This window comes from Ectobacillus funiculus, from assembly GCF_004138295.1.
GTDB lineage: Bacteria > Bacillota > Bacilli > Bacillales > Bacillaceae_G > Ectobacillus > Ectobacillus funiculus.
Genome location: NZ_SCFM01000058.1, coordinates 1 through 41,135, shown reverse-complemented (window position 1 = coordinate 41,135; position 41,135 = coordinate 1). Strand labels below are relative to the sequence as shown.

At 38.8% G+C, this 41,135-nt stretch carries 36 protein-coding genes, 9 tRNA genes, 1 pseudogene and 1 riboswitch; of the genes and pseudogenes, 14 read left to right on the top strand and 32 right to left on the bottom strand.

The window, feature by feature from the left end; all coding sequences use genetic code 11:
* Positions 1-566 precede the first annotated feature (566 nt).
* The 3 genes from EP737_RS22290 to EP737_RS22280 all read left to right on the top strand — a co-directional run bounded on the left by EP737_RS22290 (position 567) and on the right by EP737_RS22280 (position 3,117).
* Positions 567-1,325: a MurR/RpiR family transcriptional regulator gene (locus tag EP737_RS22290; RefSeq protein ID WP_129731129.1), complete on the top strand. Its 759-nt coding sequence runs from the start codon at positions 567-569 to the stop codon at positions 1,323-1,325.
* 146 nt (positions 1,326-1,471) lie between these two features.
* A complete protein-coding gene (locus tag EP737_RS22285) occupies positions 1,472-2,122 on the top strand; it encodes a YczE/YyaS/YitT family protein (protein WP_484068191.1) in 651 nt (216 codons plus the stop codon).
* 347 nt (positions 2,123-2,469) lie between these two features.
* Entirely contained in the window at positions 2,470-3,117 is a 648-nt protein-coding gene (locus EP737_RS22280; protein ID WP_129731118.1) for a DUF3231 family protein, read from the top strand.
* A 53-nt stretch (positions 3,118-3,170) separates the two neighbouring features.
* On the opposite strand, the gene EP737_RS22275 is transcribed toward EP737_RS22280, so the two are convergent.
* A complete protein-coding gene (locus tag EP737_RS22275) occupies positions 3,171-3,878 on the bottom strand; it encodes an aspartate/glutamate racemase family protein (protein WP_129731124.1) in 708 nt (235 codons plus the stop codon).
* A 332-nt stretch (positions 3,879-4,210) separates the two neighbouring features.
* On the opposite strand from EP737_RS22275, the gene msrA reads away from it, so the two are divergent.
* Positions 4,211-4,738: a peptide-methionine (S)-S-oxide reductase MsrA gene (gene msrA / locus EP737_RS22270; RefSeq protein ID WP_129731122.1), complete on the top strand. Its 528-nt coding sequence runs from the start codon at positions 4,211-4,213 to the stop codon at positions 4,736-4,738.
* Positions 4,739-5,181: 443 nt separating this feature from the next.
* Here the strand turns inward: msrA and EP737_RS22265 are convergent, their stop codons facing one another.
* From EP737_RS22265 to EP737_RS22245, 7 genes and pseudogenes are all read right to left on the bottom strand, one after another.
* Positions 5,182-5,436, bottom strand: coding sequence for a hypothetical protein (locus EP737_RS22265; RefSeq protein ID WP_129731115.1), 255 nt, complete (start codon positions 5,434-5,436; stop codon positions 5,182-5,184).
* Positions 5,437-6,278: 842 nt separating this feature from the next.
* Entirely contained in the window at positions 6,279-8,390 is a 2,112-nt protein-coding gene (locus EP737_RS22260) for an RNA degradosome polyphosphate kinase (protein ID WP_129731112.1), read from the bottom strand.
* A 543-nt stretch (positions 8,391-8,933) separates the two neighbouring features.
* The gene (locus tag EP737_RS22255) at positions 8,934-9,818 is read right to left on the bottom strand and encodes a DMT family transporter (RefSeq protein WP_281278919.1); all 885 of its coding nucleotides are present in this window, start codon (positions 9,816-9,818) and stop codon (positions 8,934-8,936) included.
* 576 nt (positions 9,819-10,394) lie between these two features.
* Entirely contained in the window at positions 10,395-10,526 is a 132-nt protein-coding gene (yhfH, locus tag EP737_RS22250) for a protein YhfH (protein WP_129731108.1), read from the bottom strand.
* 261 nt (positions 10,527-10,787) lie between these two features.
* A complete protein-coding gene (locus EP737_RS25780; protein WP_165350886.1) occupies positions 10,788-10,952 on the bottom strand; it encodes an ABC transporter ATP-binding protein in 165 nt (54 codons plus the stop codon).
* A gap of 11 nt (positions 10,953-10,963) precedes the next feature.
* Positions 10,964-11,068 (bottom strand): annotated as a pseudogene (locus tag EP737_RS26975) (hypothetical protein); the annotation flags it as partial.
* A gap of 84 nt (positions 11,069-11,152) precedes the next feature.
* Entirely contained in the window at positions 11,153-11,623 is a 471-nt protein-coding gene (locus tag EP737_RS22245) for a hypothetical protein (protein WP_129731106.1), read from the bottom strand.
* Positions 11,624-11,727: 104 nt separating this feature from the next.
* On the opposite strand from EP737_RS22245, the gene EP737_RS22240 reads away from it, so the two are divergent.
* Positions 11,728-11,925: a YwbE family protein gene (locus tag EP737_RS22240; protein WP_129731104.1), complete on the top strand. Its 198-nt coding sequence runs from the start codon at positions 11,728-11,730 to the stop codon at positions 11,923-11,925.
* A 261-nt stretch (positions 11,926-12,186) separates the two neighbouring features.
* Here EP737_RS22240 and EP737_RS22235 read toward each other — a convergent pair whose 3' ends face one another.
* Positions 12,187-12,420, bottom strand: a complete 234-nt coding sequence (locus EP737_RS22235) for an aspartyl-phosphate phosphatase Spo0E family protein (protein WP_246040343.1) — start codon at positions 12,418-12,420, stop codon at positions 12,187-12,189.
* A 20-nt stretch (positions 12,421-12,440) separates the two neighbouring features.
* Positions 12,441-12,539, bottom strand: a riboswitch (cyclic di-GMP riboswitch).
* A 378-nt stretch (positions 12,540-12,917) separates the two neighbouring features.
* Between EP737_RS22235 and EP737_RS22230 the strand changes: the two genes are divergently transcribed.
* The 6 genes from EP737_RS22230 (at position 12,918) to EP737_RS26645 (ending at position 18,870) form a co-directional block, all read left to right on the top strand.
* The gene (locus EP737_RS22230) at positions 12,918-13,514 is read left to right on the top strand and encodes a DedA family protein (protein WP_129731101.1); all 597 of its coding nucleotides are present in this window, start codon (positions 12,918-12,920) and stop codon (positions 13,512-13,514) included.
* Between the two features lie 19 nt (positions 13,515-13,533).
* Positions 13,534-14,202 carry a phosphatase PAP2 family protein gene (locus tag EP737_RS22225; RefSeq protein WP_129731099.1) on the top strand — a complete coding sequence of 223 codons (669 nt, stop codon included), beginning with the start codon at positions 13,534-13,536 and terminating at the stop codon, positions 14,200-14,202.
* 372 nt (positions 14,203-14,574) lie between these two features.
* Positions 14,575-16,182, top strand: coding sequence for a spore germination protein (locus tag EP737_RS22220; protein WP_129731096.1), 1,608 nt, complete (start codon positions 14,575-14,577; stop codon positions 16,180-16,182).
* Positions 16,183-16,217: 35 nt separating this feature from the next.
* Complete coding sequence (locus EP737_RS22215) at positions 16,218-17,420, top strand: Ger(x)C family spore germination protein (RefSeq protein ID WP_129731094.1); 1,203 nt, start codon at positions 16,218-16,220, stop codon at positions 17,418-17,420.
* Positions 17,421-17,496: 76 nt separating this feature from the next.
* Complete coding sequence (locus EP737_RS22210) at positions 17,497-18,594, top strand: GerAB/ArcD/ProY family transporter (RefSeq protein ID WP_129731091.1); 1,098 nt, start codon at positions 17,497-17,499, stop codon at positions 18,592-18,594.
* Between the two features lie 150 nt (positions 18,595-18,744).
* Positions 18,745-18,870, top strand: coding sequence for a hypothetical protein (locus EP737_RS26645; RefSeq protein WP_281278918.1), 126 nt, complete (start codon positions 18,745-18,747; stop codon positions 18,868-18,870).
* Positions 18,871-19,104: 234 nt separating this feature from the next.
* On the opposite strand, the gene xylB is transcribed toward EP737_RS26645, so the two are convergent.
* The 8 genes from xylB to EP737_RS22170 form a co-directional block, all read right to left on the bottom strand.
* Positions 19,105-20,592, bottom strand: coding sequence for a xylulokinase (gene xylB / locus EP737_RS22205; protein ID WP_129731089.1), 1,488 nt, complete (start codon positions 20,590-20,592; stop codon positions 19,105-19,107).
* Positions 20,593-21,180: 588 nt separating this feature from the next.
* Positions 21,181-22,290, bottom strand: a complete 1,110-nt coding sequence (locus EP737_RS22200) for a GerAB/ArcD/ProY family transporter (RefSeq protein WP_129731087.1) — start codon at positions 22,288-22,290, stop codon at positions 21,181-21,183.
* Between the two features lie 22 nt (positions 22,291-22,312).
* Positions 22,313-22,546 (bottom strand): hypothetical protein, encoded by a 234-nt coding sequence (locus tag EP737_RS22195; RefSeq protein ID WP_129731084.1) that lies wholly within the window; start codon positions 22,544-22,546, stop codon positions 22,313-22,315.
* A gap of 578 nt (positions 22,547-23,124) precedes the next feature.
* On the bottom strand, positions 23,125-23,925 hold the full coding sequence (locus EP737_RS22190) for an SDR family oxidoreductase (RefSeq protein ID WP_129731082.1): 801 nt from the start codon (positions 23,923-23,925) through the stop codon (positions 23,125-23,127).
* Positions 23,926-24,074: 149 nt separating this feature from the next.
* Complete coding sequence (locus EP737_RS22185; protein ID WP_129731079.1) at positions 24,075-24,440, bottom strand: PTS glucitol/sorbitol transporter subunit IIA; 366 nt, start codon at positions 24,438-24,440, stop codon at positions 24,075-24,077.
* A gap of 119 nt (positions 24,441-24,559) precedes the next feature.
* The gene (gene srlE, locus EP737_RS22180; protein WP_129731076.1) at positions 24,560-25,609 is read right to left on the bottom strand and encodes a PTS glucitol/sorbitol transporter subunit IIB; all 1,050 of its coding nucleotides are present in this window, start codon (positions 25,607-25,609) and stop codon (positions 24,560-24,562) included.
* 13 nt (positions 25,610-25,622) lie between these two features.
* Positions 25,623-26,168 (bottom strand): PTS glucitol/sorbitol transporter subunit IIC, encoded by a 546-nt coding sequence (srlA, locus tag EP737_RS22175; RefSeq protein ID WP_129731073.1) that lies wholly within the window; start codon positions 26,166-26,168, stop codon positions 25,623-25,625.
* A gap of 27 nt (positions 26,169-26,195) precedes the next feature.
* Positions 26,196-26,621, bottom strand: a complete 426-nt coding sequence (locus EP737_RS22170; RefSeq protein ID WP_129731071.1) for a transcriptional regulator GutM — start codon at positions 26,619-26,621, stop codon at positions 26,196-26,198.
* A 651-nt stretch (positions 26,622-27,272) separates the two neighbouring features.
* On the opposite strand from EP737_RS22170, the gene EP737_RS22165 reads away from it, so the two are divergent.
* From EP737_RS22165 to EP737_RS22155, 3 genes are read left to right on the top strand one after another with little or no spacing between them, the layout of a single operon-like run.
* Positions 27,273-29,390 (top strand): BglG family transcription antiterminator, encoded by a 2,118-nt coding sequence (locus tag EP737_RS22165; protein WP_129731068.1) that lies wholly within the window; start codon positions 27,273-27,275, stop codon positions 29,388-29,390.
* Between the two features lie 4 nt (positions 29,391-29,394).
* Entirely contained in the window at positions 29,395-31,299 is a 1,905-nt protein-coding gene (locus EP737_RS22160; protein WP_129731065.1) for a PTS sugar transporter subunit IIA, read from the top strand.
* Positions 31,300-31,560 carry an HPr family phosphocarrier protein gene (locus EP737_RS22155; RefSeq protein ID WP_129731063.1) on the top strand — a complete coding sequence of 87 codons (261 nt, stop codon included), beginning with the start codon at positions 31,300-31,302 and terminating at the stop codon, positions 31,558-31,560.
* A gap of 91 nt (positions 31,561-31,651) precedes the next feature.
* Here the strand turns inward: EP737_RS22155 and yhbH are convergent, their stop codons facing one another.
* The 15 genes from yhbH to EP737_RS22080 all read right to left on the bottom strand — a co-directional run bounded on the left by yhbH (position 31,652) and on the right by EP737_RS22080 (position 41,133).
* Positions 31,652-32,827 carry a sporulation protein YhbH gene (yhbH, locus tag EP737_RS22150; protein ID WP_129731061.1) on the bottom strand — a complete coding sequence of 392 codons (1,176 nt, stop codon included), beginning with the start codon at positions 32,825-32,827 and terminating at the stop codon, positions 31,652-31,654.
* Between the two features lie 343 nt (positions 32,828-33,170).
* Complete coding sequence (locus EP737_RS22145; protein WP_129731059.1) at positions 33,171-35,066, bottom strand: PrkA family serine protein kinase; 1,896 nt, start codon at positions 35,064-35,066, stop codon at positions 33,171-33,173.
* A 542-nt stretch (positions 35,067-35,608) separates the two neighbouring features.
* Positions 35,609-36,097 (bottom strand): tRNA (uridine(34)/cytosine(34)/5-carboxymethylaminomethyluridine(34)-2'-O)-methyltransferase TrmL, encoded by a 489-nt coding sequence (gene trmL, locus EP737_RS22140; protein WP_129731057.1) that lies wholly within the window; start codon positions 36,095-36,097, stop codon positions 35,609-35,611.
* Between the two features lie 67 nt (positions 36,098-36,164).
* Positions 36,165-37,061, bottom strand: a complete 897-nt coding sequence (locus EP737_RS22135; RefSeq protein WP_129731055.1) for an amidase domain-containing protein — start codon at positions 37,059-37,061, stop codon at positions 36,165-36,167.
* Between the two features lie 47 nt (positions 37,062-37,108).
* Positions 37,109-38,251 carry a tRNA epoxyqueuosine(34) reductase QueG gene (gene queG, locus EP737_RS22130; protein WP_129731053.1) on the bottom strand — a complete coding sequence of 381 codons (1,143 nt, stop codon included), beginning with the start codon at positions 38,249-38,251 and terminating at the stop codon, positions 37,109-37,111.
* A 1,201-nt stretch (positions 38,252-39,452) separates the two neighbouring features.
* A complete protein-coding gene (locus EP737_RS22125; RefSeq protein WP_129731051.1) occupies positions 39,453-40,103 on the bottom strand; it encodes a DsbA family protein in 651 nt (216 codons plus the stop codon).
* Between the two features lie 192 nt (positions 40,104-40,295).
* Positions 40,296-40,376: transfer RNA gene (locus EP737_RS22120), tRNA-Leu, on the bottom strand.
* A 1-nt stretch (position 40,377) separates the two neighbouring features.
* Positions 40,378-40,452: transfer RNA gene (locus EP737_RS22115), tRNA-Cys, on the bottom strand.
* Between the two features lie 8 nt (positions 40,453-40,460).
* Positions 40,461-40,535 (bottom strand) — tRNA-Gly (locus EP737_RS22110).
* A 5-nt stretch (positions 40,536-40,540) separates the two neighbouring features.
* Positions 40,541-40,615 (bottom strand) — tRNA-Gln (locus EP737_RS22105).
* Between the two features lie 83 nt (positions 40,616-40,698).
* Positions 40,699-40,774, bottom strand: a tRNA-His gene (locus tag EP737_RS22100).
* Between the two features lie 11 nt (positions 40,775-40,785).
* Positions 40,786-40,859, bottom strand: a tRNA-Trp gene (locus tag EP737_RS22095).
* Positions 40,860-40,864: 5 nt separating this feature from the next.
* A tRNA-Tyr gene (locus EP737_RS22090) sits at positions 40,865-40,949 on the bottom strand.
* Between the two features lie 6 nt (positions 40,950-40,955).
* Positions 40,956-41,028: transfer RNA gene (locus EP737_RS22085), tRNA-Thr, on the bottom strand.
* Between the two features lie 29 nt (positions 41,029-41,057).
* Positions 41,058-41,133: transfer RNA gene (locus EP737_RS22080), tRNA-Phe, on the bottom strand.
* Positions 41,134-41,135: the final 2 nt, after the last annotated feature.

Below are 41,135 nucleotides of genomic sequence, written 5' to 3'. Positions count from 1 at the left end.
TATCCGATCCCAAACTGAACTTCATAAAAAGGGCTATCTATAGTTGGAACATGAAGTTCTTTTATTTCAATATTTTTTACCGAATCTGAATATATCTCTAACCCCTGTACAGTACTAATTACTTTTGCATCTAATAGTTTCATACTATCTTTCCTCTCCCCTACATAATTTGTAATTAAACAGTCCAGCAATCCTATATCCCTATTAAGCGATTTATGCCATTGAGTTTATTGTTCACATATCAAATTGTTGCACCTCAATTGATAAACTACTTTCCGCTTAACATCTCCATTCCTATCTCTTGTTTCCGCTTTCAATTCAATATTCATTTTACACTGCATTTCTACCTACAAGCATTCTAACGTAAAAAACGGCAAAAAACAATCATATACTTTCAAAACCAATCAATAAATAATTAAAAACAATCATAAACATCCAAAAACATTCGATATCATCAAAAACACATGATGTTTCTTAAGTAGAATTCATATAGTACAATGTAAAATAAACTACGTGTATGACTGGGCAGTAAAAGATAAATATGACTATTATAGGAGGAACCTATGATGTTCCCGAGTGAAATTCTTGCGACCTTTAATGAATTAGAATACTCGTTATACAACTATGTTATTGCAAATGGAGACAAGGTTATCTATATGCGTATCCGCGATTTGGCTGACCAAGCCCATGTTTCAACATCTACAATTTTACGCTTTTGCCGAAAGCTGCATTGCGATGGATTCTCAGAGTTTAAGGTGAAATTAAAGCTCTATTTGGAACAAGAGCAGGATAGAGACCTTCCGTTAAAAGGCATGCAGCACTTCCTATCAGAATTTATTGAACGTACATTACAAGGAAATTTCGAACTACATATACATGAGGCCGTCAAATTAATTCAATCTGCAGACAATGTCTTATTTGTAGGCATTGGGAATTCTGGGATATTAGCGCAGTATGGAGCAAGATACTTCTCTAGTTTGGGGAAGTTTTCACTTTATATTAATGATCCTTATTTTCCTATCCATTCCCACTACCTGCATAACAGTATTATAGTTGCCCTTTCTGTTTCGGGTGAAACCGAACATACTATTCAGCAAGTTAGCAAATTAAAAGAAGAAGGAAATAAAATTATTAGCATTACAAATAATAAAAACTGTACGCTAGCTAAAATTTCAGATAGTAACATTTCTTATTATGTAACGGAAGAGCGAACGCACCTTTCAAATATACCAAACGTACCCATTAACATCACCACCCAGCTTCCTGCGATGTACATCTTGGAGTTTATGGCACGGGAAGTGTATAAGCTTTGTAAAAACAAATGATGTGAGGGGTGATCCCTCACATCATCAAAATGTTGAAAAATTAGCAGTAATATGTACAGTTTCCATAGATTTTTTTTACATCAGATCCTTTTTTAGCAGTATACTTATCTACAATAGATACAAAATACTGTGAGAAAGCAGAGGTCATGATGAGAAGTCTACCTGTAAACATATTATGGTTTGTTTGTTCCATTACATTAAATGCTTTAGGAAATAGCTTTATGATAGTAGCTAATCTAGGAAGTGCTCCTTGGACAGCTGCCGGGCAAAATCTTGTGTCCATATTACCTGTTTCCATTGGTGTCTGCATTATTATTTTGAATTTCTTTTCATTTATACTTAGCTATTTGATGAAAACAAGACTTACCTTGATGACGATCATCAAAAGTATGGCTCTCGCCTTCTTTTTTGGAATGTTTATTGATTTGTTTGTGTATGTACATCATATTGTGTATGTACCAGAGAATATATGGATTCGTTGTTTATATTCATTAATAGGAATCAATCTTGTCGCAGTTGCTGTGAGCATTTACTTTCAGGCAGGCTCGGTGTACTTGCCGTTTGACTATTTGCTGCAGGCATTTGGGAAGCTAAAGAACAATTATACGGTCGGTACAATCTTTTGTATGTCCATTCCGTTATCCGTTAGCATTCTTATTATTGTCTTTCAGCACCATGTAGCTGGTCTAGGTATAGGAACAATTTTGTTTATGTTTGGAATTGGTTTTTTAATTGATCATTATAACCGCTGGATTGTGATTCATAAAGCTCCGACACAAAATGCGCACTCGCTATAGAATATATGGAGGTTAATTGGATGGTTTAGAGGGGGCTTCTCCTCTAAGCTATCAAGCTTGCACCAGAACCGTTGGAACGACTGGTGTTTTTTCTATCAAGCATATTTGGAAAGCTTTTAGAAACAACTTATTTATCTTTAACTTATAGAATAAAAGGACTTCCATCAATTCGTCCCTAGTACAAGCCCCACCTACGCTTTGTACCACTGGCAGCCACACGCGCCGCCCAACCCAATTCTTATTATAACAGAAAGCGCTTACAAAATAAATACTATGAATACGTTCCAATTATTGGTAATTATAAACAATATATTGAGTATTGAATATTAAAGTAAGGAGCAGTTTTCATGCCAGAAAAACCTAAAATTACCTCCAGCGAAATAGGTACGTTATGGTCAACCTATCGGGAAAAAACATTCATTTTACGCATATTAGAATATTTAATTCCAAACGCAGATGATCAAAAAGCAGAACAGATTATGACTGCTTTATATAAAAACTTAAGTACATATGTAGAAAAAATAAAAACCCTTTTCGAAAACGAAGGAGCCTCAGTTCCAATAGGCTTTTCTTCCCAAGATGTAAATATACACGCCCCTAAATTGTTCGAAAATGGTTTTGATATTATGTTTGTTCGGACAATCAAAGAAATAAGCATGGCTTTATATACTCTGAATATGGGAAATTCCTATCGAACAGATGTTATAAACATCTACAAGGATTTAACAGCTATTACTCAGGGTTGTTACAATGAGTGTACACAATACTTGTTAGAAAGAGATATTCTCACTCGTCCTCCATTTATCCCTATGCCCATTTCAGCTGAATATATCAATGATTTACATTATTTAAATGGTTTAAATTTAATAGGTGATACTAGACAACTGAATACGATTGAATTTTCATCGATATACCATGGAATGGAAACAAATAAAGTAGGGATGATTCTAATGGCTGCTTTTTCACAGGTTGCACAGGAAAAAGAAGTTATTTGATGATTCGTTTTTTATTTTACTCTTTAACTTAAGCATCCTATAGTTCAATAAGGTCAATGAGTTTTGTCCATAAAAATAGTATCGACAATCTTATTGATGTGAATTTCTGCTGTATTTAATGAATGAATGTTTAAATCCTCATTTTTAATCAGCATAGGGAGTTCTGTACAACCTAATATGATCGCTTGTATACCGTCTCTATCTGTCATTTGTTCAATGATATTTAAAAAACCTCTTTTTGTTTCATTGTTCACGATGCCATTTTCTAATTCTTCAACAATTTTTCTATGGATGTATTCCTGTTCCGATTGATTCGGTACTACTATCTCTATATTATGAGAAATAAATGGTTTTTTGAAAAAATCATTTTCCATCGTAAACTTAGTTCCTATAAGGCCAACCTTTTCTAAGTTCCATTCTTGTGCTTTTAAATATGTTTCTTCTACCGCGCTTATCATAGGTACTTGGACTTTTTCTTGAACTCGTTCAAAAACAATATGTGGTGTGTTTCCAGTAAACACCACAAAATCAACGCCAACACTTTCTAATTTTTGCACAGCATCAGTTAAGTAATAAATTAACTCTTTTGTCTGTCTATTCATAAGCAAATTAAACATCTTGTACATATTAATGCTGTTAATAAAAAGTTCTGGTAAATCTTCTTTGCTTCCAATCTTTTCTTGGAATTTAGAAATGATTGATTTGTAATAATCTACTGTTGATTCTGGTCCAGTACCTCCAATAATTCCAACCTTTTTCATCATATCAGTCCTTATCAGATATTTTTACACTATAGCATATGTTAATTAAGACCTGGATTTGAGTCAAATAGGGAAAACAGGAAGAGCAATGAGGGTGATCCTTTTCCATACTTTTAAAATAGCAGGAGTTATACTCTCAAGCCAATTATTCCGATACGCAACAGTTCCAATATAAAACAACAAAATATAAGATGGTAATCCTTTTGCTCTAATGGGATACCAAAAGCAGCAAAGATATACAAAAGCACTAGTAAGTAATAAAATAAAAATGAACAAAGCGATGCAACGCATCAAAAATTCAATAAAAAGTTACGAGAAGGAACGTGAATAAAATGGATCATCCATTAGAGGTAGCAACATTTGCCGGAGGTTGTTTTTGGTGTATGGTTCAACCATTTGACCAATTGCTGGGAATTCATAAGGTAGTTTCAGGTTATATGGGTGGGCACATTGATAATCCAACTTATGAAGAAGTAAAAGAAGGGAATACAGGGCATTATGAGGTCGTCCAAATCACATTCAACCCTTCAGTTTTCCTCTATACGGATTTACTTGAAATGTATTGGAGACAAATAGACCCTACTGATGAAGGCGGACAATTCCAAGATAGGGGAGACAGCTACCGAACAGCTATTTTTTACCACTCCGAAGAACAAAAACAAAGAGCTGAAGAGTCAAAAATAAAAATTGAACAAAGCGGGATTTTTAGTAAATCTATTGTTACGAAAATCATTCCTGCTGCGGTTTTTTATCCAGCCGAGGATTACCATCAAGATTTTTACAAAAAGAAACCGAAAGCATATAAAGAGGATCGGAAAATTTCCGGCAGAGATGAATTTATTGAAAAACATTGGGATTAAATCAAATGATGTTAAGTTATTCAGAAAGGCTGTTCATTTTTTAGTTTTGATGTGCGATAGAACTGAAGGTCTTATTGAACAGAGCACGATGAATAAAGAAATGGCGGACAAGGCCCGTCTTTTATGGCAGCACAGCGTAGAGGCGAGCCGGAGTGTAAAAGGCGCTTTTTGCCTTTTGCGGAGGTTCAGCTCGAAGTCTGCCATTTTGGGCCTTGAGCGAGGACGGAGGCGTAGTTGTACTTATACTACACCCCTAAAATTTCCATATATATCGAATTCACTTCGAGCTGGAAATTTACACTTTCCTACAGTGAGATGTAAAAGATAATTAGGCTTTATCCTAATCATCCCGTTGTTAATATACATTAGTAAGCTAAAAATAGCCCTGTCAGAACGTCCCTCTTATTTACATCACCACCGTTAGCGAGAGTAAGACAAAGCAATTATTTAGTATCTTGTTCATTTTTTAATTTGTCTACTGAACTGAACTCACGAGGAAATTGCCTTTCTTTTCTTTTTTTTAAGATTTTTTCATCTATGAGATCGATTTCAGCATCAAACGCTGTTCGCTTTAATTTACGTTCTTGCAAGGATCTTCGAACCCACACATAGATAAGAAAAAGGATATATGACACAGCGCAAGTGATAACGATAATAGCCATAACTGTAGTATGTCTATCTATATAATAGTGAGGCATGCTTCTCTCCTCCTTATCTGATCTTCATTCGTTGTAGAGGATAACATTCAATGTAAAGAGCCCTATTTTAGCTTAAATTGTATATTCTATACATCTCTCAATTACATCAACATACTCTTGCTATAATTGAGATAATTTCTCACTTAATTATTTTAATCCAAAAACAAATAAATGTGTACAAAAAGTTCACAAAAAATTTACGTAAAATTTACAAAAAGTTTATAAATAAATATTTTTCTTGTTGAGATTTGGGCACATACAGGAAAGAAAGATGAGTTAATTGAATAAAGAATAATGTATATTCTATACAAATCCAGTTAACATACCCCTGCATTATCAAGAATCAATGTAACTAAAATATAAAAAGCCCTCCAACTGGAGGGCTTTTTATTCACGTAATCAATAATCAATATGATGTAGGAAGGAAGTCACTTTACTTATCTTACGATGCATTTTCAATCCTACATATTCATTTGTAATACATCAATAGCAGGAACAATAAGATAGGGTCTGCCACAACGGAGTGCCCTATTGTCCACCAACCATAGGTAAAATAACCAAATGGTTGTGGTAACAATATAAACCGTTCATACAATAATAAAACTATTGTCCAATATACAAAATAAAGGACTTTCTTGATCTTCAATGCTTGAAATAGATACCAATGATAGATAAATATATTACCAAGAATCGCGTAACTACATGGACTGAACTATTTTTTATCCATTCGTCTTACTTCGATTTTCTCCCTTATCTTCTACATATTTATCATTTTTGTACGTGATTTTGCTCAAATAGTTTTTTACACTTTGTGAACAAACGCACATAGTGTCGTTAGGATCCTATTCCTCATCTTCCGAAATATGGTAAGCCATAGAAAAAATCTCAGTTTGACTGTCAATTTCGGGATCGTTTTCTTTTCGGATTACGTAATGGTATTCACCGTTATTGTCTTGTTCTCGTGCTTTCACATTATCAGACAGAATGAGCTCTAGTATTTTTATAATCCGTTGTTTCATGCTTTCTTCTACAATCGGGAATGAAATTTCTACCCTCTTTTCCATGTTGCGTGTCATCCAGTCAGCAGATGATAAAAACACATTGTTTTTTCCATTGTGATGAAAATAAAAAATACGGCTATGCTCTAAGTAGCGCCCAACTACGCTGATTACCCGTATGTTCTCACTCACATTCGGGATTCCTGGCTTTAAGCAGCACGTTCCCCGCACAATTACATCGACCTTCACCCCTGCGCGAGAAGCCTCATAAAGTTTCCGAATGAGCACCTTATCCGTTAAAGAGTTCATTTTGACAATAATGTGTCCGTTATCGTATTGCTTGTGATAACAAATTTCCGCATCGATTAACTCGATATAACGATCGCGTATATCAAAAGGCGCAACTGACAATTGATGATAACTCGGTATTTCTCCGTATCCTGTTAAATAGTTAAAAAAGTTTGTGGCATCAATTCCAATCTCTTTCCTCGATGTAATATAACCTAAATCTGTATAGAATTTCGCCGTCGCATCATTATAATTTCCTGTGCCCAGGTGAACAAAACGCTCAATTTTTCCGTTCTTGCGGCGAACGACAAGCGTAATTTTACTGTGCGTCTTTAAATGGCTCATCCCATATATCACTTGGCACCCTGCTTGCTCGAGCTCCTTTGCCCAATGTACGTTGTTTTCTTCATCAAAACGCGCCTTCAACTCAACAAGAACAGCAACTTGTTTCCCATTCTCTGCTGCTGTTTTCAAAGCGGAAATAACAGGAGAATCACCACTTACACGATATAAAGTTTGTTTAATCGCCAATACGTCTGGGTCCTCGGCAGCCTCTGTGACAAAGTCAATTACTGGTTGAAAGGACTCAAACGGATGATGCAAAAGAATATCCTGCTCTAAAGCTTTTTCAAAAATAGCTTCGTCTGAGCGAATGTCTCTAGGGGGCTGCGGAATCAAGGCAGGGTACATTAAATGTTCGTGTGTTTTAGACAATACCTTATATAACGCAAATAAAAAGGTCAAATCCACAGGTCCGTCAATTCTGTACACATCTTTTTCATGGATTTCTAGGGTTGTAAGCAAGAAATCCAGCACCTGCTCGTCCAATCCTTGTTTTCCTATTTCCAAGCGAACGGCAGCTCCCCGTTTTCTCTTTTTCAATTCCTTTTCAATAACTTTTAATAAATCACGAGCACCCTCTTCATGAATGGTTAAATCAGCGTTACGTGTAATGCGAAAACGAGTAACAGACAACACGCCGTAGCCAGTAAACATTTTATGAACGAGGTTACTGATTACATCCTCCAAAAAGATAAACTTTTGTTCTTCTTCTCCGGGAAGAAAAATACAGCGTTCCAGCACGGACGGCACTTGCACAATTCCGAGCTTCGTACGATTTTCCTCAAGCTCTTCTACATCGTCATACAGCATAACCGCTAAGTTTAGACTCTTGTTAAGCAACATAGGAAATGGCCGATATGCATCAATGGCAACGGGGGTTAGAACGGGGAAGATTTGTTCATCAAAGTATTCCTCTATAAAAACTCGCTGTTCTGGTGTTAATTCATCAAAGGAAAGCCGGAATATTCCTTCTTCCTCCAACTTCGGAAGTAATACAGATTGAAATGTATTGTATTGCAGGTCTACCAGTTCATGGGTTTTTTGTGAAATTTGATTTAACTGCCGCCTCGGCGTCAGACCAGCTTTATTTTCAGGCTGGTTAAAGCCCACCCTTACTTGATCTTGTAAGCCAGCTACCCGAACCATAAAAAACTCATCTAAATTAGAGCTAAAAATACTAATAAACTTAAAACGTTCCAACAACGGATTACGTTCATCCAACGCTTCTCGCAATACACGCTCATTGAAGGCAAGCCAACTAAGCTCACGATTGTTGTAATAATCTGTGTTGTTTAAATTAATGAAATCGGTTTGGAGTGTGTTCATACTTACTTACTTCCCCTTCATCTCTATATTTTTTTGATATTATTCTTCATCCGCCTTTATCATACCAGAAGAAGGAGAACCATTTTTTATCTCTATTTATTTTTTTTGTTAATTTTATGTAAATTTTTCCGTGTTTTATTACCATTTTCACGAAAAAATACAACCCAATGCTGTATTCTTGTATGGCACATCTTACTTATCGGCCCTGAATTGTAACATACCTTAAGACACATGGGGTTATCTGAACATAGAATACTTTATGAGTTTTTGAACACAATTCAATCTAAAAATATGTAAACTACTTGTTATATTTCTATGTTCAGAAAACAGTGACTTTCTGGACAATAAAACAGAGGAAATGTTTTGTAGAATAACAATAAAGTTCTTTAATTTCAAAAACCTCAAACACACTTACCCCCGTCCTGATTTTAGGATGGGGGTAAAATAAAGCTATTTAATTTTGGATAGAAAATGCTTCACCGAACTCAAAAAATAACAATAAAGTCGTTTAAAAATCTAAGTTTGATTCCATTTATCTCGTCTTCAGTATTTATCTTTTTTACCTATTAAGAATCGCTGATTTTGTAACGTGGAATGGGCAGAGCCTGTATGATTTACCAGCCAAATTCCTGAAAGCACCAAAATGATTCCTAGTAATGTAATAGCACTTAAATCTTCCTTTAAAAATAGGAATCCTGATAAAGTACCAACTACTGGTACAATTAGCAAAGAAATTGAAGCTTTACTGGCTTCCATTTTAGAAAGAATATGTGACCATATAACAAAAGCTAATGCAGAGGCTAAAATTCCGGAATATAAAAGGTATACTACAGCCATGAGACTCCAATGTGACTCTCCATGTTCAAAACTGAAGGAATACAAAAACAAGCCAATTGCTCCCGCACCCATTTGCCATGTAGTGAATTGAACATTATCACAGCCTTGCAATTTCTTTTTGAAAATCAAACTAGATAGCGCCCACGCTATTGCAGAGCTTAACGCAAGAATGGGAGCCCAGATATTTTCTCCAAGATGAATATTCATTGCTAAAAACAAGCCAAATATTCCGATCAAGATCCCACCCGTCTTACCAGCAGTTAATTTTTCTCCGGGAATGAAATAATGAGCCATAAGTGAAAGAAACAACGGCATGCTATATGTTAGAACAGAAGTAAGTCCCGCGCTTATATAATTTAAAGAAATTTGGATTGCGATATTAAAATAAGTTGTCTGCAGAATTCCACATAGGATATACCATTTCAGTTCCCGTTTACCTGGCATCGGGATTTTTTTAAAATAACTTAATCCAAAAAGGACAATTACCCCAAGCAAAAACCGAAAGGCTGCAAATAAAACAGGCGGGAACACACCATTGCCCAGTTTCATAATAACAAAATTAAAACCCCAAATCATACATAAAAAAAGCATCAATCCATTCATTAATGATTCCCCTATGTCTTTTAGCCTAATATATCTAACAGTAATTAAAGTTTAAAATCATCCCTAGTATTATCATTACAGTTGGTATGGAGGTTGTTCTATGGAAGTCTTCTTCCACTAAATGGCCCGTTTGCGGAACAACTTTATTGTCATTCAACAGTTCTCTAATTTTAACATATAGTGACAAACAAAAAAGAAAGTCACAATTAACTGTAAATAAAACATATATTTATTATAATTCATTTTTTTATATTTTTATTATAAATGAACTCCATAAAGAAAACTCGCCGATTGATGAGCCCTGCTCTTGGGCGAAGATAGGGGCGTAGTTGTACTTATACTTTATTCCTAAAATTTCTCGCTACGTCGAATGACTTCTCGGTTAGAAATTTATACTTTCTTAAAGTATAAAAAAAACAGGCATTTCCTGCCTGTTTCTCAGTTTATAAAAAATAAAAATTTCTCGTTCGTAACTCAGTTACTCTATTTGCTTTAACTTGATGGACATGCGCTATAATCCGCATACTTCTTATAAGCGCATGAAAGGCGAATTACAAAACGTCATCAACCTTCATCAATTACTTCCTTGCAATGTTCGCATTCGTGTAAGTATGATTCGTGTTGCTCTTCGATCTTCCAGCCACAGCCGCGGCAGACCTTCGCAGGTATTCGTCTATAAAATTCTAGGTCTTCCATAACAAGTGCCCCCTTCAATTTTATTCGTACTATTGTATTATTCAGCAAGGTGGTAATTTGATAACTGCTACATAATTCCAATAAAGAAAACTCGCCGATTGGTGAGCCCCACTCTTAGGCGAAGACAGAGACGTGGCTGCACTTATACTGTATTCTTAAAATTTCCGACTACGCCGAATTCGCTTCTAGCTGGAAACTTATACCTTACTAACAATGTAAAAAAGACGCCCGCAGCGTTAAGCTACAGGCGTTTTCCTTGCGTTATTTCGTTTCTTCTTTCGCAGCTTCTTGCTCTGTAGCGTATGCTTTAGCGCTACAGAGGTTAGCTTGGTTACTGATTCCGGCAAGCGAATCAAGAACCGATAAATACTTTTCCCAAATCTTTGCGAACTGAAGGCTTTTCTCCTTAAAGGAATCATTTTCCATAGAAAACTCTTCAATTTCATAATCTTCTCTAGCAAAAGCTTTTACAACCCGATTCCACTTATATTTTCCTGTACAACCGAGTTTAACTTTGAAAGCTGTTCTCGAATTGCCGCAAATGTGGGTTTAACATCAGATGGTGTCTATAAGCAAAAAAGCCCATGATTTACGTTGTATATAAATCATGGGCTTTTTTGTAAGACTCATGCCCGCTTAAACCCTTCTTCCTCCAAATACTGCTTCGCTTCATTATAGGAAGGAAACGTTCCATCAAGGTTTAAACCTGCATACACATTCCACATCTCATCCTCTTGGACTAAAATAAGCGATGCGTTATCTTCATTCACCCAGCGCTCCTCCTCCAAATCTCCAACGATTGCCACTTCAGCAGTTGATCGGGGTGCGAGGGATTGAATCGATTTTGCAATCACTGTGCGCAGCTCTTCCTCTGAGAAATCTCGGATATTAATCATACCTCTGTCATCTGTATTATAGCTGCTTACATATTCTGCATAAACAAATCCATTTCCGTTTGGATGCAAGTGGTATACGACATTTTTCTTATCGCTTGCACTTTCCTCATAATGAAAATTTACACGTTTCATCGATACATCCTTGCGCTTAAGCTCTGGAAAAGATTCAATAATAGCGAGTTTTTGTTCAAAAGTTAACATGTTACCTCCATGTAGATGTGCATTATAGTTCAAATTATTATACCATTAGTAGAAGATAACACCAAAACTAAGGAAATTCTTAGTTGGAAAAGAGGAAATGATTTATGAATGATGGACGATATAGAAAAAATATTCAGGCTGGTCTAGAAGTGGATATTGTACTAAAAAAGGATCAGCGTACAGGAAATACGACGCGTGGAATTGTAAAGGACCTGCTGACGAATTCGCAATTTCATCCTCATGGAATCAAGGTTCGTCTTACAGATGGACAAGTAGGCAGGGTACAAACAATCGTTAACTAATAACAAACAAAAAGAGACAGATTCATACACTTACGAATCTGTCCCTTTTTATCTGATGACAACCATTTTCCCTACCTCGTCACAAATACTATGAGTTATAGGACAAACTTGGAGTTTTAACATGCAACCTAATTTAACTTTAGCTAGCTAATCACTACTTCAGGCAGTTGAACAATCCCCGATAGAAACGCTTATACCATCTCCATTAATCCTATGTTTGCTTATCCCTTATCATTTAGATGCTGCACACATTAATAATACCTATACAATTTGTCCCCTCATAGATAGGTTGATTAATTTGTCTAGTTGTTGACTGCATTTGATAGTTTTAGGATGAGTTAATCCATATAGTTTACCTAGATGAAGTAGTTGCCTTCTTTTTTGCTCAATAATGGCTGGGTTATTTTGTTTAGCATCCAAAAGTACGTCCATCCATTTCAAATCATTAGAATCAGCTTGCTTGTCTTCCATCGGTAATTCAACTAGCACCTTCACCCCTGTAGTTCCCTCCGTATTACGGCAGCCCAGCAATCATAGTGGGAGCGGCATACCTCTCCCACCTTAGACCTGTAGCTTTGCGTCCCTATCTTTCAATAGGTTTGCCTTTATCGAAACTTTATTTTTTATCTATATAAATATACTTTATTTTGTCAATATAGGCGTAACAAGAATCACTATTTGCTGCACTAGTAGCCTCTACAAAATTATTTCTATAGAATCCATCAACACCAAATGGCTCAGTCGTTCTCTTTAATCATTTTCTCATATTTTTACATTTTTTTCAATTATAGTTTTTAGAAAGTTTTACGAGTTGAACTACCTACTACCTTTACTCCCCCCATCATCACACTCCTCTTATACAGGCCATAACCCTCCTAGCCCAAATACTAAGCACATTGTAACAGGTATAAACCGCGCATAAAAAAAGAATACTGAGAAAAGCATCATCTCCGACCGATTCTTTTATTCCAATAGCATAGGAGTGTGAATGGATGGAGCACCAATTAACCTATCTTCTTTCACATTTTGGATATTATGGTATTATATTAGCCTTAATTGGAGGCATTATCGGACTCCCTCTGCCGGATGAAATCCTTCTTACCTTTATTGGATATTGCGTCTTTCAGGGAAACATAGCTTATATTCCTTCCTTACTAAGTGCTTTTTTAGGGACAAGTGGCGGCATTTCGCTTAGCTATCTATTAGGAATCAAATTGGGTTTGCCATTTTTAACAAGGTTTGGACCAAGGCTCCATATTACAGAAGACAGAATTAATAAAACAAGACAATTATTCACAAAACTAGGTCCTTATCTGCTTTTTATTGGATACTTTATTCCTGGCATCCGCCATATTACCGCCTATCTTGCAGGAATTAACGGGTACTCCTTTAAGAAGTTTGCACGGTATGCATACCCTGGGGCATTGCTCTGGTCTTTTACCTTTATTACGTTAGGAAGATCATTAGGAGGAAATTGGAAAATCATTGCTATGTATATCTCTAAATATCGTATATACCTTATGCTAGCTGCGGTTAGTATTATCTGGGGCGCCTATTTATTTTGGAAGAGAAGACAAAAATTGCAATGAATCTAAGGTGGTTATTTATATGAATTTAAAGCTTCAACTTACTACTGCTTTTATAATAAGTTTGTTAGCTCTTATCGGCTTCAGCCTTATGGCTATTCTGATTAGCAAGCAAAGGATTATTTCATTTGATAGTACCGTTATAGCCTTTATTCAAGGCCTTGAGTCCCCAGCTCTGACAGCTATTATGAAATTCTTCACCTTTATTGGATCGACAAGTTCTGTTGCGATACTTGCTATGATTGCCTTATTTTTTCTCTATGTTGTACTCAAGCATCGATCAGAGCTGATTCTATTACTTACTGCCGTTTTAGGAAGCAACCTCCTTTTTATCACATTAAAGCTGTTTTTTCAGCGAGCCCGTCCGGATTTACATCGTCTGATCGAGGTAAGCGGCTACAGCTTTCCGAGCGGCCATGCAACAAATGCATGTACGCTATATGGAACTCTCTCCTTCCTACTATGGCGGCATATTCCTACTCGTTGGGGGCGTACCATCTTAATTATTATCAGTATCGTAATGATTCTTGCAATTGGAATAAGCCGCATTTATCTAGGCGTACATTATCCTAGCGATATCATAGGCGGCTATTTTATTAGTACATTTTGGTTAACCACGCTCATTTGGTTTTATCAACGATATAAGGAAAAGCGATATATGCGGCAGCATGTCAATGGAAACAACGAATAACGATTACCCATATGAGATAAAATGCTGCATATAACAGGCTCTGCATACAGACAAATAATCCCCGTTCCTTTAAGGGATTTCTCTTGAAGGAATGGATAAACTAAACTATGTATTTTTATACGGACAGCATATCCAGCCGGATATGCTCTAATCTAAGACCACATTTTATTTTTGTACGATATTCGGATATTTGATTCATCCCCTCAGAATCATTTCTTTTCACCACACTATTTCTTAAATACTTACAGATTTTCTCCCTTATTAAAACCTCTCCAAAAGCATTATCGGATTCATTTACATAGTTATGCATAATTGGTAGTTAATGCAACAACAATAAAGTAAGAAAATGAAGTCATTTAGAGGCTGGGGAGGGTGATTGATATCATTAAAAGCATCAAGGAATTCATTACATTTCTTTATCACAGCAGCCGCTCCTATAACAAAGAACACCCTATTGAAGACGAACAAAATGTACTAAACAATCAAATACTAACTGGAAATTTAAATCATGACATACAAGAATTCAAAATGATTTTCGAGCGTTCCTCCGATATTGTATATCGCGAATTCCAAGTGGGATGCCAAAAGGGAACTCTTATTTTTTTGGATGGCCTTGTTAGTACAGAATTAATGGATGCAGATATATTAAAGCCGTTATTTAACTATGGAAAAGACCAAGTATGTCCTTCCGAAATCCATCTCATCAAACAACTGCTTCTGGAACAAGTCATTACGGCTGCTCAAATCAGTGAGGGACAAAAAATTGGGGACGTGATTGATCATGTTTTATCAGGTGATACGGCAGTGCTCATTGATGGAATGCAGCAAGCATTATTTATTAGCCTGCAACAATGGGATAAACGCAGCGTAGAGGAGTCTTCAACAGAACCGGTGGTGCGCGGACCACGGGAAGGATTTACCGAAAACTTACGAACAAACACAACTTTAATACGGAGAAGACTAAAAACTCCTAAACTGAAGATGGAGTCCGCAACCGTGGGAAGGTTATCGAAAACAAATATTGTTATGACATATCTCGAAGACATTGCAGACGAATCCTTAGTGGCAGAAGTCCGCAAAAGAATCCACCGAATTGACATTGATGCCGTTTTGGAAAGCGGATATATTGAAGAGCTCATCTCAGACAATCCTTTTTCTATTTTTCCTCAAGTCGCATATACGGAACGGCCTGATAAAGTAGTGGGAAACTTACTGGAAGGACAAATTGGCATTTTAATTGATACCACACCTTTTTGTCTGATTGCTCCGCAAACATTTTTTCAATTTCTTCAAGGCACGGAGGATTATTACCTGCGTTACCCTGTAGCTTCGTTTATTCGTTTCATTCGGTATCTATTTTTGCTTATTTCCTTGCTTTTGCCCTCTCTTTATATTGCGGTGACAACATTCCATCAGGAGATGATACCAACAAGCCTGCTGCTTAGCGTCGCTTCCTCACGTGAGACTGTGCCGTTTCCAGCGTTTGTAGAAGCGTTAATTATGGAAATCTCATTTGAAGGATTACGAGAAGCGGGCGTTCGTATGCCGCGTCCAGTCGGGCAAGCTGTTAGTATCGTAGGTGCCCTCGTAATCGGTCAAGCAGCCGTACAAGCTGGAATTGTTTCAAGTCCAATGGTTATGATCGTAGCACTGACTGGTATCGCATCATTTATCAATCCAAGCTATAACCTAGGGAACTCTATCCGCATCCTTCGGTTTCCTATGATGATACTAGCAGGGGTGATGGGATTGTACGGGGTATTATTAGGGGCAATCGCTCTCCAAATTCATATTTGCCGTCTTCGCTCCTTTGGGGTGCCATATTTTTCACCCGTGGCCCCTATGGATGCCGATAGCATCCTGAAAGACGTCATCATCCGCGCTCCTCGGTGGGCTATGGTGAAACGCCCAGGGCTCGGAGTAAACCACAAGACTAAGCGGATGAAGGACACACTGCGTCCTGGACCTCATCAGAAGTAAATGAGTATTTAAACTAGATGAGATGAGGAAAACGGATGAAAAGAATCTTCACATTACTTATAGTGCTAGTACCGTTACTAACTGGCTGTTGGAGTCGGCAGGAGGTCAATGATGTGGCGATTGTTCTCGGGGTAGCTTTAGATAAGGCGAAGAATGGAAATCTCTTGCTTACCTTGCAGATTGCAGTTCCCAAGGCATCCGGAGGAGCGAGCGAGGCCAACCAAGCTTCTGGGACCACAAAATCAACGATGATGGTTTCTGCAGAAGGAGCATCTATCATAGAAGCATATCGAATCATTCAAGAGAAAATTTCACGGGAAGTTTTTTTTGCTCATGGCCGTGTAATTATTGTGGGAGAAAAACTGGCAAGAGATGGGGTTTCTCCTATTCTGGATTTCTTTTCAAGACATCGGCAGGCACACCTGCGTAATTATCTTCTATTTACGAAAGGAAAGGCAGTTGACATCTTACGGACAAATCCTCACTTTGAAGCAATTACATCAGAAGAACTTAGGGAAAAGGAAAAAATGGAAGTTGGGGTAAAGGTTCGAGTAAGGGAGTTTTGGGATCGAATGCTGACAGATGGAGAAGAGCCTGTTGCAGCCCAAGTGTCAAATCTGCCTGTAGAAGCTGCAAGCCAGAATGAAAGAAAAGACTCTGGAGCATCAAAAAAAATCCCTTCTATTCATGGAACTGCAATCTTTCGAGGAGATCGGCTAATTGGCTGGTTGAATGATAAAGAAACTCGCGGAATTTTGTGGATTCGGAGTGAATTGGAATCTGGAGTCTTGGCAGTACCCATACCAAAGGAAAAAGGCGGCGGAAGGGTCGGCGCTCGAATATGGAAGGCATCCACCAAGGTTAACCCCGTATTACGTAATGACAAGCTAGCAATAAAAATCGAAGCTTATGGTGAAATAGAAATATTTGAGAATTCTTCAAAATTAGATTTAAGCAATCCAATGGTACTTCATACTCTGCAATCCGTCTTTGAAAAAGATGTGGAGGAAAGAATCCAACTAGCTCTAAATAAAACGCAAAAACAATTTAAATCAGACATATTTGGATTTGGACAGGCTGTCTATCGAGCATACCCAAAGAAATGGGAGACGTATTATAAACAGAGGTGGTATAAAATATTCCCTGATTTAGAAGTAACAATCGAGTCTCATGTGAAAATACAAGGGACGGGATTCACTACAAAACCGCTACTGATACCAGATCATATCAAAAATTAACAATATTCTTTTACATACCCTGTCTGGCTAACATCAACTATTATGCAAGTTATCTATAGTTCAAGGGGAAGATGACATGGAACGGATTTCTAATTTTCAACTTTTTACAATCACAATGTTCTTACAGATTGGCACAACAGTTATATTTGGCTTTGCTTCAGCTGCAGGTAGAGATGCCTGGCTTTCTATTTTAATCTCTACAGTTATAGGCATGAGCATCATTTTACTATATACGACCCTTATGAAAATGAACCCTGGTTTAACGCTTGTAGAATGGTTCCCTGCGCAATTTGGTCGATGGCTAGGTATACCTCTTGCATGGCTCTACCCTCTTTTATTTCTATATGTGGCAGGACGTATATTTTCTGACTTAAAGTCGCTAATACCAGCAACGCTTCTGCCAGGTACACCGCCATGGTTTGTTGTTATAAGCATGTTATTAGTTATTGTATATTGTCTATTTTCTGGAATTGAAGTATTGGCGCGGTTCACAGAGTATTTGTTACCCGTTCTGCTTTTGCTATTCATACTAGAGATTATCCTGTTATTTAGCTCAGGAGTTGTCGACTTTAAACATGTGCGGCCTATTTTAGGACAAGGCTGGGGAAAGATTTGGTCGGCTGTATGGCCGACAGGTATCACCCAAACGTTTGCAGAAACTTTGATCTTAGCTATGCTTTGGCCCTCTGTAAAAAAACCGGAAAAAGTCAGAAAAACAACTTTTATCGCAACCTTGCTATCAGGGCTTACCATTACTGCTTTTAGCCTAATGGCGATTCTCGTTTTGGGTGAAGGTATAGTCAGTCATACAGTATATCCCCTGTATGTATTAGTTAGACAAATATCAATTGCAGATTTCCTAGAAAATTTAGATGCAATGGTAGCTTTAACTATGATCATCATGGCCTATGTTAAGGTGACCATTTACTTATTTGTAGCAATTCGCGCGATTCAAATTTTACTGAATATGCTTGATAATCGCCTTATTATCTTCCCTGTGGCAGTTGTTACATATTTGTTAGGTATGACAATGTCCCAAAATATAAATGAACATTTCTATATTGGTATCACTGCGTTTCCTCTTTATGTATGGGTACCCTTATTAATCATTCTACCGATTCCACTATTAATTGTTACAGTGATAAGAAGAAAATTGCTTAAAACACACTTATAAAAAAACTTGCCGATTGGCAAGCCCTGCTCCCCGGATGAAGACAGAAGCGTAGTTGCACTGATACTGTATTCCTAAAATTTCTCACTACGTCGAATGGTCTATTTATACTTTCTGTGCAAAATGAATAAACCTGCGAGGAGTGTAACAGAAATGAATCAATACCTATGGCCATGGCAAACACATGTGATGCTGCAATACCCATGGGCACTGCTTGCATTTTTTATCATTCTTTCCATCCCTTTGTCCATTATTTCTTGGAAACGACAAAAGAAATAATGGATTAGACTTTCTTAAGGTGTAAAGAAAACTCGTCGATTGGTGAGCCCCGCCCTTGGGCGAAGACAGAGGCGTAGTTGTACTTATACTGTGTTCCTAAAATCCCCTCCTACGTCGAATTCACTTCCAGATGGAGATTTACACCTTACTACAGTGTAAGCAAAACTGAGCACAGGAAAATTATCCTCGCTCAGTCCTTTCTCGTTTTTGAATAGCTATCAGACTATAATCCACCTATACAAACACAAATAAATCCTGATTTCGTTTATATAATTCTTTAAATAATTCATAGTAATGACTATATATCTCTACATTCTCTCGGATAGGCTCGACTATCTCTGAATGAAATGAAATCAGCTTTTTACAAGCTTCTTCAAGCGAAGGATATATGCCTACCCCGACACCAGCGATAATCGCAGCACCTACACAAGCCTCTTCATTTGTTTTAGTCGTATACACGGGCTTATTGAAAATATCTGCTTGTATTTGCAGCCATAATCTGCTTTTCGCTCCGCCCCCTGATGCAATGACTCTATTAGCAGGAATGCCTAGTGATTCAATAATTTCCAAAGAGTCTCTTAGAGAATACGTCACTCCTTCCATTACTGCCCTCACAAGATGGTCATCTCGATGCTTGAGCGTTAAGCCAAAGAAAATCCCTTTTGCATTTGGGTCTAAATGTGGCGTTCTTTCCCCAGTTAAATAAGGTAAAAAGATAAGGCCTTCACTTCCCGGTGCAATAGTTTCTGCCATTTTCGTTAATGTTTGAAAATCATTCGCTCGCAAAACATTTGATTTTAGCCACCCCAGAGAAAGACCGCTATTTAAACTCGAACCTTGAATATTCCAAGTATCAGGGTGGATATGGCAAAATGTATTGGTTCTTAGTTGCGGGTCATACGCCGGTTTCTCAACCATTACCGCAATTTGTCCGCCTGTTCCAATATTTGAAGAAACAATGCCGGGGAAGACAATCCCATTTCCTACCGCCTGCATAAATTGATCTCCACCGCCAAATACAACAGGGATCCCTTTCTGTAACCCAGTCTCTTCAGCAGCACATGTTGTAATTTCACCAGCCACTTCGTATGGTTCATAACAAGGCGGGAACAAATTCTCCTTAATCCCCAGCTTGTTAATTAAAGAAGTGGCCCATTTTCGCTTGGCAACATCAAATGCAAGTGTACTGGAGGCATCTGTTACTTCAACTGCGAGCTCCCCTGTTAATCGATAGCGTATATAATCTTTCGGCAGAAGAATCGTATCAGCTTTTGCATAGTTTTCCGGTTCATTTTCCTTTACCCATAATAAAGAGGAAATTGCAAAACCTGTTGAAACCGAATTCATCATGCTGTCGATTACCTGTTCCTGCTGAATAAGTTGATTGATCTTTTCCACTTGTGTTTTTGAACGTTGATCGGACCAAATAATGGCGGGACGAATTACTTCTCCTTTATGGTCAACTAGTACAAGACCATGCATTTGGCCTGATAATCCGATTCCACCTATCAAAGCTGGATCTACATGTTCTTTTTCTAGTATTGTTCTCAATACATTAACAGTTGCAGACCACCATACATTAGGGGATTGCTCCGCATAACCGATTTCAGGCACTTGAATAGAGTAACTTTCTTGCGCATCTGCGATTACATCCCCTTCCACGTCCATTACAATTGCTTTTACACTTGAAGTCCCTAAATCAATACCTATTAGATATTTCATATTTACTTATGCCCCTTTCTTGCTCCCATTTCGATAAAATTCCAGTTCTATGAGTCTAATCAGGTAAAATAATGATTGCTTTAGGTCTACCTTCTATCTTTCTAGTTACTGTACTCCCTATTACAGTAACTAGAAAGATAGAGAGAATCAATATAATTATCCATTTTTACCATAGTCTACATCACCTCTATCCTATTCTTTTCTACTGTCATAACATAAAGTATATAAACATATATAAAATCTTATTTAGTTTCTCGACATGATGATCTACTTAACTGACATATCTATCGATGTATTACATTCATTCTTTATATCGGAACATTAGAATACAAAACAAGACCTCGCTGTACAGCGCCGAGGCCTTCAGGTCTTTTACACAGAGTTGCTCTTCATAAAGAAAACTCGTCGATTGGCGAGCCGTTAGGCAAAGACAGAAGCGCAATTGCACTTACACTTTATTCCTAAAATTTCTCGCTACGTCGAACGGTCTCCAGCTAGAAACTTCTTTCTTAAAGTGCAAGAAAAAAATCTAGCCTATTTCCATCGACTTTACTTTCTCTACATCATAAAAAATGAGTATTCATCACTTTATTTTTTAACTCTAGCCAGGTGGTTCTTTCGAAATATAGCAACTACTAATAAAAGAACAGGATAGAAAAAGCCTATTGTTAAAATATAAGGTACCCAAGTTAGAGTATCCCACTTCTGTTGATAAGTAAAATTCGGATACACACTAACAGAAAGAATAACTATCATCATTCCAATAGGGAAAGTTAATGGTCGATAATCTTTTAATTTGAACATTTGCCCTAGACCTAAAACAGTAGCGTAAAAATAAAGCGATGTTTTGATATAGAGCGAAAATAACCACATAACTTCTAGAATAGCTTCAATTCGTTCTAGAAAATTTCCGATAGTTGCTCTTCTAGCCAACTCATAGCTTGGATATAAATATCTTGCTGTATGAAAAGGGCCAAGAACGAAAATGCTCAAAGTTATAATCATAACCATAATAAGTCCGCCAATAAAATGACCAATAAAAAAGGCTTTGCGCATTTCTTTCCAATTATTCACATAAGCAGGAAAAACCACTAGTAAAGCAATAAGGGTTAGGGAAGCTATGCTTAAAAATACTAAGGCAGACCATACTATAGGCTTCATTCCTGTTTCTAAGACAGGCTGTATGTTGTTAGCCTTTATTTGAGGAAAGGTAGAAAGTATTAAAATTATAAAAAGGATAATAAAAAATGGGAACAAAATTTCCGCACAACGAGCTAATGATTCAATCCCAAGACGCACGCCCGTAACAACAACAATCATAAAGAGAATGTGGATCCATATCATTGGAGTTTCAGGCATAATTTCTGAAAGCAAAAAATTCCCTAAATAAAACACGACCTGACTACAAGAAGTTAATGTAAAGAAAATAAATACGAGAGAAACAGTTTTGCCCAACCATTTCCCTAAAAGTGTCTCATTTAATTCAATCAGGTTCTGATTAGGAAAATGGTTCCCTACAGCGCTATACAACCATACCAATAATAAACCTGCCCCCACACCAATGGTTGCTGCTATCCAGGCATCTTGTTTTGAATTAGCAGCCATACTTCCCGGGACAACTAAGATCGTACTGCCGACAGTATATAGCGTCACTAATGCCACAAATTGATAAAAGGATACTTTCCTTTTCTTGAGCATCTTATCCCCTTATCCCCTCTTTTTATTTTAATAAACCTTGCAAGATGTAACCTAACGGCTCAAAAATGACTGCCACCCAATCTAGAGGGTTTGGAATATCCAGCTGTAAACCCTTTGCAATACCTAACACGGTACTACACAGGAGTAAGAATGAAAATATCCATAATTCCTTTTTCATTTTCGCTTTCCAAAGCGAAGGAACTTCAATGATTAAAATGACTATGGCTACAAAGAGCATTCCTAAGACTGACCACATGTATGTTTGCTCCTTTGTGTCACTTACAAAAGTATGAATTGTAAAATGCGTTTATAAATCTTTTTTGATAAAGAAAACTCGCCGATTGGCAAGCCCTGCTCCCCGGGCGAAGACAGAGGCGTAGTTGCCCTTATACTGTATTCCTAAAATTTCTCACTACGTCGAATGAACTTTTATCTGGAAATTTATACTTTCTTACAGTATAAATTTAATGTTCCATAATTCTCTAAAAATCTAGCCCTAAAATCAAATTACATTTTTCCCTTTGCTTTTTCTTACCTTTAGAATAATGGCTTTGACCTCTTATGCTGTTTAGATTATCCAAAATATAGTTATATTTATGCCCGTTCCCTTCTCCGATTATAAGAATCACTACAAATTAGGAGAGAATCCATTTAAATTTATGCAGCTCCCAAATATTTGTTGAATTTGCTGAGTGTATCAAAAATCCCGAAAACTATTATTCCTTATATAAAAAATAAAGGATAACCGTTTAGGTTATCCTCCTAGAAAAATACAGAAACGCTATTTATTCCTTCTCAACTATTTGGCAGGAATGCTTATGCTTGTTACAGGATTTACCCGCGGGACTTTCCACCTGAAATGTTTACAGTCGTACCTGTGATATAGCTTGCACGGTCTGAAGCCAGATACGTAATCAGTTCACCGATTTCATCCAGCTGTCCGGGACGCCCAAGCGGGATTGCTTTACTGTAATCTGTTCCAAGACCCTCTACTGTTACTCCCCGTGTATAAGCTAATGCTTCATTATAAGCAGGTGTTGTTAAACCAGTTTGTTCATTAATCCCTGGTGCAACACCAACTACACGGATGTTAAATTTCCCAAGTTCTTTAGCCCAAGAACGGGTGAATCCATTAACAGCACCCTTTGTAGCAGAATAAGCACTTTGCCCGGCAGATCCCTCCATGCCCGCTTCGGAGGAAACATTAATAATAACACCCTTATTATTTTTGATCATTACTCGCGCAGCTGCTTGTGCACAAAGGTATGGTCCCTTCTGATTCACAGCAACCATGAAGTCGAAATCCTTATCATTTAACTCGTACTCCGGCTTTTCGCCACGGAAGTCAACAAGTAAACGCGGTAAGTTCACACCAGCATTGTTAACCAAAATGTCTACTGTTCCAAATCGTTCTACGGCTTGGCTTATCATATTCTCAACGCTTTGTTTATTCGTGACATTGCATTGGATATGGTATGTTCCATCAGCTTGTTCCCCAGTACTTACACTCAGATCAGCAACAATAACCTTTGCGCCGTTCTTTACCAAATTCTCTGTTATTTTTAAGCCGATTCCAGATGCGCCGCCTGTAACAATTGCTACTTGATTTTCTAATTGTAACCATGATTGATTCATTTTCTTTTCCCCCTTAATTAGCTATATAAAATTGAGTATGATTTAGAAAAGCGAAAATACGAAATAACTTCCGATTCTTCCTTGTAATTTTTGGATTTCCTGAATGATCCTCTAGGAAAAGTCTTTCTATTACTATTAAATTACTAACTCTATTTTCTAAGGATCTGAATCTGCGAGCCCACTTCTGGAACTTGAATGTCAGTATCCTCAAGATATAAAGTCCCTGGCAGTTCAGGAGTATCGAAGCCATTAAAGTTCAATGTAATATGTCCTAGTGATCCCAAGTTCTTTTTCACTGCATCGCCTACAGCTGTAATTTTATATTCTTTGTTATTGAATACTAAAACGTCCCCTTGTCCAATTTCACCGTCAATTTCTTTTACATTAATTAATAAGCAGTAGTCCGCTAGTTCAGCAGGAGCATTATCTCCGAATAAAATAAACATTTTTTCTCCAAGAAAGTCTGATACAGATGAACCAATTTTATTAATTGTAGTTTGGTAAACTGTTTGCATATTAATTCCTCCAACATCCTATGTGAGTTTATAGAGAGAAATAACATCAAGATGAATTGATTGTATTTCTCTCCGCCTTCTTCATGATGAATCAAATAATTATTTATCCTTTTCAAGCTTTATTCATACATTCCAAAGCTTGCGAGCCATGCAATAAATACCGTTGGTGCTCCTGTTAAGAAACGGGAATATAAAACAGCGGGTACTCCGACTTCAATCGTTTCAACCTCGGCCTCTGCTAGTCCTAGCCCTACTGGAACGAAGTCTGCCGCAGCTTGAGAGTTAATTGCGAAAAGCGCTGGTAATGCCAGATGAGCTGGAATGTTCCCTTTTCCAATTTCCACACCAATCAATGTACCGATTACTTGCGCAATAACAGATCCAGGTCCTAAAAATGGTGAAAGTAACGGGAAGGAACAAACTAGAGAAATTAAGAGTAATCCAGGTAAGGTGCCTGCATACGGTGACAAATACTTTGCAACTACATCCCCAAGTCCAGATGCTTTAATGACACCAATTAACATCGCAACAAATCCCATGAATGGCAAAATCGTTTTGATAACTGTATCAATCGCTTCACGGCCTGCTTGATAAAATACGCTGACAATGGAGCCCATAGCCATACCAATACGTGCAATCGCACCTTTAGGTTTTTGCTGTTCACTAATTTTCTTACCTGCGCTATACTTAGGTTGATTGCTTTTTTCTGCTTCAGCAGTAGATTGAACATTAGCTGTTTGAGGTGTTGCCGCACCTTCATACAAGCTGATATTCGCCGGTTTTACTCCAGAGACATAAATGTCTTCTGTAATGTGCTTTGCCAATGGACCACTCTTTCCTGTTGGCATGACGTTAATTGTCATGATTCGTTTTTGTGGATATAAACCGCATCGTAAGGTTCCGCCACAGTCGATAATGACACAGGCCATTTCGCTCTCTGGAACACTTGTTTTAAAGCCATCCACTAATTCACAGCCTGTTAATTCTGCAATTCGATCCGCGATATCAGGCTTCGTTCCACCTGTAATATACACAACTTTGTTTTTCGTTTCTGTCGGCGTAATTACTAACGGACCACCAAATCCGCCTGGTCCTGCTTGTACAAGAATAGGGTTATAGCTTTGAGCCACTTTGCCTTCTCCTCCGATTACTGCGCTGCTTGTACCCATGTGTTTCCCCTCCTTATAGATCAACTGCTTCTTTCAACTTCACACCTTGTTGTTTCGCTACAAAGGCTGTTGTTATATCTGTTACCCAGCCTCTTAGAAAGTTCGTCACAATCCCTACCAGAAAATAACGAACCGCCAATTCTGTCGTTTCAAAGCCGAGTGTTGTAATCCCGGCCGCAATTCCTAAGAATACGAATAATTCTCCTGGATTAACATGTGGGAACAGTCCATTGTGTGTGTGACAAGAAAATGACGCCGCCGCATAATAACTCGGTTTATATTTTTCTGGCAGAAATCTGCCTAGCGATAATGTCATTGGGTTCGCTAACACAAATGTTCCGATGATTGGAAGAACAAAATATCTTGTGAACGGGTTTTTACCTGACTTTCTTGCCAGCTTCTCTACTCTTTCTTCCCCGACTAGACGAATGAGAGCATTCATGGCAATCAAAAGCATAATCAATAATGGTACAATTCCAGTTACTAAGCTTACGAAAGTTTCAGCGCCTGCTCTAAACAAGCCCATAAATCCATCTGCGAACTTTACAATGTAATCCATCTTGCTTTCACCTCAACGTATTTATTTTTATTTTTTAGCTGGTATAAATAGGTCGATCCATCCTCTCTTAACCTTTAACTCACCTCCTTTAGCGATGATATGGTAGCTGTTCAAAGCATCGTGAATGGCCAATTTTGTTAATTTATTTACCTTCTGAAGATCCTCTTCACTTAATTTTAATAAGTTTTTCCCCTCAAAACCTTTTAAATTTCTTACTCCCGAGAAGACTGTTACTCCTTGCATTCTAGCAGCCCTTAAAATAGTATTTTTCCGGTCAATTGCAAACATAACAACCGTACCAGCCCGAAACATTGCCGTTTTCTTCCCAATCGCCACTCTTCCTAGTTTTCTCAGCTCGGCATATTTCTTATTAAAATGTCTAATCTGAAAAAAACCCAAAATACTTTGGAGAAGCCATGAACAACCGATTAAAACAATGATGTACCAAATCATGAATTCCCTCCCTTTCAAAAGTCGAACAGAACAACAAGTGATTGTCGACAAAATTAAATTTCTTTCTATGGATTGATTATATTACGACACAATAGATAATGTAATCACTTACATATATAACATTGTCACAATCATAATCACGACATTTTTTAAGGGATATACATTAAAAAATGTCGCGATTGACATAATGACATTTTTTAATAAAGAAAACTCGCCGATTGGCAATCCCTGCCCTTGGGCGAAGACAGAGACGTAGCCCTACTTATACTTTGTTCCTAAAATTTCTAACTACGCGAATTGTCTTCCAGCTAGAAATTTATAATTTCTTAAATTGTAAAGGAAAAAGAGATTCAGATATTAGGAAGTGAATAGTCTCAACGTTAATTACTCCCATAGAAGTAGTAAAGAAAACTTGCTAATTGGTGAGCCATCAGGTGAAGATAGAGGATTAGTTGCACTTGAATTTCGACCCTCAAATTTCTAGATACATCAAGTTAACATCTTAGCTGGAAGCCTCTCCTTTCTTAAATATAGAAAAAATTCACCTCTTTTTTTTCCTAGCTAGTCTCTCTCTTTAATTTTGTCGTTGACTTTACATGATGAATACGCATAATATTATTTCGATATTAAATTTTGTCAGGAGTGTTCGTAATGCTCGAAAAAGGAGAAATTCAGCTTAACTCTAGGCAACAGCAAATTCTCTTGCTTCTCCTAAGGTCTCCTTCTCCGGTAACATTGAAGGAAATTTCAAAGGAGATTGCAATTAGCGGCCGCACCGTTCAAAGGGAGCTGGTCGGATTGGATCATTTTTTGGAGGCCTATGGTCTTATCTTAAATAAAAAGACAGGAGTTGGGCTGTCTTTAGAAGGTGAGGAGTATGCTCGCGAGAAGCTGCTGCAGTACTTGTCCATCAATCAATCCAATAAAATATTTTCACCTGAGGAACGTCAATATATTCTGAAGCAATTGTTGCTCACATTAAAAGAACCAACCAAGCTTTACTATTTCAGTACAAAATTTAATGTGACAGAAGCAACGATTAGCAATGACCTGCTAAAGATCGAGCCTTGGTTTGAAAAACATGGTATCAAGCTTATCCGTAAGCCTGGATTCGGGGTTTATATTGAGGGAAATGAAAAAAGCATTCGAGAGGCAATTGTTGATTTATTTTATCAGCATTTTAGTCAGGAACAATTGATGGAGGTTCTTTCCACCTATTCGGATCCTTCTTCCGATAAGGTAAAACTGCACCTTTCCATCCGAAACCGGCTGCTGCAATTTATTGATCCTGACACAATATCCAAAATTGAAACGGTGGTACAGAAAACCGAGGAATGGGGTTACATCCTAACGGATAGCGCCTATGTGGGTTTAGTCGTTCATATCGCATTAGCTGTTCAACGTTTAAAAAACGGTGAGATTATTACAATTGCTCCAGATGCTTTTAACAGCATAAAGGATACGCAGGAATATGAAGCTGCCGGCAAAATGGCGGAAGACCTGGATTCCCTTCTTGCAATCCAGATCCCCTACAGTGAAATTGGGTATATTACAATGCATCTTTTGGGAGCCAAGGTGAAAAGATTACATTCAGCTCCTATCTATACAAATGAAATCGATGAATATGTGTATCATATGATACACATTGTAGAAAACGAAATTAGGGTCAATTTAGCTAGCGACTCTTCACTTATCGAACACCTAAGCACACATTTGAGATCAGCTATTCATCGAATTAAGTTAAATATGGAATTTCGAAATCCTCTTCTGGGGAACATTAAAGAAAAATATCCTCATATTTTTGCTGCTACCAATAAGGCAGCCACATACTTAGAAAAGAAATTGCACTGCCGGGTCCCAGAAGAGGAAATCGGATATTTGGCTATGCATTTTGGTGCTGCAGCGGTAAGAAATGAGGAGCTCAAGAATAAATCCTATCGTGTACTTCTTGTTTGCACGAGTGGAATCGGAACTTCCCACTTGCTATCAGCCCAGATTGAAAAGCAATTTTCTTATATAGAAGTTGTGGATGTTGTTTCCCTTCTTCATCTTAGTGAATGGATTAGAAAAAATCCGCCAGTTGATTTAATTATTTCAACAGTGCCATTTGAATGCGAAGGACAAGTGGTAGTTGTAGTGAATCCGTTTCTCCTTCCCCAGGATATTCAACTAATTGAAGGGTATTTAAAACAATTAAAAAGTTTAGAGAAGGGAGAGCGGGGAATTGTGCATACAAACATCGAAATTGAAGACACCGTTCAGAAGGTCAATCGTTACGGAGAGGCCATGACGCAGTTATTGAATCATGTGTTTATTTGTACTGATAGTGATGCGTCAACAAAGGAAGAAGTTATCAAGCAAGTAGCAGAATATGTACACTCCCGGTTTACTGAGATTGATTCTGCATCTCTCGCAGAAGAGCTGCGGAAAAGAGAAGAAATAGGAGCATTAGTTATTGAAGAAGAAAGGCTCGCGATGCTCCATTGCCGCAGTCATCTCATCAATCAGATGTGTATCTGCTTGTTTAAAGTAGAAAGAGACGTAGACTGGGAGCATAACACAGGCGTTCGTACAGTACTAGTCCTGCTCGCTCCAAAAGGCGCCCCGAAAGAACATATTGAAATTATTAGTGAAGTGAGTAAAGCATTAATTGAAGATGATTTTGTTAGAGCTCTAGGGGGAGCAGATATGGAAGAAGCTAAAAATCAAATTAAATCTGTTCTCGGAAAAGGATACTTATTGAAATCAAACGCATTATTGAGTAGGTGAACATATGAAATATTTAGATCGAATTGGCCGTTTGATAAGCAGAATGGTATTCAAAAATATGGCTGTGTTGATTCTTGTAGGTCTAATCAGAGTAGTATTCGGTCCTATTGGCTGGTCACCTAATCAAGAAATTTACCAAGTAGCAGTTCTTATGGTCAGCTATTTTATTCCTGTCCTGTTTGCCTACACCTCCGCTCAGATGCTAGGCAAACATCGGGGAGGCGTTGTTGCGGCTATCGTTATGTTTGTATTAGTCATAGAAAATCCCTCAAGCATACCGATGATCCTGCCCTCTATGGTAATCGGTCCTGCCATAGGGTATAGTATTAAGAACATAAATCGATGGCTGGAGGGGAGAATACCGACAGGGTTTGAGCTACTGTTTAATAATATTATTGATGCTCTAACCGCAATCCTATTTATATGTATCGGTATTCAGTGGGCTAACCCTATCTTCATAAAGATGATGAATGTTATCCTTCAGCAAGTAGAATTCCTGACCCAATCTGGCTATCTGCCATTACTAGCTCTTATTATTGAACCAGGAAAGGCCTTATTTTTTAATAGCGTAATCAACCACGGTATTTTAGAGCCATTAGGTATCCAACAAGCACAGGAAAACGGAAAGTCTCTCTTATTTCTTCTAGAAACAAACCCAGGTCCAGGATTCGGGATGTTACTAGGGTGCTATTTCTATTTAAACGGGAAGGAAAAGGAAAATCTAAAAGCAGCTCTTCCAGTCCATGTCCTCGGGGGAATTCATGAGGTATATTTTCCTTATGCGCTTATGCAGCCTTTACTTCTCATTCCTCTTATCCTAGGGGGAATGGCAGGAAATTTACTCTTCTACCTGCTTGACGCTGGATTAGCTGCTACTCCTTCACCGGGCAGTGTTATTTTATTGCTGATGATGGCAGCAAAAGGAACACATATGGCAGTTGCTGTCGGCTTTCTCGCCTCGGCTGCGGTGAGTTTTTTTGGATCTGTCCTTGTACTTTCCTATGATCATAAAAGAAGAGCCATCCATCAAACTGAAATTATAGATGAGGTTATAGATGAAGTTATACACGAAGACATATACGATAGTCTGTTAACTCCATTGGAAGCTAAGGAGAAAAAGATGGAAGTGAAAAATATCATTTTTGCTTGTGATGCAGGAATGGGCTCAAGCGCAATGGGAGCCGCTGCGTTACAAAAAAGGCTAAAGCAGGAAAATTTAGATATAATGGTGGATAACCTTTCCGTCGACGATATTCCTCAAGATGCTGATATCGTCATATCCAATATTCGGTTAACAGAACGAGCTCATGCATGTGCTCCTCAAGCAGAGCATATTTCTGTTACATCCTTTCTAGATCGATCATTTCATGAAGAATTGATTCCGCGGCTTAAAGCTCAACAGGGGGGTGAACCTGTTGGGAATTCTGACACAATTGATGCCTTTGAGGATCTGAATGAAGAACATGTTCTTCTGAATATGAAAGCAAAGGATAAATGGAAAGCGATTGAACAAGTCGGGACTGTACTGATTCATAGAGGGAATGTAGGAAGTCATTATATCGAGGAAATGAAGCAACGCGAACGGGTTTTCTCCACTTATCTTGGAAACGGAGTAGCTCTTCCGCACGGGATGAATGCCAAAAGTGATCAGATTAAAAAAGCAGGAATCTCTATTGCACAATATCCAGAAGGAATCACTTTCGCGGATGGACAAAAGGCTTACATTTTGATAGCTATAGCTGGAAAGGGAGAAAAACAATTATCCATTCTTTCACGTTTAGCCGAAATCATTGAACAAAAGGATACAGTGAATGGGCTAATCCATGCTACAACCCGTAAGGAAATTATTCAAATTATCAAGAATGGCTTGGCTAAGTCTCATAACAAAGGAGAAGGGAATAGAATTTAAATGATTGTAGAAGAAATGCTAGTAAAAAATACATTTGGCTTCCACCTCCGCCCAGCAACGATGTTTGCCGCTGCAGCCCAAGGATTCTCCTCCGATATTAAAATCGGCTACAACGGGAGGATTGTAAACGGGAAAAGCGCTATCGGTCTTCTCAAGCTAGAAATTAAAGAAAGAGAGGTTATTTCTATACAGATTGATGGAGAAGATGAAACGGAAGCCATGAGAGCTTTGATTCAATTGATTAATAGAGAGTTTATCTGACAGAACCTTATTCATAATCGCTCTTTTTCTAGGGTTGAGGCAGATACAAAAAGCCCTGCGTACATGCTCCCTTTGTACGCAAGGCTCTTTTTTAGCTGCTCTTTTCCGTCTGTTCCTGCTTAAAGAAGCTCTTCATCGCATGAAACACATCGGCTTTTTGCTTTAAGATATAATAACGGAACTTCTCATCCTTCACATTTTTATACGCTGACATGAGGGTCGAATGGCGATTATATTGGTTAACCTCACCGTAGCCAAACATGTTAGATACCTTCATTAAATCCTGCACAAGCTTTACGCAACGTGCGTTATCAGATGTGAGATTGTCACCGTCAGAGAAATGGAATGGATAGATATTATAACGGTCTGGTGAATATTTTGTTTCAATCAATTCTAGCGCCTTTCTGTAAGCTGAGGAACAAATCGTTCCACCGCTCTCGCCTTTTGAGAAGAATTCCTCTTCTGTAACGACCTTCGCTTCTGTATGATGGGCGATAAATTCAATATCGACCGTTTCATATTTTGTACGTAAAAAGCGAGCCATCCAGAAGAAAAAGCTGCGGGCCATATACTTCTCCCAAATCCCCATCGAACCGCTCGTATCCATCATCGCAAGCACAACCGCCTTTGATTCAGGCTTTAGTACCTCATTCCATGTACGGAATTTTAAATCCTCTGGGTGAATTGGATGAAAGGATGGCTTCCCGCTCATGGCATTACGCTTATAAGCAGTCATCATCGTTCGTTTCTTATCAATATTACCCATGAGTCCTGTTTTGCGAATATCATTAAATTCAATATGCTCTAGCTTATTTTCATCGGTTTCCTTACGTTTTAAATCTGGCAACTCAAGCTCACTAAATAGTGCCTGCTCAAGCTCTAAAATCGAAACCTCGGCCTCATAGTAATCATCTCCGGCCTGGTCACCTGCTCCCTTGCCTTTTCCCGGTCCTTTTTGCTGTCCTCCGCTCGAACCGTCACGGGCTACAACATCGCCTACCTTGCTGTCACCGCTCCCTTGACCCACATGCTTGTTTTTGTCATAGTTATAACGAATTTTGTATTCATCTAGAGAGCGAATTGGAATTTTCACCACGTCTTTTCCATTAGACATGACGATGCTTTCCTCGGTAATTAAATCAGCAAGATTATTCTTAATTGCTTCCTGGACCTTCTCCTGATGACGCTGTTGATCGTCGTGACCTTTTCGGTGGAGGGACCAATCTTCTCTTGCAATCGTATAATTATAGTTGTTATCTTCACTCACCGTGTTTCCCTCCTTCTATTTTTAGTTTGGTTTGTAAAGCAACTGTAGAACTTAAATATAATTACGCTTAGCTGATGCACCGTTTCACATACAGATGCATATAGTATGTTGTCGGCCTTTTTACTTTTGGGTATGAATGGTTGGTTACTCTATCTTATGCAGGCAGCACAAATAATTGACAAATAATTTCAGAATTGGACATCCTCATTTTTTTGCGCGGACTTGCATAAAAATGCTTTTCTAATGCGACCGCTCCGTATAGAAAACATATCTACAAGAATGCAAGGAAATTACTTATATGTGGACAAAAAAAGCATGCCTTTAGGCACACTTTTTTTGCACGTTACCGATTTAACAAGCTCCCTACATAGCGAAGCAGCTCATTGGCGGATGTAGAGTTATAGCCATATTCATCTATCAATCTCGCTACAACATCATTAATCTTCTTCAACTGACGTTCATCCGGCGTTTTAGTTGATGTAGTGATTTTAACAACATCCTTCAAATCTGCAAACAGCTTCTTCTGGATCGCTTCACGCAAGCGCTCGTGTGAATTGTAATCGAATCGCTTTCCTTTGCGTGCATACGCAGAAATACGGATGAGAATTTCTTCGCGGAATGCCTTTTTCGCATTTTCTGAAATTCCAATTTGTTCTTCAATTGAACGCATAAGCTTTTCATCTGGGCTCATTTCTTCGCCTGTTAATGGATCACGCAGCTTTGCCTTATTGCAATAAGCCTCTACATTATCTAGATAGTTATCCATCAATGTTTTAGCAGATTCTTCATATGAGTAGACAAACGCTTTTTGTACTTCCTTCTTCGCAATATTGTCATACTCCTTGCGAGCTAAGGAAATAAAGTTCATATAGCGTTCACGGTCTTCGTTACTAATAGATGGATGCTGATCGAGACCATCTTTTAAGGAACGAAGAACATCCAACGCGTTAATAGATGGTATTTCCTTTCGAATAATTGTAGAGGAAATGCGGTTGATGACGTAACGCGGATCAATACCGCTCATCCCTTCATCCTGGTACTCCCGCTGCATTTCTTCTACATCGATAGAGTTGTAGCCTTCGACCATTTCTCCATCATACAGACGCATTTTTTTGATTAAATCGATATCTGGGCGTTTTGGATCCTTAAGTCGGGTTAAGATTGTAAACATAGCTGCGACACGGAATGTGTGCGGTGCAATATGAACATCAGCTACATCGCTTTCACGGATCATTTTTTCGTAAATGCGTTCCTCCTCGCTAACACGCAAGTTGTAAGGGATCGGCATTACGATAATCCGAGAGTGTAGGGCTTCATTTTTCTTATTGGAGATAAAGGAACGATACTCTGTTTCATTCGTGTGTGCCACAATCAGCTCATCCGCTGAGATTAGGGCAAAACGGCCTGCTTTAAAGTTTCCTTCCTGCGTCAAGGAAAGCAAATGCCATAAAAACTTCTCGTCACACTTAAGCATTTCTTGAAACTCCATCATACCGCGGTTTGCTTTATTGAGTTCTCCGTCAAAGCGGTAAGCACGCGGGTCAGATTCAGAGCCATACTCCGCAATTGTCGAAAAGTCAATACTTCCCGTTAAATCAGCAATATCCTGTGACTTCGGATCGGATGGACTAAATGTTCCAATTCCAACACGTCGGTCTTCGGACAAAAATACGCGTTCTACCAGCATATCTTCAATACGACCGCCATATTCCTTCTCAAGTCTCATTAAATTTAATGGTGATAGATTACCTTCGATACGCACACCGTATTCTTGGTAAAATTCATCTCGCAAATGGTGCGGTATTAAATGCAATGGATCCTCATGCATCGGGCATCCTTTAATTGCATAAATTGCACCTTGATTTGTATGTGAATATGCTTCAAGGCCGCGTTTTAGCATCGTAACCAGCGTCGATTTTCCGCCGCTGACCGGTCCCATAAGAAGTAAAATCCGTTTTCTTACATCAAGTCTCTTTGCGGCAGGGTGGAAATATTCCTCCACAAGCCGTTCTAGTGCTTCCTCTAAGCCAAACAGCTGGTTGCTGAAAAATTTATAATGCCTGCGCCCATCAACTTCCTCAATACCAGCATCACGAATCATGTTGTAAATGCGGGAGTGGGCAGTTTGAGCGACCCACGGCTGTTCCTTCACAATTTCCAAATACTCGGCAAATGTGCCTTCCCACTGTAAACGATGCTCTGCTTCCCGATGCTGCTCAATCCTTCTTAAAATATCCATATCGGACCTCCCCCATTCTCTTGTTCCAAAAGGATTATTATAACTTTATGCGAGGATGTCCTTAAACATTCTCAAGAATCAGAAAAGAGTAAAATTCTAGAAGTTTAGGTCTTTTATAGAAAGCTCGCCGATTGGTGAGCCCCGCCCTCGGACAAAGACAGAGGCGTAGCCCTACTTATACTGTATTCCTAAAATTTCTGACTGCGTCGAATCCATTTCCAGCTGGAAATTTGTATTTTTTACAGTATAAATAAGAGCCAGTAGCCTTGATAGATTGGGGCTGCTGCTATTTCGTACCAGACACATATTTGTTCCGCAAAAAAGATTACAGCGCTTTCAAGGCTTATGCTAACAAATGAAAAGAAATTTTCTGTATAATAAAAAAGCGGGGATATTACATAGAGGGAGGAATTACAATGAAATTTATACTCATTCTAGGCGTAATCATCGCATTTCTAAGCGCCATATTCACTGCCGGCTATAACGATAAACCAGGCGCAAATAATTAAGAAATAAAGAGCTGCCATATAATCGGCAGCTCTTTATTTCTTAAAACCCTTCAATAATTCCGGGTAATTTTGTTGACGCAGTGCTTCATACACGAGAATAGCTGCCGTATTAGATAAATTCAAGGAACGAACATGCTCAGTCATCGGAATACGCAGACAGCGGTCAAAATTCCTTTGAATTACATCCTTCGGTAAGCCTGTCGTTTCTTTCCCAAATACAAAATAATAATCCTTTTGCAAATCACTGTAGTCAAAGGAAGAGTGCCTTTTTTCTCCAAACTTTGTTAAATAGAAAAACTCTCCCGCTGCATTTTTTTCATAAAACTCATCTAGCGAATCGTAATATGTAATCTCAACAAATTCCCAATAATCAAGCCCTGCACGTTTTAGCGTTTTATCATCTTCGGAAAAGCCAAGCGGACGAATTAGATGCAGCTTTGCACCTGTTACCGCGCACGTACGTGCAATATTTCCTGTATTCGCTGGAATTTCTGGTTGATATAAAACAACATGTACTCCCACAAATTTCACCTCTACCCAGTATTATATCACCTGCAGACAAAAAGAAAACAGGCAGCCATTGCGCTGCCTATACATTATCAAGAATACGAAAAAACTTATATTTCATTTGCGGTGTATATTTACTTGAATCTTGGTAGGCCCAGTAGCGTCTCCGGCTATCGGCTGAATGTGCATTCACAAGGGGCATACCATTTGCATCCTTTGCCGTCACAATTGTCGTATGATTCCACCGTCCATCATTTTCAAAATCATACGCAATTACATCGCCAAGAAGAAGCTCCTCAGGCTTTTCTACCTGCTGAGCCCGCAGGCCAATAGTAGCTCCGGTCAAGTACCGTTGAAAAGAATGAGCAACTGACCAACTCCAACTCCATTGCTGATTTTGATGCCACCATCCCCTCCCAACACTTGGATAACCGTTCATTGGGGATCCTCCAGCATGTAAGCATTGTGAAATAAAATTTGTGCAATTATCCTGAAAGTTACTATATGCCGGATTACGGCCATTCCACCAGGCTTCAGCGTATTTCACAGCTTCAAGGCGGCTATATTTATACGGAATTGGACTTCCCTTTCCCTTCGTCACTTCTCTCTCTAGTGTCTCTCCTGCTTCGTCCATTGTTTCATATGCAGCATACCGATCATCCTCGAGCCGTCCCCTCTCAAATATTGCACGGCGATACACCTGCTCCTCCTCCGCGTAGAAAAGATCCTTTTGACGAATGAAGTATTGAAAGTGAACGACATAGTCCACATCCTTCCGCTGCCCTATAGCAAGCTCCCGAATCACGCTCACCCGCGCGTCACATTTTATAATCTCCGCTTTTCGTTCCTTCAGTAGCTCCTTCTTGCGCCTTAAAACATGGGCAGCATCCCCTTTTAAATGGACGCTTGCACGTTCATTTCCAACGAGAAAATTCATTTGATGACGAATGATTGTCTCGAGCGCTGCTTTCACTCCCATTCTCATTCCCCCTCATCTTACAATATGAAGAAGGGATGAAGAATCTGCTAATTTTGTATATCTTGCAGCATAATTAAACCTTTTTCCATTTCCGCGAGTACCTGTTCATCTTGCTCTGCTTGCTTTGCCTTTTCAATCTCTTCTGCAGCTTCCTTCATTCCGATCCTTCCAAGTGCCCATGCTGCTGTTCCACGCATAACAGGCCGCGGATCCTGCTTCATAACAGCAATTAAATCTGGAACCGCAGTTTCATCCTTGTAATGCGCCAACGCAAGAATTGCATTTCGCTGAATCGGCTTTTTACCGCGCCACGACCCGGACATATAACCGTATTTCTCCTTAAACTCACGATTCCCAATCGTAAGAAGAGGCTTCAATAAAGGCTTCACCAGTTCTGGATTTGCTTCCATTTCTGGATGAAGATGAAAATCAATGCCTTTGTTTTTAGGACATACTGTTTGACATGTATCACAGCCATACAAACGGTTCCCAATTTTCACCCGATATTCCTCAGCTAAAAACCCTTTTGTTTGCGTTAAAAACGCAATACATTTTTGTGAATCAAGCTGTCCTCCCTGTATAAGCGCACCTGTCGGACAAACCTCCACACATTTATTACACGTACCGCAGCCTTCTTCAAGCGGGATATCCGGTGAAAACGGAAGGTTTGTCAGCATCTCTCCTAAGTATACATACGAACCAAACTCAGGCGTAATAATCGCACAATTTTTCCCGCTCCAGCCAATGCCAGCTCGCTCTGCAACAGCACGGTCGCTTAACTCTCCCGTATCCACCATGGACTTCACCTGAACATTTGGCACCCGCTCTTGTAAAAACTGTTCCAGCTTCTGTAAACGATCTCGCAGCACAGCATGATAATCCTGCCCCCAAGAAGCGCGGCAAAAGATCCCCCGGCGTTCTCCCCGTTTACTTTGTGGGGCATTCTTCAACTTAGAAGGATAAGCAAGTGCAATCGCAATAATAGACTGTGCACCAGACAAAACTAGTTGAGGATTTGTCCGCTTCTCAATATCAGGCTCTTCAAATCCAGACTGATACCCAAGTTCTTCCTGCCGAAGAAGGCGATGCTTAAGCTCCTGAAACGGCTCTGCACTCGCAAATCCAATTTTATCAATTCCAATGTGTTTGCTATATTCAATAAGATCTAATTTTAGCTGTTCCCAATTCATACTTGTTACCCCCCTTTCCTCTGCCTCTACACGATTTTTCTAATTTTATTTTTACACTTTCAGAAAGTATAAAAACTTCTAGCTCGAAGCCAATTTGACGTGGCGAGAAATGTTAGGAATACAGTATAGATACAACTACGCCTCTGTCTTCGCCCAAGGACAGGGCTCGCCAATCGGCGAGTTTTCTTTACACTGTAAGAAATTATAAATTTCTAGCTCGAAGCCAATTCGACGTAGTGAGAAATGTTAGGAATACAGTATAAGTGCAACTACGCCTCTGTCTTCGCCCAAGGACAGGGCTCGCCAATCGGCGAGTTTTCTTTACACTGTAAAAAAGTATAAATTTCTAGCTCGAAGCCAATTCGACGTAGTGAGAAATGTTAGGAATACAGTATAAGTGCAACTACGCCTCTGTCTTCGCCCAAGGACAGGGCTCGCCAATCGGCGAGTTTTCTTTACACTGTAAGAAATTATAAATTTCTAGCTCGAAGCCAATTCGACGTAGTGAGAAATGTTAGGAATACAGTATAAGTGCAACTACGCCTCTGTCTTCGCCCAAGGACAGGGCTCGCCAATCGGCGAGTTTTCTTTACACTGTAAAAAAGTATAAATTTCTAGCTCGAAGCCAATTTGACGTAGTGAGAAATGTTAGGAATACAGTATAAGTGCAACTACGCCTCTGTCTTCGCCCAAGAACAGGGCTCGCCAATCGGCGAGTTTTCTTTAAGATAAATAATTCATTTATAAACATTAAAAAACGCAATGCTTCGTTTAATCTAAGAAACGAAACACTGCGTTATGCACAATAGTTATAGATTTCTCTGAAGCAATTAAAGAGAATAAAGATCACAGCATCAGCTTGGACAACTGCGTATCAAGTTATACCTGCGCTTCAAGAAATTGTGAAGTTTTTGTTAACTGTTTAGAAGTATAGCACGAAACAACAAAATCGACAAGAATTTTAGCGAGAAAAGTCGAAAAAAGTTAGTCTTCGCAAAATTTGTTGAAAAGATTCCCAATGCCGAGCAGACTCTAGTATGGTTAAGAAAATTTTTCAAAAAGCAAAAGCTCTTAGCTATATTCATAACAACATCAATTTTAGATTCTTATATCCCGCTAAAGGAAAAGGCCTTTGGATAAATACCCCAAAGACCTTTTGTATACACGAGAGTAAAAAACTTTTCAGCAGAAGAAGTACCGGTCACTTCTTCAATGCCTTTTCAACTGCATTTTTAATTCCATCATAGCTAGAATCTACAAGGTTTCCATTTACATAAATAGTAGGAGCTCCCTGTACCTTCAACCCTAAGGCTAAATCTCTATCCTGCTGAACCTTCTTTTGAATGGCTTCACTATTCAAATCCTTTTGAAACTGCTTTACATTAATTTTAGGTAGCTGCTCCTTTACAATTTGCGTAAGCAACTCTTCCGTAATCCACACTTGATCTGTAGATTGTTGAGCCTCAAATAACGCAGTGTAAAACTTCCAAAAAGCTGCATGATCTTGTTTATAAATAGCTTCACCTGCCGCAGCACCTAAATCCGAATCGTCCCCGATGAATGGGAAGTTAATAAAATGAAACTGAACTTTTCCTGTCTCAATATATTCTTTTTGAATTTCAGGAAAAACATGCTCATCCCATTTTTGGCAGCCTGGACATTTAAAATCCGCAAACTCAACAATATGGACAGGCGCATCTTGGTCTCCTAAGGTTTGCTGTTCCTTATATAAGAATGGATCCTGCTTATCCTCTGTTTTCTTTCCGATAATTGTATAAACAATTACCCCAATCAAAACTAAGAATGCCAATGAAAAAATTATAAATAATGTAGAAAACTGTTTAGACTTCATCCTTTATTCTCCGTTGCTATTGTATTTACTTCTAGTATTGCCATTCCATCATGTAATACTCAGAAAGCATCTTCTATTACACATCATACCAATGTAGATGAAACTCGTCCAACAGAAAGGTCATTCGTTCAAAAAGCTGTCACATTCTTTATATAAAGAAAAAACCTTCACTTTAATAGTGAAGGTTTTTTATACCGGTGGTCGGGGTCGAACCGACACTCCAGAGGAACACGATTTTGAGTCGTGCGCGTCTGCCAATTCCGCCACACCGGCATGGAGGCGGCAACCGGATTCGAACCGGTGGATAAAGGTTTTGCAGACCTTGGCCTTACCACTTGGCTATGCCGCCGAATATCTTGGAGCGGAAGACGGGATTCGAACCCGCGACCCCAACCTTGGCAAGGTTGTATTCTACCACTGAACTACTTCCGCATATATGGCTGGGCTAGCTGGATTCGAACCAACGAATGACGGAGTCAAAGTCCGTTGCCTTACCGCTTGGCTATAGCCCATTAATTAAAATTCATGATTTACTTCTTCAAATTTCTGCTACTTTCCATTATAACCCATTCAAAAATCACTGTAAAGTTCTAAATGGGGCGACTGATGGGAATCGAACCCACGAGTGTTGGAGCCACAATCCAATGCGTTAACCACTTCGCCACAGCCGCCATTACAATAATGGCAGGGGTAGTAGGAATCGAACCCACACTGGAGGTTTTGGAGACCTCTGTTCTACCTTTAAACTATACCCCTATAAATGGTGGAGGGGGACGGATTCGAACCGCCGAACCCTGAGGGAGCGGATTTACAGTCCGCCGCGTTTAGCCACTTCGCTACCCCTCCACATGATGCCGGCTAAAGGACTTGAACCCTCAACCTACTGATTACAAGTCAGTTGCTCTACCAATTGAGCTAAGCCGGCATTATAATTTTTTCAAAAAATGTAATAAATGGTGGCTCGGGACGGAATCGAACCGCCGACACGAGGATTTTCAGTCCTCTGCTCTACCGACTGAGCTACCGAGCCAT

Coding starts and splice junctions, on each gene's coding strand:
- EP737_RS22290 (WP_129731129.1), top strand. CDS start 567: ATGTTCCCGAGTGAAATTCTTGCGACCTTTAATGAATTAGAATACTCG.
- EP737_RS22285 (WP_484068191.1), top strand. CDS start 1,472: ATGATGAGAAGTCTACCTGTAAACATATTATGGTTTGTTTGTTCCATT.
- EP737_RS22280 (WP_129731118.1), top strand. CDS start 2,470: ATGCCAGAAAAACCTAAAATTACCTCCAGCGAAATAGGTACGTTATGG.
- EP737_RS22275 (WP_129731124.1), bottom strand. CDS start 3,878: ATGAAAAAGGTTGGAATTATTGGAGGTACTGGACCAGAATCAACAGTA.
- msrA (WP_129731122.1), top strand. CDS start 4,211: ATGGATCATCCATTAGAGGTAGCAACATTTGCCGGAGGTTGTTTTTGG.
- EP737_RS22265 (WP_129731115.1), bottom strand. CDS start 5,436: ATGCCTCACTATTATATAGATAGACATACTACAGTTATGGCTATTATC.
- EP737_RS22260 (WP_129731112.1), bottom strand. CDS start 8,390: ATGAACACACTCCAAACCGATTTCATTAATTTAAACAACACAGATTAT.
- EP737_RS22255 (WP_281278919.1), bottom strand. CDS start 9,818: ATGCTTTTTTTATGTATGATTTGGGGTTTTAATTTTGTTATTATGAAA.
- yhfH (WP_129731108.1), bottom strand. CDS start 10,526: ATGGAAGACCTAGAATTTTATAGACGAATACCTGCGAAGGTCTGCCGC.
- EP737_RS25780 (WP_165350886.1), bottom strand. CDS start 10,952: ATGGAAAATGATTCCTTTAAGGAGAAAAGCCTTCAGTTCGCAAAGATT.
- EP737_RS22245 (WP_129731106.1), bottom strand. CDS start 11,623: ATGTTAACTTTTGAACAAAAACTCGCTATTATTGAATCTTTTCCAGAG.
- EP737_RS22240 (WP_129731104.1), top strand. CDS start 11,728: ATGAATGATGGACGATATAGAAAAAATATTCAGGCTGGTCTAGAAGTG.
- EP737_RS22230 (WP_129731101.1), top strand. CDS start 12,918: ATGGAGCACCAATTAACCTATCTTCTTTCACATTTTGGATATTATGGT.
- EP737_RS22225 (WP_129731099.1), top strand. CDS start 13,534: ATGAATTTAAAGCTTCAACTTACTACTGCTTTTATAATAAGTTTGTTA.
- EP737_RS22215 (WP_129731094.1), top strand. CDS start 16,218: ATGAAAAGAATCTTCACATTACTTATAGTGCTAGTACCGTTACTAACT.
- EP737_RS22210 (WP_129731091.1), top strand. CDS start 17,497: ATGGAACGGATTTCTAATTTTCAACTTTTTACAATCACAATGTTCTTA.
- EP737_RS26645 (WP_281278918.1), top strand. CDS start 18,745: ATGAATCAATACCTATGGCCATGGCAAACACATGTGATGCTGCAATAC.
- xylB (WP_129731089.1), bottom strand. CDS start 20,592: ATGAAATATCTAATAGGTATTGATTTAGGGACTTCAAGTGTAAAAGCA.
- EP737_RS22200 (WP_129731087.1), bottom strand. CDS start 22,290: ATGCTCAAGAAAAGGAAAGTATCCTTTTATCAATTTGTGGCATTAGTG.
- EP737_RS22195 (WP_129731084.1), bottom strand. CDS start 22,546: ATGTGGTCAGTCTTAGGAATGCTCTTTGTAGCCATAGTCATTTTAATC.
- EP737_RS22190 (WP_129731082.1), bottom strand. CDS start 23,925: ATGAATCAATCATGGTTACAATTAGAAAATCAAGTAGCAATTGTTACA.
- EP737_RS22185 (WP_129731079.1), bottom strand. CDS start 24,440: ATGCAAACAGTTTACCAAACTACAATTAATAAAATTGGTTCATCTGTA.
- srlE (WP_129731076.1), bottom strand. CDS start 25,609: ATGGGTACAAGCAGCGCAGTAATCGGAGGAGAAGGCAAAGTGGCTCAA.
- srlA (WP_129731073.1), bottom strand. CDS start 26,168: ATGGATTACATTGTAAAGTTCGCAGATGGATTTATGGGCTTGTTTAGA.
- EP737_RS22170 (WP_129731071.1), bottom strand. CDS start 26,621: ATGATTTGGTACATCATTGTTTTAATCGGTTGTTCATGGCTTCTCCAA.
- EP737_RS22165 (WP_129731068.1), top strand. CDS start 27,273: ATGCTCGAAAAAGGAGAAATTCAGCTTAACTCTAGGCAACAGCAAATT.
- EP737_RS22160 (WP_129731065.1), top strand. CDS start 29,395: ATGAAATATTTAGATCGAATTGGCCGTTTGATAAGCAGAATGGTATTC.
- EP737_RS22155 (WP_129731063.1), top strand. CDS start 31,300: ATGATTGTAGAAGAAATGCTAGTAAAAAATACATTTGGCTTCCACCTC.
- EP737_RS22145 (WP_129731059.1), bottom strand. CDS start 35,066: ATGGATATTTTAAGAAGGATTGAGCAGCATCGGGAAGCAGAGCATCGT.
- EP737_RS22135 (WP_129731055.1), bottom strand. CDS start 37,061: ATGGGAGTGAAAGCAGCGCTCGAGACAATCATTCGTCATCAAATGAAT.
- queG (WP_129731053.1), bottom strand. CDS start 38,251: ATGAATTGGGAACAGCTAAAATTAGATCTTATTGAATATAGCAAACAC.
- EP737_RS22125 (WP_129731051.1), bottom strand. CDS start 40,103: ATGAAGTCTAAACAGTTTTCTACATTATTTATAATTTTTTCATTGGCA.